This is a genomic window from Paraburkholderia sp. BL27I4N3 (genome assembly GCF_003386115.1).
GTDB lineage: Bacteria > Pseudomonadota > Gammaproteobacteria > Burkholderiales > Burkholderiaceae > Paraburkholderia.
In genome coordinates this window covers 3,387,868-3,445,538 of sequence record NZ_QREJ01000001.1, presented here as the reverse complement: position 1 = coordinate 3,445,538, position 57,671 = coordinate 3,387,868, and the positions used below count along the sequence as shown (strand labels likewise).

At 62.0% G+C, this 57,671-nt stretch carries 48 protein-coding genes, 1 other RNA gene, 3 pseudogenes and 1 riboswitch (1 of these 53 running past the window's edge); of the genes and pseudogenes, 25 read left to right on the top strand and 27 right to left on the bottom strand.

Going from position 1 to position 57,671, the window contains the following annotated elements; all coding sequences use genetic code 11:
- Positions 1–245: 245 nt before the first annotated feature.
- The 4 genes from B0G71_RS15680 to B0G71_RS15665 all read right to left on the bottom strand — a co-directional run bounded on the left by B0G71_RS15680 (position 246) and on the right by B0G71_RS15665 (position 3,301).
- Positions 246–1,577, bottom strand: coding sequence for a DUF3443 domain-containing protein (locus tag B0G71_RS15680; RefSeq protein WP_258875611.1), 1,332 nt, complete (start codon positions 1,575–1,577; stop codon positions 246–248).
- A 30-nt stretch (positions 1,578–1,607) separates the two neighbouring features.
- Entirely contained in the window at positions 1,608–2,069 is a 462-nt protein-coding gene (locus tag B0G71_RS15675) for a DUF2844 domain-containing protein (RefSeq protein ID WP_116142659.1), read from the bottom strand.
- A gap of 196 nt (positions 2,070–2,265) precedes the next feature.
- A complete protein-coding gene (locus B0G71_RS15670; RefSeq protein WP_091796474.1) occupies positions 2,266–2,589 on the bottom strand; it encodes a rhodanese-like domain-containing protein in 324 nt (107 codons plus the stop codon).
- Positions 2,590–2,647: 58 nt separating this feature from the next.
- Positions 2,648–3,301 (bottom strand): protein-L-isoaspartate O-methyltransferase, encoded by a 654-nt coding sequence (locus tag B0G71_RS15665; protein WP_106279814.1) that lies wholly within the window; start codon positions 3,299–3,301, stop codon positions 2,648–2,650.
- Positions 3,302–3,602: 301 nt separating this feature from the next.
- On the opposite strand from B0G71_RS15665, the gene B0G71_RS15660 reads away from it, so the two are divergent.
- The 6 genes from B0G71_RS15660 to B0G71_RS15635 all read left to right on the top strand — a co-directional run bounded on the left by B0G71_RS15660 (position 3,603) and on the right by B0G71_RS15635 (position 10,534).
- Complete coding sequence (locus B0G71_RS15660; protein ID WP_116142658.1) at positions 3,603–4,682, top strand: LacI family DNA-binding transcriptional regulator; 1,080 nt, start codon at positions 3,603–3,605, stop codon at positions 4,680–4,682.
- A 3-nt stretch (positions 4,683–4,685) separates the two neighbouring features.
- The gene (locus B0G71_RS15655) at positions 4,686–6,173 is read left to right on the top strand and encodes a sugar ABC transporter ATP-binding protein (RefSeq protein WP_116142657.1); all 1,488 of its coding nucleotides are present in this window, start codon (positions 4,686–4,688) and stop codon (positions 6,171–6,173) included.
- Complete coding sequence (locus B0G71_RS15650; protein WP_116142656.1) at positions 6,154–7,167, top strand: ABC transporter permease; 1,014 nt, start codon at positions 6,154–6,156, stop codon at positions 7,165–7,167. Before B0G71_RS15655 ends, B0G71_RS15650 begins: the two co-directional genes overlap by 20 nt.
- A gap of 89 nt (positions 7,168–7,256) precedes the next feature.
- Positions 7,257–8,219: a substrate-binding domain-containing protein gene (locus B0G71_RS15645; protein ID WP_116119201.1), complete on the top strand. Its 963-nt coding sequence runs from the start codon at positions 7,257–7,259 to the stop codon at positions 8,217–8,219.
- 82 nt (positions 8,220–8,301) lie between these two features.
- A complete protein-coding gene (locus B0G71_RS15640; protein WP_116142655.1) occupies positions 8,302–9,351 on the top strand; it encodes a sugar phosphate isomerase/epimerase in 1,050 nt (349 codons plus the stop codon).
- Between the two features lie 31 nt (positions 9,352–9,382).
- Positions 9,383–10,534, top strand: a complete 1,152-nt coding sequence (locus B0G71_RS15635; protein ID WP_116142654.1) for a Gfo/Idh/MocA family protein — start codon at positions 9,383–9,385, stop codon at positions 10,532–10,534.
- Positions 10,535–10,572: 38 nt separating this feature from the next.
- Here B0G71_RS15635 and B0G71_RS15630 read toward each other — a convergent pair whose 3' ends face one another.
- Entirely contained in the window at positions 10,573–10,833 is a 261-nt protein-coding gene (locus B0G71_RS15630; RefSeq protein ID WP_106279827.1) for a hypothetical protein, read from the bottom strand.
- A gap of 173 nt (positions 10,834–11,006) precedes the next feature.
- On the opposite strand from B0G71_RS15630, the gene B0G71_RS15625 reads away from it, so the two are divergent.
- Together B0G71_RS15625 and B0G71_RS15620 are read left to right on the top strand one after the other, a co-directional pair.
- Complete coding sequence (locus B0G71_RS15625) at positions 11,007–12,071, top strand: type IV toxin-antitoxin system AbiEi family antitoxin (protein WP_116142653.1); 1,065 nt, start codon at positions 11,007–11,009, stop codon at positions 12,069–12,071.
- Positions 12,046–12,942: a nucleotidyl transferase AbiEii/AbiGii toxin family protein gene (locus B0G71_RS15620; RefSeq protein ID WP_116142652.1), complete on the top strand. Its 897-nt coding sequence runs from the start codon at positions 12,046–12,048 to the stop codon at positions 12,940–12,942. Before B0G71_RS15625 ends, B0G71_RS15620 begins: the two co-directional genes overlap by 26 nt.
- A gap of 28 nt (positions 12,943–12,970) precedes the next feature.
- On the opposite strand, the gene B0G71_RS15615 is transcribed toward B0G71_RS15620, so the two are convergent.
- Together B0G71_RS15615 and B0G71_RS15610 are read right to left on the bottom strand one after the other, a co-directional pair.
- Positions 12,971–14,140 carry an ABC transporter substrate-binding protein gene (locus tag B0G71_RS15615; RefSeq protein ID WP_116142651.1) on the bottom strand — a complete coding sequence of 390 codons (1,170 nt, stop codon included), beginning with the start codon at positions 14,138–14,140 and terminating at the stop codon, positions 12,971–12,973.
- A gap of 34 nt (positions 14,141–14,174) precedes the next feature.
- Entirely contained in the window at positions 14,175–15,116 is a 942-nt protein-coding gene (locus B0G71_RS15610) for a CysB family HTH-type transcriptional regulator (protein ID WP_106305919.1), read from the bottom strand.
- Between the two features lie 220 nt (positions 15,117–15,336).
- Between B0G71_RS15610 and B0G71_RS15605 the strand changes: the two genes are divergently transcribed.
- From B0G71_RS15605 to cobA, 6 genes are all read left to right on the top strand, one after another.
- On the top strand, positions 15,337–17,016 hold the full coding sequence (locus tag B0G71_RS15605) for a nitrite/sulfite reductase (RefSeq protein ID WP_106279836.1): 1,680 nt from the start codon (positions 15,337–15,339) through the stop codon (positions 17,014–17,016).
- A 22-nt stretch (positions 17,017–17,038) separates the two neighbouring features.
- Positions 17,039–17,578 (top strand): DUF934 domain-containing protein, encoded by a 540-nt coding sequence (locus tag B0G71_RS15600; RefSeq protein ID WP_116142650.1) that lies wholly within the window; start codon positions 17,039–17,041, stop codon positions 17,576–17,578.
- Complete coding sequence (locus tag B0G71_RS15595; protein WP_116142649.1) at positions 17,575–18,321, top strand: phosphoadenylyl-sulfate reductase; 747 nt, start codon at positions 17,575–17,577, stop codon at positions 18,319–18,321. The genes B0G71_RS15600 and B0G71_RS15595 overlap by 4 nt, the downstream gene beginning before the upstream one ends.
- Before the next feature lie 109 nt (positions 18,322–18,430).
- The gene (gene cysD, locus B0G71_RS15590) at positions 18,431–19,393 is read left to right on the top strand and encodes a sulfate adenylyltransferase subunit CysD (RefSeq protein ID WP_106279842.1); all 963 of its coding nucleotides are present in this window, start codon (positions 18,431–18,433) and stop codon (positions 19,391–19,393) included.
- A gap of 25 nt (positions 19,394–19,418) precedes the next feature.
- Positions 19,419–20,735 (top strand): sulfate adenylyltransferase subunit 1, encoded by a 1,317-nt coding sequence (locus B0G71_RS15585; protein ID WP_116119209.1) that lies wholly within the window; start codon positions 19,419–19,421, stop codon positions 20,733–20,735.
- A gap of 62 nt (positions 20,736–20,797) precedes the next feature.
- Positions 20,798–21,553 (top strand): uroporphyrinogen-III C-methyltransferase, encoded by a 756-nt coding sequence (cobA, locus tag B0G71_RS15580; protein WP_181916776.1) that lies wholly within the window; start codon positions 20,798–20,800, stop codon positions 21,551–21,553.
- Positions 21,554–21,710: 157 nt separating this feature from the next.
- Here cobA and B0G71_RS15575 read toward each other — a convergent pair whose 3' ends face one another.
- The 11 genes and pseudogenes from B0G71_RS15575 to lptF all read right to left on the bottom strand — a co-directional run bounded on the left by B0G71_RS15575 (position 21,711) and on the right by lptF (position 39,265).
- A complete protein-coding gene (locus B0G71_RS15575; protein WP_116142647.1) occupies positions 21,711–21,971 on the bottom strand; it encodes a PAAR domain-containing protein in 261 nt (86 codons plus the stop codon).
- A 688-nt stretch (positions 21,972–22,659) separates the two neighbouring features.
- Positions 22,660–22,995 (bottom strand): annotated as a pseudogene (locus B0G71_RS42660) (DUF6396 domain-containing protein); the annotation flags it as partial.
- Positions 22,996–24,383: 1,388 nt separating this feature from the next.
- Positions 24,384–24,785, bottom strand: a pseudogene (locus tag B0G71_RS42655) (DUF6396 domain-containing protein); the annotation flags it as partial.
- Positions 24,786–25,438: 653 nt separating this feature from the next.
- The gene (locus tag B0G71_RS15560; RefSeq protein ID WP_116142644.1) at positions 25,439–27,436 is read right to left on the bottom strand and encodes a phospholipase D-like domain-containing protein; all 1,998 of its coding nucleotides are present in this window, start codon (positions 27,434–27,436) and stop codon (positions 25,439–25,441) included.
- 704 nt (positions 27,437–28,140) lie between these two features.
- Positions 28,141–28,548, bottom strand: a pseudogene (locus B0G71_RS42650) (DUF6396 domain-containing protein); the annotation flags it as partial.
- A gap of 662 nt (positions 28,549–29,210) precedes the next feature.
- Positions 29,211–31,136, bottom strand: a complete 1,926-nt coding sequence (locus tag B0G71_RS15550) for a phospholipase D-like domain-containing protein (RefSeq protein ID WP_116142643.1) — start codon at positions 31,134–31,136, stop codon at positions 29,211–29,213.
- Positions 31,137–31,184: 48 nt separating this feature from the next.
- Positions 31,185–33,953: a type VI secretion system Vgr family protein gene (locus B0G71_RS15545; RefSeq protein WP_116142642.1), complete on the bottom strand. Its 2,769-nt coding sequence runs from the start codon at positions 33,951–33,953 to the stop codon at positions 31,185–31,187.
- Between the two features lie 40 nt (positions 33,954–33,993).
- Positions 33,994–35,880, bottom strand: coding sequence for a type VI secretion system baseplate subunit TssF (gene tssF, locus B0G71_RS15540; RefSeq protein WP_116142641.1), 1,887 nt, complete (start codon positions 35,878–35,880; stop codon positions 33,994–33,996).
- Positions 35,881–36,632: 752 nt separating this feature from the next.
- Positions 36,633–37,004 (bottom strand): sirohydrochlorin chelatase, encoded by a 372-nt coding sequence (locus B0G71_RS15530; RefSeq protein WP_116142639.1) that lies wholly within the window; start codon positions 37,002–37,004, stop codon positions 36,633–36,635.
- An 11-nt stretch (positions 37,005–37,015) separates the two neighbouring features.
- Positions 37,016–38,164, bottom strand: a complete 1,149-nt coding sequence (gene lptG, locus B0G71_RS15525; protein WP_116142638.1) for an LPS export ABC transporter permease LptG — start codon at positions 38,162–38,164, stop codon at positions 37,016–37,018.
- Between the two features lie 3 nt (positions 38,165–38,167).
- Complete coding sequence (gene lptF / locus B0G71_RS15520) at positions 38,168–39,265, bottom strand: LPS export ABC transporter permease LptF (RefSeq protein ID WP_116142637.1); 1,098 nt, start codon at positions 39,263–39,265, stop codon at positions 38,168–38,170.
- Positions 39,266–39,402: 137 nt separating this feature from the next.
- On the opposite strand from lptF, the gene B0G71_RS15515 reads away from it, so the two are divergent.
- The 3 genes from B0G71_RS15515 to B0G71_RS15505 all read left to right on the top strand — a co-directional run bounded on the left by B0G71_RS15515 (position 39,403) and on the right by B0G71_RS15505 (position 42,207).
- Positions 39,403–40,929 (top strand): leucyl aminopeptidase, encoded by a 1,527-nt coding sequence (locus B0G71_RS15515; protein WP_116142636.1) that lies wholly within the window; start codon positions 39,403–39,405, stop codon positions 40,927–40,929.
- A 58-nt stretch (positions 40,930–40,987) separates the two neighbouring features.
- Positions 40,988–41,404 (top strand): DNA polymerase III subunit chi, encoded by a 417-nt coding sequence (locus tag B0G71_RS15510; RefSeq protein WP_106279863.1) that lies wholly within the window; start codon positions 40,988–40,990, stop codon positions 41,402–41,404.
- A 92-nt stretch (positions 41,405–41,496) separates the two neighbouring features.
- Positions 41,497–42,207: a DUF2486 family protein gene (locus tag B0G71_RS15505; RefSeq protein ID WP_116142635.1), complete on the top strand. Its 711-nt coding sequence runs from the start codon at positions 41,497–41,499 to the stop codon at positions 42,205–42,207.
- Between the two features lie 65 nt (positions 42,208–42,272).
- Here the strand turns inward: B0G71_RS15505 and B0G71_RS15500 are convergent, their stop codons facing one another.
- Together B0G71_RS15500 and ilvD are read right to left on the bottom strand one after the other, a co-directional pair.
- Positions 42,273–42,611 (bottom strand): c-type cytochrome, encoded by a 339-nt coding sequence (locus B0G71_RS15500; protein WP_116142634.1) that lies wholly within the window; start codon positions 42,609–42,611, stop codon positions 42,273–42,275.
- Between the two features lie 177 nt (positions 42,612–42,788).
- Positions 42,789–44,462, bottom strand: coding sequence for a dihydroxy-acid dehydratase (ilvD, locus tag B0G71_RS15495; protein ID WP_116142633.1), 1,674 nt, complete (start codon positions 44,460–44,462; stop codon positions 42,789–42,791).
- A 178-nt stretch (positions 44,463–44,640) separates the two neighbouring features.
- Between ilvD and B0G71_RS15490 the strand changes: the two genes are divergently transcribed.
- Positions 44,641–45,627 (top strand): LysR family transcriptional regulator, encoded by a 987-nt coding sequence (locus tag B0G71_RS15490; RefSeq protein ID WP_116142632.1) that lies wholly within the window; start codon positions 44,641–44,643, stop codon positions 45,625–45,627.
- 119 nt (positions 45,628–45,746) lie between these two features.
- Positions 45,747–46,652, top strand: coding sequence for a prolipoprotein diacylglyceryl transferase (gene lgt, locus B0G71_RS15485; protein ID WP_116142631.1), 906 nt, complete (start codon positions 45,747–45,749; stop codon positions 46,650–46,652).
- Positions 46,653–46,749: 97 nt separating this feature from the next.
- On the opposite strand, the gene B0G71_RS15480 is transcribed toward lgt, so the two are convergent.
- The 5 genes from B0G71_RS15480 to B0G71_RS15460 all read right to left on the bottom strand — a co-directional run bounded on the left by B0G71_RS15480 (position 46,750) and on the right by B0G71_RS15460 (position 49,204).
- The gene (locus B0G71_RS15480; RefSeq protein ID WP_116142630.1) at positions 46,750–47,481 is read right to left on the bottom strand and encodes an SIMPL domain-containing protein; all 732 of its coding nucleotides are present in this window, start codon (positions 47,479–47,481) and stop codon (positions 46,750–46,752) included.
- Positions 47,482–47,655: 174 nt separating this feature from the next.
- Positions 47,656–48,114 (bottom strand): EVE domain-containing protein, encoded by a 459-nt coding sequence (locus tag B0G71_RS15475; RefSeq protein ID WP_116142629.1) that lies wholly within the window; start codon positions 48,112–48,114, stop codon positions 47,656–47,658.
- Between the two features lie 107 nt (positions 48,115–48,221).
- Positions 48,222–48,403, bottom strand: a non-coding RNA gene (gene ssrS, locus B0G71_RS15470) — 6S RNA.
- A 133-nt stretch (positions 48,404–48,536) separates the two neighbouring features.
- Entirely contained in the window at positions 48,537–48,851 is a 315-nt protein-coding gene (locus tag B0G71_RS15465; protein WP_106279877.1) for a cell division protein ZapA, read from the bottom strand.
- The gene (locus B0G71_RS15460; protein ID WP_106279879.1) at positions 48,848–49,204 is read right to left on the bottom strand and encodes an ATPase; all 357 of its coding nucleotides are present in this window, start codon (positions 49,202–49,204) and stop codon (positions 48,848–48,850) included. The genes B0G71_RS15465 and B0G71_RS15460 overlap by 4 nt, the downstream gene beginning before the upstream one ends.
- A 208-nt stretch (positions 49,205–49,412) precedes the next feature.
- A riboswitch (cobalamin riboswitch) is annotated at positions 49,413–49,684 on the top strand.
- Positions 49,685–49,774: 90 nt separating this feature from the next.
- On the opposite strand from B0G71_RS15460, the gene B0G71_RS15455 reads away from it, so the two are divergent.
- Genes B0G71_RS15455 through cobC form a run of 6 tightly spaced genes read left to right on the top strand, consistent with a single transcriptional unit; the run spans position 49,775 to position 56,103 of the window.
- Positions 49,775–51,676, top strand: a complete 1,902-nt coding sequence (locus B0G71_RS15455; RefSeq protein ID WP_116142628.1) for a TonB-dependent receptor domain-containing protein — start codon at positions 49,775–49,777, stop codon at positions 51,674–51,676.
- A gap of 30 nt (positions 51,677–51,706) precedes the next feature.
- Positions 51,707–52,759 (top strand): iron ABC transporter permease, encoded by a 1,053-nt coding sequence (locus B0G71_RS15450; protein WP_116142627.1) that lies wholly within the window; start codon positions 51,707–51,709, stop codon positions 52,757–52,759.
- Complete coding sequence (locus tag B0G71_RS15445) at positions 52,759–53,601, top strand: ABC transporter ATP-binding protein (RefSeq protein ID WP_116142626.1); 843 nt, start codon at positions 52,759–52,761, stop codon at positions 53,599–53,601. The genes B0G71_RS15450 and B0G71_RS15445 overlap by 1 nt, the downstream gene beginning before the upstream one ends.
- Positions 53,602–53,647: 46 nt before the next feature.
- Complete coding sequence (gene cobT / locus B0G71_RS15440; RefSeq protein ID WP_116142625.1) at positions 53,648–54,709, top strand: nicotinate-nucleotide--dimethylbenzimidazole phosphoribosyltransferase; 1,062 nt, start codon at positions 53,648–53,650, stop codon at positions 54,707–54,709.
- A 42-nt stretch (positions 54,710–54,751) separates the two neighbouring features.
- Positions 54,752–55,528 (top strand): adenosylcobinamide-GDP ribazoletransferase, encoded by a 777-nt coding sequence (locus B0G71_RS15435; protein WP_116142624.1) that lies wholly within the window; start codon positions 54,752–54,754, stop codon positions 55,526–55,528.
- Entirely contained in the window at positions 55,513–56,103 is a 591-nt protein-coding gene (gene cobC / locus B0G71_RS15430; protein ID WP_106279891.1) for an alpha-ribazole phosphatase, read from the top strand. Before B0G71_RS15435 ends, cobC begins: the two co-directional genes overlap by 16 nt.
- A gap of 29 nt (positions 56,104–56,132) precedes the next feature.
- On the opposite strand, the gene B0G71_RS15425 is transcribed toward cobC, so the two are convergent.
- Together B0G71_RS15425 and cobD are read right to left on the bottom strand one after the other, a co-directional pair.
- Entirely contained in the window at positions 56,133–57,035 is a 903-nt protein-coding gene (locus B0G71_RS15425; RefSeq protein ID WP_116142623.1) for a cobalamin-binding protein, read from the bottom strand.
- A gap of 55 nt (positions 57,036–57,090) precedes the next feature.
- Positions 57,091–57,671, bottom strand: partial view of a threonine-phosphate decarboxylase CobD gene (gene cobD / locus B0G71_RS15420; protein ID WP_116142622.1) — the 3' portion only. It continues 484 nt past the right edge of the window; only the last 581 of its 1,065 coding nucleotides appear in the window; the start codon falls outside the window, past its right edge — the gene reads right to left on this strand; it ends in the stop codon at positions 57,091–57,093.

Here is a 57,671-nt window from a genome sequence, read left to right as displayed (position 1 = left end):
CATCGTTCGGGTGCGTGTCGCGCCGCAACGAAGCGCATGTATCCGCCAGGGGGCGTCGGCGGTGCATGGCCGCTGCGCGGTTGTGCATGCAGTGCGGTGCCTATGCTGAGGCGCAGCCCGACAAGCGCGTGGTGAGGAAGTGGAGCGGGCGGGGCTCGGTCGGTCACGGAGCGGCCGGCGTGGTGCGGCGCCGGCCGTTTACTATTTTTAGTCCCGGTTGCGGGACTTGCATCGATTGCCTTCGATCAGAACGCGACGAACGGCCCAGTCTGCTTGCCGACCTTGGCATTGCCGATCACGTTATAGATATCGCGGCCGTAGAAGAACGGCAGCCCCCACAGGAACATGTTGTTCTGGCTATTCGAGAAGGACTGGCCGAGGTTATTGAACGCGGTGTTGCCACTGGCCATCAGGCTAATGACGTTGGCCAGCGGAAATGGCATTTGCAGCGGCGGGCTCGTTCCGTTAGTCGCTTCGATTGTCGCGATCGGATTCAGCGGGCTGGCCGGCGTGTATAAACCTTCGACGGAAGAGGGAATGGTGCGGTCCGGAAACGCGTAAGCCAGGGTGCCGCTATCGATCGCGCTCTGGTTGAACACATGCCCCTGATACTGCGTCGTGAACATGCCGTATTTGTCGAGCGCGACGACGGTGGCGGTGGTCGGCAACGTATTGTTCGACTGCGTGCTGACGCCGAACACCAACTGGCCCGTCACGTTTGCCTGACCCGTAGCCGGCACGGCGGGCAGACGGATGACTGTGCCGTTGTTGTCGGTCGCGAACGCGGGGACGGGATTGGCGACCTCCTTGCTCGCCAGCATGCGCGTGCTGACACAGTTGGTCTGCGAAGCGCAATAGTAGTAGAGACCGGGCACCGCGGTGGTCAGGGCATCGAGCGAGTCGCTCGTGAAATTGTCGATGCCGAGAATGCCGTTCGCTCCCAGGGTGTCGAAGCGCGTGCTCATGTCTCCGCCGTTGTGCGCGATGCAATCGGCCGGAGTGGAGAACTCGCCGTCGGCAATCACCTGGATCGGCAGATTGCTCGCCGTCTTGCTGCCGATCGTGATGTCGGCGCGTTTGACGGAACCCCACGTAAAACCCGAGGCAAACGGCGCGCATTCGGCAATCGGCGCCGAGCCGACCTTGTCGTCTACCGCGCCGGCTTGGGTGAGCAGCAGCGGGGCCAGCGTCGGTATCGCGTTTGCTGCAATGCGCACGCCGGTCGACCCGGTGTCCACCAGCATGTTGTCGACGGTGACGCAGCGGCTCGCGTCCGAGGTTCCCGGCACACAAACCTTGATCGACACCAGCAGCCGGTTGAGCCCATTGGCGTCGCCCGTCGAGGTGCCGACGCGAACCGGCACGGTGTTGTCGCCGGTGGCTGGAGTGGATGAATTGTTCGAGCTACCGGAACCGCCAGAGCTGCCGGAGCCGTTCGGCGCTGGGGTCCAGGCCGGCGTAGCGTTCCAGCCGATGGAGTTGCTCTGGTTGCCGCTCGAACTTCCGCCGCCGCAGGCGCAAAGGGCGATCGCCGCCAGGGCCGCCGCGAGCCCGAGCGTCTTCTTCAATGTGTTCATGTTGTGTTTTTTCATAGCTCGACGCGGGTCCTATTGCAGATCGCCAGGACGCACGCCGGCGGGCATCAGGCGCGGCAACCAGGCCATGCCGCTGAAGCGCCCCAAACGGCCGGCGGATTCGATGCGAAAGTCGTCGTTGCCGTCGATAAGCGGCCCCGTGCCGGCCGCGCGGCTTTGGCCGGCATTCACGAAGTTGGGGAAGTAGCTGCCGAGCAGCGCCGTCATGTCCGGACGGATCGGCCCGTTCCATGTGACTGCGAACACGACGTTCTGCGGCAGCACATATTCATGGATGGTGACGCCGTTGGCGTCGACCGACTGGCGCATGGAGTAGGGCGCTGAGCCCGCCGGTTGAGCCGCCGCGCCGGATTGCGGCGTGGCACGCAGCAGCGCCGTGGACGATGCGCCCGTGGATGGTGCCCCGCCCAGCCTTGCGTACGACGAGAGCGGCAACAAGGTTGCGGCCAGCATCGCGATCTTTAAAAATCTCATCACATGACTCCCCAAAATATCGGGAGCATGTTGCCTGTGCGATGCTCAGGAAACCGTATGAAATTTCGGAAGCGAATGCACGAAGCGGCGCAACGGAAGCTGGCCGCAGTGTCGTGGCGAAGGAGGTGACGTCAACGCGGCGTCAATTGAAGCCAGGCTGCGTCGAGGTTGACGGCGGCCTGATCTGGGCGGCTGATCAGTACGTGGGAACGGACGGATCGACCTGACGCGACCACGCGTCGATCCCGCCTTGCAGATTGAAGACGTTGGTGTGGCCGCGCGATTCGAGGAACATCGCGACCTGGGCGCTGCGCGCGCCGTGATGGCAAACGCAGACGATCTGCGCGTCGTCGTCGAGTTCTTCGCTGCGGGCGGGGATTTCACGCATCGGAATCGATACGGCGCCGGCGATCGACGCCGTTTGAATTTCCCACGGCTCGCGCACGTCGAGCAGCACGGGCGCGGGACGGGATGTATCGGCAAGCCATTCGGCGAGCGCCGGAGCGGTCAGATTTTGCATCAGCGGAACATCCGGTTCAGAGGACGGCGGGCGTGGCCGCCGTCCGGGATCGTGCGAGTTAGAACTTGAAACGCGACGGCTGCACGGCGTTGATGAGCGGCTCGACATAGGTTTCGAACACGTCGGCAATGCGGTATTGCTTCTCGTCGATACGCGTGATGATCTGCGCCTTCATGACCGGCGCGGTGCCGACGAACGCCGCCAGACGGCCGCCGATCTTCAGATGGTCGAGCATTTCCTGCGGCAGCACCGGCAGGCCGCCCGACACGCAGATCACGTCGTACGGCGCAGCGCCGGCCCAGCCGCGCGCGGCGTCGCCGGTGGCGACTTCGGCGTTCAGCACACCGTTGGCGGTCAGATTGCTCTTCGCCAGTTCCGCCAGTTCCGGTTCGATGTCTACCGTCAGCACGTGCTGCCCGCGGTGCGCGAGCAACGCGGCCATGTAGCCCGAGCCCGCGCCGATTTCGAGCACGCTTTCGTGTTTCTTCACCGCCAGTTCCTGCAGCACGCGCGCTTCGATGCGCGGCGCCAGCATGTGCTGGCCGGCCGGCAGCGGCACTTCGAAGTCGACGAAGGCCAGTTCGCGATACACGGCGGGGACGAAGTTTTCACGCTTGACGATCGAAAGCAGATTCAGCACGTCCTGGTCGAGCACTTCCCAGGGGCGGATCTGCTGTTCGATCATGTTGAAACGCGCTTGCTCGATGTTCATGGTGGGTTCGGCTGTATGGTTTGGCGAGTCTTGCGGGGTTTGCTAGGTTTGCTATCAGCCACTGACCGCCGGCCTTGCCCGCGCAACTCGGCACGCAAAGCCTGTCAGGGTAACTGCGGGATTGTACCAAATGACGGTGACGATCCGCGCCTTGGCGGGCAACCGGCGGCGCCATCGCAAGACGAAAGTTCGCGATGCCGGGCAGTGCACGCCCCCGTGTTAATCCCTAGCGATCTTTCCTTGCGCTTCCCGCATTCATCGCCCAAGAATGTAATCGATTACATTTTCAAGGCGACTTCACTTGTCCAGATCGTCATCCAGGACGGCTCCCGCGGCGGTGTCCGCAGCGCGTTCCCAGCCCGGCGTTGCGCCATTGCGCGGCGCGGCCGAAGGCATGTCGATTGCCGGCGTGGCCGAGCAGGCGGGCGTCTCCGTGGCGACGGTGTCGCGCGTGCTGAACGGCCACGAGAACGTGCGGCCCGCCACGCGCGACAAGGTGCTGGCCGCCATCGACGCGAGCGGCTACCGCGTGAACGAACTCGCGCGCAACCTGCGCACTGCCGAGAGCCGGCTGCTGCTGACCATGGTCCCGGACGTGGGCAACCCCTTTTATGCGGAGATCGTGCGCGGCATCGACAGCGTGGCGCGTCAGCACGGCTACTTCATGCTGCTGTGCGACACCGGCGCCGATCCGGGCCGCGAGCGCAGCTACTTCGATCTGCTGCGGCGGCGCCGCGCGGACGGCGCGATCTGTCTCGATCCGGCCACCATCCAGCAGGCGTTGGGCGAGGCCTCCAGCGCGCTGCCGTGGGTCGCGTGCTGCGAGTTCGACCCGGCGATGGGTGTGCCGTACGTCGGCATCGACAACTACCGCGCCGCAGGCGACGCCGTCCGCCATCTGCTCGCGCGCGGCCACCATCGCATCGGCCTCATCAATTCCGATGTCGACTACCTGTACGCACGGCAGCGTCAACAGGGCTATCTGGACGCGTTGACAGCAGCGGGTATCGCGCCGGACGAACGCTGGCGCATGAACCTGAACAGCCTCGACTATGAAGCCGGCGCGTCGGCCGCAGCCACCCTGATGAATCAGCCGCAGGCGCCGAGCGCGATCTTCGCGGTCTCCGATACGCTCGCGATCGGCGTGATCCACGGCTTGCGCAGCGTCGGCAAGCGCGTGCCGGACGACATCGCCGTGGTCGGCTTTGACGATATCTCGCTCGCCGCGCAAATCGATCCGCCGCTCACCACCATCGCGCAACCCATGCGCGAGCTGGGCGAAACCGCCGCGCGCCTGTTGCTGCAACGGCTCGCCAATCCGTTGGCGAACGTGCCGGGCGTGCTGCTGCCGCATCGGCTCGTAATTCGCGGGAGCGCCTGAATCATGAGTCTCGCGATCCGTTTCGACGACATCCGCAAAGACTTCGGGCCCGTGCGCGTGCTGCACGGCGTGAGCTTCGAACTGGCACCGGGGCGCATCTACGGTCTGCTCGGCGAGAACGGCGCCGGCAAATCCACGCTGATGAAAATCCTCGCCGGCTACGAGACCGCGACCTCGGGCACTTTGCTGGTCGATGGGCAAGCGCACCAATTCATCGGATCGCGCGACGCCGAAGCGCAAGGCATCGTGCTGATCCACCAGGAGTTCAATCTTGCCGAGCATCTGACGATCGCGCAGAACATGTATCTCGGTCATGAAAAAAAGCGCGGCTTGTTCGTGGACGATGCCGCGATGAACACCGAAGCCGCGCGCTTTCTCGCGCAGGTCGGGCTGGAAAAAACGCCCGATACGAAAGTGCGCGAATTGATCGTCGCGGAAAAGCAGATGGTGGAGATCGCCAAGGCGCTGTCGCGCCGCGCGCGGCTGCTCATCATGGACGAACCGACCGCGACGCTCACGCCGTCCGAGACCGAGCGCCTCTTTACGCTGATGGCCAAGCTCAAGGCCGACGGCGTGACCATCATCTACATCTCGCACAAGCTGGACGAAGTGGAGCGCATCACCGACGAAGTGATCGTGATGCGCGACGGCCGCTTCGTCGCGCGCGGGGAAACTTCCGGACTCGCGCGCCAGCAGATGGCGAACCTGATGGTTGGCCGCGAGCTATCGGACATGTTTCCCGACAAGATCACCGTATCCGTCGACGCGCCGCTCGCGTTGAAGGTGGAAGGCCTGGCCGTGCCGGATTGGGTGGAAGACCTCAGCTTCGACGTGCGCGCCGGCGAAGTGCTCGGTTTCGCGGGTCTGGTGGGCGCGGGCCGCACCGAAGCGTTCGAAGCGATCATCGGTCTGCGCAAGCGCACAGCGGGCCGCATCGAAGTCGCCGGCCGTCCCGCCGATCTGAACAGCCCGCGCGACGCAATGCGCCACGGCATCACGTATCTCAGCGAGGATCGCAAGGGCAAAGGTCTGCACGTGAACCTGAGCCTGCAGGACAACGTCACGCTGATGACCCTCGAACGCTATGCGCATCCATTGCTCGACATGAAAGCGGGACGCGCCGCATTGACCAAAGCCGTGAGCGAATTCGGCATCCGCACGGGCGACCTGTCGAGCCGCGCGCGCATGCTGTCCGGCGGCAATCAGCAGAAGCTCGCGCTCGCCAAATTCCTGCAGCCCGACCCGAACGTGATCGTGCTCGACGAGCCGACGCGCGGCGTCGATGTAGGCGCGAAACGCGACATCTATTTTCTGATTCACCGTCTCGCCGCGCAGGGCCGCGCGGTAATCGTCATTTCATCCGAACTGATCGAGCTGATCGGGCTGTGCCACCGCGTCGCCGTGATGCGCGCGGGACGCCTGCAAGCCACGCTTACGCTCGAACATCTGACCGAAGAGGAGTTGATCGCCCATGCGACCGGCACCCACTGAAGCCGTGCAATCCGGCCGCGCGTTGCGCTTCGCGCATCGACTGTATGCGCTCGGGCCGCTCGTCGGACTGATCGCGCTGTGCATTGTCGGCACGTTGCTCAACCGCGATTTCGCGACCCTCGACAACATGATGAACGTGCTCACGCGCACGTCGTTCATCGGCATCATCGCGGTCGGCATGACCTTCGTGATCATTTCCGGCGGCATCGATCTGTCGGTCGGCTCGATGGCCGCGTTGATCGCGGGCAGCATGATCTGGCTGATGAACGGACTCGCCGCGGGCGTCGGCGGACACACGTTTCCGCCGCTGATGATTCTCACGCTCGGCATTGTGGGCGCGCTGATGCTCGGCGGCCTGTTCGGCTGCGCGCACGGCTTGCTGATCACCAAGGGGCGCATCGAGCCGTTCATCGTCACGCTCGGCACGTTGGGCATCTTTCGCGCGGTACTGACCTGGCTTGCGGACGGCGGCGCGCTGACTTTGGATAACTCGCTGTCCGACTTGTATGGCCCGGTGTATTACGCGAGCCTGTTCGGCGTGCCGGTGCCGATCTGGGTGTTTCTTGTGGTCGCGGCCGGCGGCGCGCTGATTCTCAACCGCACGGCATTCGGCCATCACGTGCAGGCGATCGGCTCGAACGAACAGGTCGCGCGTTATGCGGCGATTCGGGTCGACACTGTGAAGATCGTCACCTACATGCTGCTAGGCATTTGCGTGGGCGTGGCCACGGTGCTGTACGTGCCGCGGCTCGGCTCGGCCACGCCCACGACCGGTTTGCTATGGGAGCTCGAAGCGATCGCCTCGGTGGTGGTCGGCGGCACCGCGCTCAAGGGCGGCGAAGGGCGTGTGATCGGTACGGTGATCGGCGCGATCCTGCTCTCGGTAATCGCCAACATTCTGAATCTGACCAGCATCATCAGCGTGTACCTGAACGCGGCGGTGCAGGGCGTAGTGATTATCTTCGTCGCGTTCGTACAACGTGGACGGCGGTAGCGATGGCGCTTCATATTGCGCCTTGAATCTGTAATCACGGCGAGTTGAGAATCGGGGCGCACGAACGCCTCACAAACGGAGACACAACCATGAAGCAGGTCATTCGAGCGGTCGGCGCCGGCATGCTGGCGTTGGGAATACTGGGCACGGCGAACGTCGCGCGTGCCGATGAAAAAGTCACGTTGGGCGTCGCGATTCCGACGGCCGATCACGGCTTCACGGGCGGCATCGTCTGGTGGGCGAACAAGGCCAAGACCGATCTGGAGAAGGCGCATCCCGATCTGAAGGTGATCGTCAAGACCGCGGCCGGCGCGCCCGAACAGGCGAACCAGTTGCAGGATCTCGTGACGGTCAACAAGATCAATGCACTCGTGATCTTCCCGTTCGAATCGGCTTCGCTGACGCAACCGGTCGCGCAGGTGAAGAAGAAAGGCGTGTACGTGACGGTGGTGGATCGCGGCCTGACCGACACCAGCGCGCAGGACGCGTATGTGGCGGGTGACAACACGGCGTTCGGCAAGATTCCCGCCGAGTTTCTGGCGAAGGAGCTGGGCGGCAAAGGCGATATCGTCGCGCTGCGAGGCATTCCGACGACGCTCGACAACGAACGCTGGACCGCCTTTACCGGCGTGCTGAAGGCGTATCCGAACATCAAGATTCTCGACGCCAAGTACGCGAACTGGAATCGCGACGACGCCTTCAAGGTCATGCAGGATTACCTGACGCGCTTCAAGCATATCGACGCCGTCTGGGCCGCCGACGACGACATGGCCGTCGGCGTGATCAAGGCGATCGAACAGGCGAAGCGCACCGACATCAAGATCGTGTTCGGCGGCGCGGGCTCGAAGGGCATGGTGAAGAACGTGATGGACGGCGCGCCGATGATCAAGGCCGACGTGTCGTACTCGCCTAAGTTCATCTACGACGCTATCAAGCTCACTGCCGAAGCGCGTCTGAAGGGCGACAAACTGCCGGCCACCACGATCATTCCGTCGGTGCTGATCACGAAGGAGAACGCGCAGCAGTTCTATTTCCCGGACTCGCCGTTCTGACCTGGGCATCCGGGGCGCGCCGCTGGGCTTTTTTGGCGCAGTGGCACGGCGAGCGCGCCCTCCCCGTTCAAGGAGCCGTACGATGAAAACCATCCAAGGGCCGGCGATCTTTCTCGCCCAGTTCATGGGCGACGAGGTGCCGTTCGACAACCTCGCGCATCTTGCCGAGTGGGCCGCGGGTCTCGGCTTCAAGGGGATACAGGTGCCGTGCGACAGCCGCCTGATCGATCTCGAACAGGCAGCGGCGAGCCAGACGTATTGCGACGAGTTGCGCCAGATCGTGGACGACGCGGGCGTGACGATCACTGAACTGTCGACGCATCTGCAAGGGCAGCTCGTTGCCGTGCATCCGGCTTATGACGCATTGTTCGACGGCTTTGCCGCTGCCCACGTGCGCGGCGATCCGGCGGCGCGCACGCAGTGGGCGATCGAGCAGATGAAGCTTGCGGCGAAGGCTTCGCAGCGTTTGGGATTGAACACGCACGTGTCGTTTTCAGGGGCGCTGGCGTGGCCGTATCTGTACCCGTGGCCGCAGCGTCCCGCAGGTTTGGTCGAAGCCGCGTTCGACGAACTCGCGCGCCGCTGGACGCCGATTCTCGATGCGTTCGACGCGGCGGGCGTCGACGTGTGCTACGAATTGCATCCCGGTGAAGACCTGCACGACGGCGTGACCTTCGAGCGTTTTCTCGACGCGGTGAAGCAGCATACGCGCGCGAACATTCTGTACGACCCAAGTCATTTCGTTTTGCAGCAGCTCGATTACCTTGCGTTTGTCGACATCTATCACGAGCGCATCAAAGCGTTCCATGTGAAGGACGCGGAGTTTCGTCCGAACGGCAAGCAGGGCGTGTATGGCGGCTATAGCGGCTGGGTCGAGCGGGCGGGGCGCTTCAGATCGCTCGGCGACGGCCAGATCGATTTCGGCGCGATCTTCTCGAAGATGGCGCAATACGATTTTCCCGGCTGGGCCGTGCTCGAATGGGAGTGCGCGCTGAAGCATCCGCACGACGGCGCGCGCGAAGGTGCGCAGTTTATTCAGCGGCACATCATCCGCGTGGCCGAGCATGCATTCGATGATTTCGCCGGCAGCGGTGTCGACGCCGCGCAGTTAAAGCGCGTGCTCGGCATCTAAAGAGCGCGGCCAAACCGAAGGAGTAACGACGATGCCACAACGAAGGCTCAGACTGGGGATGGTCGGCGGCGGGCAGGGCGCGTTCATCGGCGCCGTGCATCGGATGGCGGCGCGGCTCGACGATCGTTTCGAACTGGTGGCGGGCGCGTTGTCGTCCGATCCGCAGCGCGCGCAGGCGAGCGCCGATGAGGCGGGAATCGCGCGCAGCTATGCGGACTGGCGCGAAATGGCGCGCGCCGAAGCCGCGCGCGACGACGGCATCGACGCGGTAGCGATCGTCACGCCGAATCATCTGCACGCGCCGGTCGCGACGGCGTTTCTCGAAGCGGGTATTCACATCGTGTGCGATAAACCGCTGGCGATTTCGCTGGCGGAAGGCGAGGCGCTGGCGAAACTGGCTCGCGAGAAGAACAAGCTGTTTGCGTTGACGCATACGTACTCCGGCTATCCGCTGGTGCGTCATGCGCGCGAGTTGATCGAAAGCGGTGAGTTGGGCGAGATACGCGTGGTGCAGGTCGAATATGCGCAGGACTGGCTGGCGGAGCCGATCGAAACGAGCGGCACGAACAAGCAGGCGGGTTGGCGCACGGACCCGGCGTTGGCGGGGCCGGCCGGATGTCTCGGCGATATCGGCACGCATGCTTATCATCTTGCTGCGTTCGTCACCGGTATGACGCCGCACGCACTTGCGGCGGAAGTGCATACGTTCGTGCCGGGCCGCCGGATCGACGACCACGTGCAGGCGATGCTGCGTTATCCGAACGGCGCGCGCGGCATGCTATGGGCGAGTCAGGTGGCGAGCGGCGCGGAAAATGCCTTGCGTTTGCGGGTGTATGGAACGAAAGCCGGTCTTGCGTTTGATCAGGAGCATCCGAATGAATTGTGGTTCACGCCATTGGGCGGCGCGGCCGAACGTCTGACACGAGGGCGCGTGAAGAGCACGATTGCGGCCCACGCGACGCGTGTTCCGTCGGGACATCCTGAAGGTTATCTGGAAGCGTTCGCGCAGTTGTACAAAGACGCGGCGTTGCAGATCGAAGCCTTGGACGCAGGCCGCGCTTTGCCCACCGAGAGCCTGTTGCTGACGACGGTGGAAGACGGTGTGGCGGGGCTACGTTTTATTGACGCGATGCTCGCGAGTAGCGCGGCGGATGGGCAGTGGCGGGAGATACAGTCAGCTTGAGCGCGGACACGTGGCGGACGGGCCCGGGCAGGCGCCGACTAGCTGCCTTTGCTCTTCTTGATCTGCTCTTCGAACGCGATATCCAGCTTGCTCGCCTTGCGCGGCTTCGGCGGCCCGAAAGCGTCGACGAATTTGACGAAGTCGTCGAGCGTCAGCGGGTCGGAGACTTTTTTATCCGTGCCGCTCGATTTGTCGACCAGATAAAACAGGCCGCCGGACAGGCTGATCGCGGCGAACTGCGGATTGCCGCTGCGGGTTTTCAACCGCTCGACGGCGTGGATGGCTCGGGTAGTGCGCATGATGGGAAGGCATCTAACTGAAGGTACGCACTTTAACAGTAATCGAGCGCGTGCCTGACTCCAGCAAGGAACGGGCGGACCACGATGACTTCAGTCGCCGCCCGATCTTGTACGATTTTTTCGTTGTGTACGATTTTATGATACATTAACAAAAATCGTACACATGCAAATTTATGCCGCGTGCCACCCATTCCTTTCTTGAAGCCCAGGTTCTCGCCGAAGCATGCGACGCCTTTGAGCGCTCTACCGGCATTTACAGGGCAGCGCCTGCTCGCAAGCATGTTTCGTATAGCGACGCCTCGATCTCTTTCGACCTTGCCGGACGGAAATTCGAAATGCCTACGCTCGTCACGACCCGGCTGGGCCTGGCGGAGATGGCAAACACTCTTCTCGCGGAAAGCCGGTCTTCTGCGATGGAGCCTCATCCGCTCTACCGCCGGCTCATGCTGGTCGCTCCTTACATCGAACCGCAACTCGCCGACCGCCTGATCAAGCAAAACGTGCCATTTCTGGACGCAGCGGGCAACGTCTTTCTGAGCGAGCCCGAAGGTATGGTCATGATCAGTGGCCGGCCCAAACCCCAGCAATTGCAAAAACCGCAGACAGGCCGCGCCACGACGCGAAAAGGTTTGCAAGTGATGTTCGCTATTGCGACACAACCGGGCCTCGTGTCGGAACCGTACAGAACTATCGCGCAGGCCGCTGGCGTCGCGTTGAGTACAGTCAACCAGGTGATCGACGATCTGCAGTTCCGTGGGCTGCTCGCCCAGAAGACCAGTGGCGAGCGCATCTTTCCGGACTGGCAGAAATTCGTTTTCGAGTGGAGCAGCCTCTATCAGACGCGCCTGCGACTGAAACTAGGGGCACGGCGCTTCGCCAGCACGGCGCCCGACTGGTGGCGCGAGTTCGACCTCGCAAGTGTCGACGCTCGCCTGGGTGGCGAGTCGGCGGCCGACATCCTGACGAATGAACTGAAGGCCGCGAACGTCACCCTCTACAGCCGCGCACCGCTGGGCAATCAGTTCATGCTGAACGCCAGGCTGCGCCCTGATCCACGCGGGGATGTCGAGATTCTTGAATCGTTCTGGCCGCAGTCGCTGGAGCTTAACTGGGTGGAATCGGGCCGCCAGCCGCTAGTCCACCCGTTCCTCATTTACGCGGACCTCGTTGCCTCGGGCGACAGCCGTAATCTTTCCGTCGCCGGGCAAATCTATGAGCAGTACCTTCCCCAACCTTAAGGTAGCCGACGAGCGGCCCGTCCACCCCGTTACCGCTGCGCTGCTTGCCCGCGTCCAGGAGACAGCGGATCAGCTAGGCACGAAGTTCGTTGTCGCCGGAGCAACCGCGCGGGATCTGGTGCTATGGCATGTGCACGGCGTGCGTGCTGAGCGCGCCACGCGTGACGTCGACGTTGCCGTTTGCGCGATCAGTTGGGAAGCGTACGGCGCCCTGATTACCGGGCTCGAACGGACAGGCCTTTTCAGGGCGAGTACCCGGGCACAGCACACTCTGGTGTTCGACGATCCGAGCGTCGGTTATTCGATACCGTTGGACCTGGTTCCGTTCGGCGAAATTGAAACTCCCGAGGGCGCGGTCGCGTGGCCGCCCAAGGGCGAAGTCGTAATGAATGTGCTGGGGTTTCGGGAGGCCGTCGACGAATCCGTCGAAATCGATCTGGGCGACGGTCTCATGGTTCCGGTTGTAACTCTGCCGGCGCTTGCGCTTCTAAAAATTCTCGCGTGGCAAGACCGGCGAGTGTCGAAGAATACTGACGCATCTGACCTGCTTCTGATCCTTCGCAACTACGGCGACGCGGGCAACGCGGCCCGCGTCTGGGACGACGGCGCAGACCTTCTCGAGCAACACGGCTTCGATGTCGATCTTGGCGCGTCCGCACTACTTGGCCGCGAATCGCGGCAGATCGCGTCTCACGCAACAGTTAATGCAGTTTCGGCAATCCTCTCGGACGAAGCCGTGTACAACACGCTGAGACGCGACATGCAGGCGCGTGCCGTCGCGCAGATGCTGGACGACTTCGCCGATGGATCCGACCGGACGTTGTCAGCCTTCCGGAACGCATTTCTGGGCATACCGGCCGCCGGCGCTTGATTGGGTCAAGAGCCGGCCATGAGTTGCCTCACTGACTCAAATAGACAAACTTGCCGTTCTTGATCGTCCCCATCACGCTAGCGCGCTGGTCCAGGCCCACGTGATCCTTCGGGCTCGTGTTGACCACGCCGTTCGGCACGACCAGCTCATGCGCATGCTCCAGCTCGTCACGCAGCGCCGTGCGGAACGCCGGCGTGCCCGGTTGCGCCGTCTTCAGCGCGCGGGCCACCGCGTCCTGCAAACGAGGATACACGCCGGCCGCGTCGCCCGCGAACTGCGTCACGCTGCCCGGGCCGTACTTCGCTTCATATTCGTTCGTGAAAGCGAGCGCCGCCTTTTTCGCCGGATGATCGGCCGGCAGCGTGCGCGCCACCACGACCGGCTGGGTCGGGAACAGCGTGCCTTCCACGTCCTTGCCGCCCAGCTTGATGAACTCCGGCGTGGCGATGCCGTGCGTCTGGTAGATCGGCCCTTTGAAGCCGCGCTCGATCAGCGTGCGTTGCGGCAGCACGGTCGGCGTGCCGGCGCCGGCGATCAGGATCGCGTCCGGCTTGGCGGCCATCAGCTTCAGAATCTGGCCGGTGACGCTCGCGTCGGTGCGGTTATAGCGCTCGGTGGCCACCAGCTGGATATGGCGCAGCGCCGCGAACTTGCTGAACTCGTTGAGCCAGCTTTCGCCGTAGCCATCCGCGAAACCGATGAAACCCACCGTCTTCACGTTGTGGTTCGACATGTAGCGCGTCATCACGTCGGCCATCGCGCTGTCGGTTTGCGCCATCTTGTAGGCCCACACCTTCTTGCCTTCCTGCGGCTCGACCACGCTTGCTGAGCCGATCAGCGTAATCATCGGCGTCTGGCTCTCGGCGACCGGATCGAGCGCGGCCATCGCGGCCGGCGTAATGTTCGGCCCGACGATCACGTCCACGTGGTCTTCGTTGATCAGTTTGCGGATGTTGCGCACGGCGGCGCCGGGGTCGGAAGCGTCGTCGAGGAAGATGTAGTCGGCTTTCTGGCCGGCGATCGTGGCCGGCCACATCAGCATCGCGTTCTTGCTGGTGATGCCGATCACGGCCGCCGGCCCGGTGCTGGACAGATCGATGCCGACCTTGATGTCGGCGTGTGCAGCGGTGGCGAGCAGGAGCGCGCCAAAACCGAAAGCGGCAGCGAGGCCGCTGATTTTTTTCTTATACGACGTCATCGAAAGGTCTCCGTAGCAGGATGCGAGGGTGTTATCAAAGTTCGTAGCTTTCGTGTTCGCCCTTGAGCGCCTGCTCGATCAGCTTGCGGTTCATGCTCGGCGACAGTAGTTCGACGAGCGTGTACACATAGCTGCGCAGATAGGCGCCCTGTTTCAGCGCGACCCGCGTCACATTGCTGCCGAACAGGTGGCCGACCGGCATGGCGCGCAAATGGCGGTCGCGCTCGGCGTTGAACGCGATATCCGCCATGATGCCGACGCCGAGGCCCAGTTCCACATAGGTCTTGATCACGTCGGCGTCGATCGCCTCCAGGACGATGTCCGGATGCAGCCCGCGCAGGCGGAACGCCTCGTTGATCTTGGTGCGGCCGGCGAACGCGTTGTCGTAGGTGATCAGCGGATACTGGGTCAGATCATCCAGCGACAAAAGTTTGCGGTCGAGCAGCGGATGATCCGGTTGCATCACCGCGACGTGGTGCCACTGGAAGCACGGCAGCGACACCAGTTCCTTATAGTTGGCGATCGCTTCGGTGGCGATGCAGAGGTCGGCCTGGTCGTGGAGCACCATTTCGGCGACCTGCGTCGGGCTGCCTTGCAGAATCGAAAGGTGGACCTTGGGAAAGCGTTTCTTGAATTCGGCGATGGCGGCCGGCAGCGAGTAGCGCGCCTGCGTGTGGGTGGCGGCGATCACCAGATTGCCCTGATCCTGCGCCGCGTAATCTTTACCGACCCGTTTGAGGCTCTCCACCTCCTGCAGAATCTTCTCGACCGACTGCAAAATGATGCGCCCCGGCTCGGTCAGCGAGCGCACGCGCTTGCCGTGGCGCGTGAAGATTTCCACGCCCAGCTCGTCTTCCAGCTCGATGATTGCCTTGGAAACGCCCGGCTGGCTTGTGAACAGCGCCTTGGCCGCTTCCGTCAGGTTGAAGTTCTGCCGCACAGCCTCGCGGACGAAGCGGAATTGGTGCAGGTTCATATATAACCTCTCCGCATATCAAAAGAATTTTTTAGTCGTTTGAAATATAAGGGCAGTTTATTACGATCTGTCCATCTTTTTCAATATGGATATCTGTATTTGTCATAAGCAAATGAGCGATGGGTCTAAACGTTCATGAGCCGAGGGTGACAAAGGGATGTATCCAGGGCGCGGCGAAACCGGATCGCCGTGCATCACTGCAAAAAATTGGGGTCCCCGAATGTACCAATACGATCAGTACGACCAGACCATCGTCGATGAACGGGTCGCGCAGTACGCCGATCAGGTTCGCCGCCGCTTGTCGGGCGAATTGAGCGAAGAGGAGTTTCGTCCGCTGCGCCTGCAGAACGGCCTGTACATGCAGCGTCACGCGTACATGCACCGCATCGCGATTCCGTACGGCAACCTGCGCAGCGACCAGATGCGCGTGCTCGCGCAGATCGCGCGCGAACACGACCGCGGTTACGGCCATTTCTCGACGCGCTCGAACATCCAGTACAACTGGATCAAGCTCGAAGAAACGCCGGAAATCCTGCGCAAGCTGGCGGCGGTGCAAATGCACGGCATTCAGACCTCGGGCAACTGTATCCGCAACATCACCGCCGACCAGTTCGCCGGCGTGGCGCCGGATGAAGTGGTCGATCCGCGTCCGTGGGCCGAAATTTTGCGTCAATGGTCCACGTTCCACCCGGAATTCGCGTGGCTGCCACGCAAGTTCAAGATCGCCGTGTCGGGTTCCAGGGAAGACCGCGCTGCCGTGCAGATTCACGACATGGGCGTGTATCTGCGCAAGAACGAGCAGGGCGAACTGGTGGCAGATATCCTGGCCGGCGGCGGCATGGGCCGTACGCCGATCATCGGCGCGATCATCCGCAAAGATCTGCCCTGGCAACATCTGTTGACGTACTGCGAAGCGGTGCTGCGCGTATACAACCGCTACGGCCGGCGCGACAACATGTACAAGGCGCGCATCAAGATTCTCGTGAAGGCGTTGAGCCCGGAGAAATTCTCGGCGCAAGTCGAAGAAGAATGGCAGCACCTGAAGGACGGTCCTTCGACGCTCACGCAAGCGGAAGTGGATCGCGTGTCGCAGTACTTCCAGCCGCCGGTGTACGAGAAGCTTGCTGATACAGACGCTTCGTTCGAAAAGCATCTGCTGGAAAATCGTGCGTTTGCCCGTTGGGTCGAGCGTAATGTGCGTCCGCATAAGGTGTCGGGCTATTCGTCGGTCACCTTGTCTTTGAAGCCGACCACGATCGCCCCCGGCGACGCCACGGACGCACAGATGGAAGCCGTCGCCGATTGGGCCGACGAGTACTCGCTCGGCGAAATCCGCGTGTCGCACGAACAGAACCTGATTCTCGCGAACGTGAAGAAGCGCGACCTGTTCGCGCTGTGGGAAAAGGCCAAGGCACAAGGTTTCGCGACGCCGAATATCGGCTTGCTGACCGACATCATCGCTTGCCCGGGCGGCGACTTCTGCTCGCTCGCGAATGCGAAGTCGATTCCGATCGCGCTGGCCATTCAGGAACGCTTCAACGATCTGGACTATGTGTACGACCTCGGCGATGTGTCGCTGAACATCTCGGGCTGCATTAACGCTTGCGGTCATCACCACGTCGGCAACATCGGCATCCTGGGCGTCGATAAGGACGGCTCGGAGTGGTATCAGGTGACGCTCGGCGGCGAGCAGGGCACGGGCGCTACCGGCGCACACCTTGGCCGTGTGATCGGCCCGTCGTTCTCGGCGGAAGAAATGCCGGACGTGATGAGCAAAGTGATCGATACGTTCGTGGAAAACCGCCACGAAGGCGAGCGCTTCATCGAAACGTACAACCGCATCGGCATCACCCCGTTCAAGGAACGTGTGTACGCCTCGCGTCAACCGGCTCACGCGTAACCGCGAAAAGGATACAGAACAGATGGCTTCTATCATCAAGAATCGCGCGATCGTCAACGATGACTGGACGGTCGTGCGCCCGGCAGAAGATGGCTCGCTGCCCGCGGTGAACGAATTGCCGGCAGGCAAGGTGCTGGTGCAGCTCGCGTTGTGGCAGGCTGAACGTGATGCGTTGACCGCCTCGCGTAGCGCCGCTGAGATCGGCGTGTGGCTCGCGCCGGACAGCGAGCCGGCGGATATCGTCGCCGACTTCGACAAGGTCGCGCTGATCGGCGTGGACTTCCCGGTGTTCCGCGACGGCCGCGGCTATAGCATCGGCCGCCTGCTGCGCGAGCGCTATGGTTACAAGGGCGAACTGCGCGCAATTGGCGACGTGCTGCGCGATCAACTGGCGTTCATGTTCCGTTGCGGCTTCGACGCGTACGCGTTGCGCGCGGACAAAGACTTCGACGACGCACTGAAAGCGTTCGACGAATTCAGCTTCAACTATCAGGGCGCGGTGAACTCGTCGCCGCTGTTCCGCCGCCGTGAAGCGGGCGAACTGGCAAAGGCATCGGCATGAGCGAAGTTCAAACCCTCACGCCGGAACTCGCCGCAAAGGTCGAGCGCCTCGATGCGCTGCTCGACTCGATCGCCGCGCGTCACGAGAACGTGAAGCTCGCCAGCAGCCTCGCAGCGGAAGACATGCTGCTCACGCATGCGATTCTGTCGCGCGGCGTGAAGATCGGCATCTTCTCGCTGAACACCGGCCGCTTGCATGCGGAAACGCTCGGCATGCTCGATCGTGTGAAAGAGCGCTATGGCTACGACATCGAACAGTTTCATCCGCAAGCCGCGGCGGTCGAGGAATACATCGGCTCGCACGGCCTGAACGCGTTCTATGAAAGCGTCGATCTGCGCAAGCGCTGCTGCGAAATCCGCAAGGTCGAACCGTTGAACCGCGCGCTGTCGAACGTTAGCGCATGGGTCACGGGCCAACGTCGCGAGCAGTCGGTAACGCGTGCCGAACTGCATGCGGAAGAGCATGACGCCGCAAGCAATATCGCCAAGTTCAATCCGCTGACCGATTGGACCGAAGCCGAAGTGTGGGACTACCTGAAAGCGTTCGACGTGCCGGTCAATCCGTTGCATGCGCGTGGTTATCCGAGCATCGGCTGCGAGCCGTGCACGCGCGCCGTGCGCCCCGGTGAAGATAGCCGCGCAGGGCGCTGGTGGTGGGAGTCGCGCGATACGAAGGAATGCGGACTGCACATCACGACGATTACGCCGATTGCAGTAGAGCGCGGCGCAGACGTCCAGGCCTGAAGTTGAGCGAGCGGGCCTTGGTTTTCGGCCCGAACACCGCACATACCGATTTGAATACCTGCGCGACGCGAGCAACCGCTTGCGACGCGAACCAACGAAGGACCCAGATATGAGCACCACGCTCGATTCCACTGTGAACGCACCGCTCGCCAACACGGCAAACCGTATGGATCACCTCGACTGGCTCGAAGCCGAGTCGATTCACATCCTGCGCGAACTGGTCGCCGAATGCAGTAAGCCCGCGTTGCTGTTTTCGGGCGGCAAGGACTCGGTCGTGGTGCTGCACCTCGCGCTGAAGGCTTTCGGCATTGGCGCGAATCGCAAGACCGTGCTGCCGTTCCCGCTCGTGCATATCGACACCGGCCACAACTACGAGGAAGTGATCGATTTCCGCGATCGTCGGGCGAAAGAGATTGGCGCTGAACTCGTGGTGGGTCATGTCGAAGATTCGATCAAGCGCGGCACGGTTCGTCTGCGTCGTGAACTGGATTCGCGCAACGCCGCGCAAGCTGTGACGCTGCTCGAAACCATCGAACAGTACGGCTACACCGCGCTGATCGGCGGCGCGCGCCGCGACGAAGAAAAGGCCCGTGCAAAAGAACGGATTTTCTCGTTCCGCGACGAATTCGGCCAATGGGATCCGAAGGCACAGCGCCCGGAACTGTGGAGCCTGTATAACGCGCGTCTGCATAACGGAGAACATCTGCGCGTGTTCCCGATTTCGAACTGGACCGAACTCGACGTGTGGCAGTACATCGCTCGCGAACAGCTCGAACTGCCGTCGATCTACTACGCGCATCAACGCGAGATCGTGCGCCGCAATGGCCTGCTGGTGCCGGTTACGCCGCTCACGCCGATGCGTGAAGGCGAAGTCAGTGAAACCGCGCTGGTGCGCTTCCGTACCGTCGGCGACATTAGCTGCACCTGCCCGGTGGAAAGCGACGCGGACGATCTCGAGAAGATCATCGCCGAAACGGCCGTGACCGAAATCACGGAACGCGGCGCGACGCGGATGGACGATCAGGTCTCCGAAGCCGCGATGGAACAGCGTAAGAAGCAAGGTTATTTCTAAGCACACGAACGAGGGTAAAGCAATCATGAGCGGTATTCACCAACCAGAAGACCTCGGCGTGCTGCGTTTCATTACCGCGGGTAGCGTCGACGATGGCAAGAGCACGTTGATCGGCCGCCTGCTGTACGACAGCAAGGCTGTGCTTTCAGACCAGCTTTCGGCACTGTCGCGCGCGAAGAATAAGCGTACCGTCGGCGACGAAATCGATCTGTCGCTGCTGACGGACGGCCTCGAAGCCGAACGCGAGCAAGGCATCACGATCGACGTCGCGTACCGTTACTTCGCGACTGCGAAGCGCAAGTTCATCATCGCCGATACGCCGGGCCACGAGCAGTACACGCGCAACATGGTGACGGGCGCGTCGACGGCACATGCGGCGATTATTCTCGTCGACGCAACGCGCGTGACGTTTGTGGATGGCGTGGCGCAACTGCTGCCGCAAACCAAGCGTCACAGCGCGATCGTCAAGTTGCTGGGGTTGCAGCACGCGATCGTCGCGATCAACAAGATGGACCTGGTCGATTACAGCGAGCAGCGCTTCAACGAGATCCGCGACGCGTATGTCGAACTCGCGCGTCAACTGGGTTTGAGCGACGTGCGTTTCGTGCCGGTGTCGGCGCTCAAGGGCGACAACATCGTGACGGCGAGCGAAAGCATGCCTTGGTACGCGGGCGAGCCGTTGCTGGACCTGCTCGAAGCGTTGCCGGTCGAAGTGCCGACGGGCCAGGCGCTGCGTTTCCCGGTGCAATGGGTGGCGCGTCAGGACGGCAGCCAGGCCGACGATTTCCGCGGCTACATGGGCCGTGTCGAAGCCGGCGAAGTGAAGCTCGGCGATACGATCGTCGTGCTGCCGGCCAATCGTGAAGCAACGGTTGCCGAGATCATTGCGCCGGTGCCGGGCGGCACAGCGGCGGTGGACCGCGCGTTCGCCGGGCAAACGGTGACGATTCGTCTCGCGGAAGACGTCGACGTATCGCGCGGCGACACCTTCGTGTTGCGTGAAGCGGCGCCGGAGCCGGCGAAGAAGCTGGAAGCCGATCTGTGCTGGTTCGATGACACGCCGCTGTCGACGCAACGCAAGTATCTGTTGAAGCAGACCACCAATACGGTGTTCGCGCGGATCGGTGCGATCAAGGAAGTGCTGGACGTGCATACGCTGTCGCAGGCGACCGATCGCAAGGATCTGACGATGAACGACATCGGCCGGGTGGCGCTGACGTTGCAGAAGCCGCTGGTGTGCGATGTGTATGACTCGCATCAGGGCACGGGTGCGTTCGTGCTGATCGACGAAGCGACGCATCATACTGTTGCGGCCGGGATGATCCGGGCGTTTTCGGCGTAAGCGGGCGAGGGCGCATGGCGACGCGACGCATCGCTCGCGCCCCAACCAACAGGTTGATTCAAATGGGTAAGGTTTATCTGATCGGCGCAGGGCCCGGCGCTGCGGACCTGATTACGGTACGCGGCGCGCGGCTGCTCGGTACCGCCGACGTGGTATTGCACGACGCGCTGGTCGAACCGGCCATGCTCGATTACGCGCCTGCGCATGCGCGGCGGATTGCGGTGGGCAAGCGCTGCGGGCAATTGTCGACAGCCCAGCAATTCATCAACAAGCAGATCGTCGACGCCGCTTTGGAGCACGACGTGGTGGTACGCCTGAAAGGCGGCGACCCGATGCTGTTCGGCCGCGCCGATGAGGAGATGCGGGCGCTGGAAGCGGCCGGTATCGACTATGAAGTGGTGCCTGGAATCACCGCTGCGCTGGCGAGCGCGGCGTCGTTGAAGCGCTCGTTGACACTGCGGGGTGTATCGCGCAGTGTCGCGCTGGCCACGTTCAGCCGTGCGCCGGGTTCCGATGAGATTCGTGAACAGGTGAACGCGGACTCGCTCGTGTTTTACATGGGCCGCGATAGCGGCGTCGAGATCGCGCAGCAGTTGATCGATGCCGGCAAGCCTGTTGCCACGCCGGTGGCGATTGTCGAAGCTTGCAGCACCGAGCGCGAGCGCATGCTGACGCTCACACTCGAAGAACTCGCAGCCGGCGACGCGCAGCGCTGGGTCGATGCATCGCAGCCGAGCCTGCTGATGATTGGGGACGCGTTTGCCGAGCGGCAGGTCGAGGTTGTTCGCTCCGCGGATGGGTTGTTGGTCGCGGCTTGAGGTTTTTGGTTGTTGCTGTGTATGTTGTTTGTTGTGCGCTTTGGGATGTTCGCATTTCTTTTGGGCACGTGAGAGCGCACGCGACCATGTCCCGCCGCGCGCCCGCGCGATTGCCTGTGTCTTCGACATCGTCAGCATGCGCCACTTCCGCCCACACTCAGGGCACCGACAACGTATGACATGCACTGATGAGAGCACATCCGCATGCTGCGTGATGTCCCTCGAGCGCAACGGGCTTGTCGTCGACCATCAATGATTCGTCACCTTCGACGATCGGATTGACGCCATGCTCCGGGCACGCCACCAGGTCACCCTTGCGCGCGATCGCCTTGCCGTCAACGACGTCCACCTGTGATCCTGTGATCACCCTTCCACCGTGGGTCGTGGTGTCGCCCACTACGATTACCTGTCTTGCCATTGCGTTTTCCTCTTCTCTAGCGGTTCGATCACAGTGCGATATTCGTCACGCCGGGCACCGCGCCGTCAACGTTCGGACTACCGAGGTAGGTCCACGTGACATCACGGCGATCAATTGCCAGAGCCCGCTCGCGCGGATCAGGGAAAGGCTGTCCTTGATCAACAAACGCCTGCTGGGTCCACGTGTTATAGAGAAACGCCTGGGGATGCGCACCGGCAACGCGGCCTTCCCAGATGCCCTGCTGCGGGCATCGCTGGTGTCCGGCGCATTGACGTATGGCGGTACTGGCGGATATTTCCCGCAGCCAGCCAGCACTGACCATGTGCGCGAGGATCATTTCGCGTGATGGTGGAAGCTGACGGGCTTCGCCCAGGTAATGCCATTGCATCGTCTCGTGCGACAGGCTGGTCATCGTCGCGGGTTCGAACCGCTCGCCGGCCTGGTAGTGTTCCGGCCGTCCGCTACGGGCCGATGTGAGCTGCGCCCTGGGCGTTCCTGGGGCATCGAACAGCGCCAGCCAGTAGCCGGTTTCGGGGACGCCCCGGCCTTCCCTGACTGCATAAGGACTCTCGGCGAGCGACGGGACATCGTAGCCATCCGGGATATGTTCGCGTCCCTGCAACATTGCGTTTGACGTTGTTCTGAGCTTTGCAGACGGAATGACAGCCTTGGCCGCATCGATCAGCGTCTGCTTGTTACCGTCCCACTTAGGCAGTGGTGCGGGAGGGAGCGGCAGCACCTTGTCCAAATTCGGCAGTCTGAGGCGGGTTCCATAATGCTCAAGTGCATCTCCGAGTACACGATATCGTTGCGAACGAGCCTGATCAACGTGTCCAACGAGGCTCTTTTCGTTCGACAAATTAAACCCGTCGAATTCGACGGACAAATTTTTGGCGCTTTTGGCGCTCCCCAATTTCACTCCTTCGTGAAATGTCTTCAACGCCAGCGCTTTTGCTTCCGGCGTGTAGCCACTTAGCTGCAAGTACCCAAGTTCATAGGCTGCATCCCCGTAACCCTGCGCCATCGCACACTTCAGCATCTCAATTGCAATTGACCTGTTTCCCCAGAAGTCCCCGTCGGGGTCATCATAGGTTCCCCCCAGTTTGTCCCCCAGAAACGTCATTGCAGACGGGCTGCCCATGTCCGCCGCGCGCTGGAAAAACGCATAGGCGCTGGTTGCATCACCGCCCCTGATCATACCGTTCTGATGGTATGTACCCATCATGTCGTAGGCATCCGGCACGCCGAGTTGCATCGCCTTCTCAACCCAGCGGATCGCAACCTCCGGATTGTGTTCCGGTACCGCGTAATCCGACAGGATCAGCGAGGCGAGATTGAGCATGGACTTCCAGTGATTGCGCTGCGCGGCTTGCTGGTAGAGCTGGTAAATCTTCGGATAGTCGCGATCCTTATAGTAGATGTCCGGGTTGTCCAGCACGAGTGCCTGCTGAAACCACAGTTCGGCCTGCGGATCAACAGGCGGCACGTGCTGGTCCTGATAAAGGCAGGTGAACAGCTTGCGATGCGGATTAAACAGTGGCAGCTTTTCGTAACGTGGCAGATCGGACATGGCGGTAGTCAGCTTGCTGGTCAAGGAAGTCAGTCTCCCGGCCTGCACAGAAGAGGTGGTCAGGAACAGGACGACGAAGACAATGCGGCAAAGGATGGTTGTGCACTTCATAGATGTCTCGTTCAAGCTAGCTCAGGAACCCTCGGTTTGACGCCATACTCCGGGCACGCCGCCAGGTCACCCTTGCGCGCGATTGCCTTGCCATTGCTTTCTTCTCTTCTCCAGCTGTTCGATCACAGAGCGATATTCGTCACGCCCGGCACCGCGCCGTCAACGTTCGGACTACCGAGGTAGGTCCACGTGACATCATGGCGATCGACGTCGAGAGACCTGTCGCGCGGATCGGGGAAAATTTGGCCGGGCTGGACAAACGCCTGCTGGGTCCACGTGTTATAGAGAAACGCCAGGGGATGCGCACCGGCAACGCGGCCTTCCCAGATGCCCTGCTGCGGGCATCGCTGGTGTCCGGCGCATTGACGTATTGCCGTACTGGCGGATATTTCCCGCAGCCAGCCAGCACTGACCATATGCGCGAGGATCATTTCGCGCGACGGTGGAAGCTGGCGGGCTTCGCCCAGGTAATGCCATCGCATCGTCTCGTGCGACAGGCTGGTCATCGTCGCGGGTTCGAACCGCTCGCCGGCCTGGTAGTGTTCTGGCCGTCCGCTACGGGCCGGTGTGAACTGCGCCCTGGGCGTTCTCGGGGTACCGAACAGCGCCAGCCAGTAGCCGGTTTCGGTTACCCGCTGGTCGCCGTGAACGGTGTAGGGGCTTTCGGCAAGCGGCATTACGCTATGCCCCTCCGGCACCTGTTCGCGGCCCTGCAGCGCTGCATGTGATGCGGATTTGGGCTTTGCGGGCGGAATGACGGTCTTGGCGGCATCGATCAGCGTCTGCTTGTTGCCGTCCCACTTCGGCAGCGGTGCGGGCGGCAGTGGCAATACCTTGTCAAGGTTAGGTAGCTTGAGGCGGCCTTGGTAATGTTCCAGCGCATTGCCGATCTGGCTATAGCGCTCGGCGCGGGCTTTGTCGATATGGCCGGGCAAGTTACGCCCGTTGGTCAAGTTGAACCCGTCAAACTCGATAAACAGCTTATTCGCGCATTCAGCGCTACCTAGTTTTACTCCTTCATGGAGAACTTTGAGAGCCCGTAACTTGTCTTCGCTTGTTCCTGGACGAGCATAGATGAAGCCCAGCTTTTCCGCAGCATCACCGGAGCCTTGAGAAAGGGCACACTCCAGCATTCGAGTGCCGATAGGCAGGTTGCCCCAGAATTCGCCCTCCGGATCGTCGTAAGTACCAGCTATTTTGTAGCCGAGGAAGGTCATTGCAGACGGACTGCCCATGTCCGCCGCGCGCTGGAAAAACGCATAGGCGCTGGTTGCATCACCGCCCCTGATCATACCGTTCTGATGGTATGTACCCATCATGTCGTAGGCATCCGGCACGCCGAGCTGCATCGCCTTCTCGACCCAGCGGATCGCAACCTCCGGATCGTGTTCCGGTACCGCGTAGTCCGACAGGATCAGCGAGGCGAGATTGAGCATGGACTTCCAGTGATTGCGCTGCGCGGCCTGCTGGTAGAGCTGGTAAATCTTCGGATAGTCGCGATCCTTATAGTAGATGTCCGGGTTGTCCAGCACGAGTGCCTGCTGAAACCACAGTTCGGCCTGCGGATCAACAGGCGGCACGTGCTGGTCCTGATAAAGGCAGGTGAACAGCTTGCGATGCGGATTAAACAGTGGCAGCTTTTCGTAACGTGGCAGATCGGACATGGCGGTAGTCAGTTTGCTGGTCGAGGAAGTCAGTCTCCCGGCCTGCACAGAAGAGGTGGTCAGGAACAGGACGACGAAGACAATGCGGCAAAGGATGGTCATGCACTTCATAGATATCTCGGTCATGCGAGGGCCGTGCTGTCAGATGAGGGTATCGTCACCGACGCATGCATGGTAGAAGTTGCGCGATGATCCTCAAATGGCAGCAGGAAGCCGAGCAAACTCGCCTTCCCCGCCAATTTGATGTCGTGGTTATCATCCATACGGCCTTTCCATTTTTCGAATTCAATTGGTACTTTTGATCTGTCTCCGCTACCGTGAATGTCGCCACCTGAATGCAGTTCAAAAACCCGCTCGCGCAGATCCGCAGCCCAGACCTGCCCGGTCGCCGCTATGTTGATCTCACTGTCCACCGACATGCTGCGCTGGTTCAGATTCGCGCTGCCGAGCGTCACGAACACATCGTCGATCAGCATCAGCTTTGAGTGGATATAGATCTCGCGATAAGCCATCTGGTTACCGATCACCCCACTAGTGCGCAGCCGGGCGACGCTCACTTTCAGACCCAGCGTGTCCTGCAACTGCTTAAGGCTCGGACGGTCCAGCACCTTGTTGCCTTTCTTGCCCTTGTGCGCATCCTTGTAATCCTGGTCGAGCTTGCCCTTGTCGACGTGTGTTGCCTGTTCGGGCATTGACGTGCTTGCACCCAGTTCGGTCAGCATGTCGAATGTACGCGGCACCATACCGTCGTCTTCGGGGTGGGGAATCACGATAAACAGATGCAGCACCGGCACATCCGTCATGGGTTTGTCCGGCAGTCTCGCCCAGGCATCGCAGAACTTTCCGCGTTCCCTTTTCAGGTGACGGGCAAACTCCGGATAGAAAAAATACTGGTTCTCGATGTAGATATAGTTGCGGGCAAAGCTGGTTGCCTGGAAGTAGAGTTCCTTGATGCTCTTGTCCAGTTCGTGCGGCTGAGTGCGTACGATCTGCACCCCATGTGCGGGATTCTTTGGCAAGACAGGAACCTTGGGCGGCAATTCCGTCAGTTCTCTCGTTTGCAGCGCGGCGGGAGCGAACAGGTTCCAGCCCCGCTCGAAATTCTCGTGCAGTCGTTTCAGCGCTGGTCCGACGACGCGACAGGCGTAATCCTGATATGGCTTGGTGTGCCCGTAGGCTGTCTTTCTGAGTGGTCCTTTCGGATCCTGCGTAGTCCGCTCATGGGTGAGTTCTACATCGACGTTACCGGCTGACCACGTTTCTCGCAACGGATCGTCGATCTCGTGTGCTGTCCGGTCCCAGAAATCCGTCACGGAATTTAGTCCCATGACGTAACCTACCGCCTTGCTGCCACCGTCATGTGCATAGTCGATCAGGACCGGTTTCTGGTGGTGGGTAGGATAATTTTCGAGCAGGCCGGTTTCATCGATCGGGTTGCCCGATTCGTAGGCAGGCTGATCCTCCTCTTTCGGCGCCGCTGCCAGCATCGCCTTGACATCGCCGGCAGCGATGCCGCGCAGAACAACCTGAAGGCGCGGATTCGAGCCTGCACCGCTTCGGCCACCAGGCAGGTGGCGCGCCCACCAATCAGCGCAGTACTTGTGGCGTTCGGGGTTGGCATACGGCGGCGATTGCCGGACGTGATTCGCAACGGCACTCCAACTTTGGTCCACGTCGCTGTAACCAGGCATGTTGTTCTGCCTGGCTGAGCCTCGCGCGTCGTACCAGATCAGTAGTCGCACCGTTACCGGATTGTCCTTTCGTGTCGTGACGGCCTCCAGCAGGCGGCCGTACCTCACGCCCCGTGGCCAGGCATTACCTTTTTTTATTTCATTGCCGAGGTCTGGGTCGAATCTTCGGCACATTGGACCACGCGTCAACTCCATGCCCGGATCGAAACCCCAGCAGACAATATCGACGGTGGATCTTGCATCCCAGATGTCCTTCGCAATCTCCGCAAAACCTTCCTCGCCGCAGACCATGAAATGCAGCCTGTTTCCGTAAGTGATGGGCATCTCCTTGCGGTTCTCGAGAAGCCATTGCACCGATCCGTTTGCCTTGCGACCCGCTTCATCGATCGCCACATCGATGGGGTTCTGCGTCTTGAGGTGGTTAGTCATGCGGTTATCCTTATCGATCAGTCGTACCGTAGCCTGAGCGGATCATCAGGCCACGCGTTCGCACCGGTTCGAATGCGTGGCCCTCTTGTCCAGCCATTCGATCACAGTGCGATATTCGTCACGCCGGGGACCGCGCCGTCAACGTTCGGACTACCGAGGTAGGTCCACGTGACATCATGACGATCAATTTCCAGAGTCCGCTCGCGTGGATCAGGGAAAGGCTGTCCTTGATCAACAAACGCCTGCTGGGTCCACGTGTTATAGAGAAACGCCTGCGGATGCGCACCGGCAATGCGGCCTTCCCAGATGCCCTGCTGCGGGCATCGCTGGTGTCCGGCGCATTGACTTATTGGCGTACTGGCGGATATTTCCCGCAGCCAGCCAGCACTGACCATATGCGCGAGGATCATTTCGCGCGATGGTGGAAGCTGACGGGCTTTGCCCAGGTAGTGCCATTGCATCGTCTCGTGCGACAGGCTGGTCATCGTCGCGGGTTCGAACCGCTCGCCGGCCTGGTAGTGTTCCGGCCGTCCGCTACGGGCAGGTGTGAGCTGCGCCCTGGGCGTTCCTGGGGCATCGAACAGCGCCAGCCAGTAGCCGGTTTCGGGTACCCGCTGGTCGCCGTGAACCGTGTAGAGGCTTTCGGCAAGCGGCATTACGCTATGACCGTCCGGCATCTGCTCGCGGCCCTGCAGCGCTGTATGTGATGCGGATGTGGGCTTTGCAGGCGGTGCGACGGCCTTGGCGGCATCAATCAGCGTCTGCTTGTTGCCGTCCCACTTCGGCAGCGGTGCGGGCGGCAGTGGCAATACCTTGTCCAAATTGGGCAGCTTGAGGCGGCCGTCATAGTGTTCAAGCGCATTCCCAAAAACTGCATAACGCTCCGCGCGCTGTATATCCACCTTTCCGGAGAGATTTCGCCCTGTCGATAGATTGAATCCTCGGAACTCTGAATCAAGCGCCTTTGCGCAGTTCGCACTACCTAGCTTGACTCCTTCGTGGAGAACTTTGAGTGCACGAAGCTTCGCTTCGTAGGTTTCCGGCCGCGAATAGATAAAGCCAAGCTTTTCGGCTGCATTCCCGTATCCTTGTGTCAAGGCGCACTCAAGCATGCGTGTTCCGACGTCCGAATTACCCCAGAATTCGCCATCTGGATCATCATATGTACCCGCCATTTTGTATCCGAGATAAGTCAGCGCCGACGGATTGCCCATGTCCGCGGCGCGCTGGAAGAAAGCGTAAGCAGTGGTGGCATCTCCACCCCGAATCAGCCCATTCTGATGATAGGTTCCCATGCGGTCCCATGCATCCGGCACGCCGAGTTGCATCGCTTTCTCCACCCAGCGTATGGCTAGTTCCGGATCGTGAACCGGCACCGCGTAGTCACTCAGAATCAACGAGGCGAGATTAAGCATGGCCTTCCAGTTGTTTCGCTCTGCAGCATTTGTGTAAAGCTGATAGACCCTCGTCCAGTCGATATCCTCGAACCAGATGTCCGGGTTATCGAGCGCCAGTGCCTGCTGGAACCACAATTCGGCCTGGGGGTCGACGGAAGGCAGGTGCTGGTCCTGATAGACGCATGCGAAGGTCTTTCTGTGCGGGTTAAACAGCGGCAGTTTGGTGTAGCGCGGCAGATCGGACATATTCGCAACGAATCGGTTGGTTACTGGCGTCATAAGGCCGCCCCATGCGGAAGCGGCAAACAGACAAGGGGCGACGAGAGCAATCAGGAATAGCTTCAGGCGTCTGGCAATACGCTTCATATGCGCGCCGCTCAGACCGTGACGTCGGCAGGAACAGTAGTGGAGGCAACCATGGTGGCGGTTGAGCGGTGGTCTTCGAATTTCAGCAGAAAGCCCTGCATGGCTTGATGCCTCATTCTCAGATCGCCGTTATCCTGCATTCGTCTATTCCAGTCCTGGAAAACAGCGGGAACCCTTTCCGGATCACCTGTGCCGTGAATACTCTTGTCGGAGTGCAGTTCAAAAATCTTCTGCCGCAGTTTGCCTACCATCTCCTGGCCAGACGCGGCAATGTTGATCTCGCTGTCTACGGCCATACTGCGCTGGTTGATGTTTGCACTACCGACAGTCACAAACACGTCGTCAATCAGCATCAGCTTCGAGTGGATGTAAATTTCGCGGTATGCCATCCTGCGCGCGGCGTCGAGACCGCTTGTGCGTAACCGCGCAATGCTCACCTCCAGTCCGTATGTACGTTCCAGTTGCTGAACACTGATCCGGTCCAGAACCTTATGCTGCTGGGGCACCGTCACGGCTCCGCCCATTCCGTCGTCTAACGTGACATCGTAGGACGCAGTCTTCGCGTCTGGATAGTTCTGGCTGAGCGAGCCATTCTTGACAAGACCGCCCTGCGCCTCCATCGCGTCACTGTGTCCGAGTTCGCTCAACATGTCGTGAGTACGTGGCACCATGCCGTCCTGCTCCGGGTGCGGGATGACGATGAACAGATGCAGCTTTGGGATGTCCGCGAGAGGCTTGCCGTACTTGCTGCACCACCATCGACAGTATTGGAGGCGTGCGTCCTTCAGGTTGCGTGCCAGTTCTGGATAGAAGAAGTACTGGTTCTCGATATAAATATAGTTACGCGCCCAGGTCGTTGCCTGCATATAGAGCGCCTTGATTGTCTTTTCTCTTTCATGCGCCTGTGTGCGTACTATCTGGACGATCTGGTTGGGGTCTGTTGGGAGAGTGAAGATTTTCGGCGGCAACGGCTGCTCTGCGATTTTCCATGCGGATGGCGCGTCCTCGTTCCACGCCGCCACAAAATTCTGGTGCAGCCGCTCCAGCGCGGGACCAACCAGACGACAGGCATAGTCCTGGTACGGTTTGGCGTGTTTGTACGACGCGGCGCTGGCCTTGTTCTCAGTCGCTGCTTCGTGCCCGATCTCTTTCTGGACGCTGCCGCTTGACCAGGATTCTCGGAACGGATCGTCGACTTCGTGAGCAGTGCGGTCCCAGAAATCGGTTACGGAATTCAGTCCCATGACGTAGCCGACTGCCTTACTCCCACCGTCGTAAGCGTAGTCAATCAGGATGGGCTTTTGATGGTGCGTGCCGAATCCATCCAGCAGTGCCAGCTCGCTCGCCGACGGCTGATCCTTTTCGTCCTGCAACCCGTGATTGGCATCGAGGAGACTGACATCACGCAAGACGATCTGCAGGTTCGTCGTTTTGCTGGGGTGTCCGTTGGCCATATAGCCGAGATTTCGGAACCACCATCCTCGACAGTAGTCTTGACGCGACTGTTCCGGATAGGGCGAAGTGAACGGGCCTATCTGAGCGGTGTCGGTGTAGCCAGGCATGTTGTTCTGCACCGCCGATGCGACTGAATTGAACCAGATCAACAGCCGCACCTTGACGCCTTGGTCCGCAAGCTGTTCGAGCAAAGAGCCATATGTATGGCCGCGTGGCCACTTGTCGTTTCTCGTGCGCTCCAGTTCCATGCCAGGATCGAAACCCCAACAGATGATGTCCGCCGATTCTTTCGCATCGTTAAGATCTTTCGCGATGGACCTGAAGCCTTCCTCGCCACAAATCTTGAAGTCCAACTGGTTGCCGTAGTACTTCTTTACCCTTGGGTCCGTCTCCAGGAAGAACTGTGCCGAACTCTGGGCCTTTCGTCCCTGCTCATCGATGGCCACCGTTGCCGCATTCTGCGTATCGAGGTGATCTGCCATGTCGTTATTCCTTGTTCAGATAGTCAGATTGGCTGGACTGGGACGGACCTACGCGAGGCGCTCGCCGCGGTTCGAACGCTGATCGGCATGCGCGGGATCGGCATGAAGCGCATCCTTGACCTTCAGCTCGAACTGCCCACCATTGCTCAGTTTCACGCGATAAGCCGATGTACCAGGCTGGTGATTCTTCACGACCACCCGGCCGGACTCGTCGGTCGCGCCTTCCGCAATCTTTGCGTCGCCCTTGTACAGCTCGTATGGCTCGTATGCGTAGTGGTGCGCTTCATCCGGCAATGCGCGCAGCGCAAAGTGCAGGTCCTGCTGCATATCCTGCGATTCAGGCAGCTTCGGTTTGCCGACGTTGTCCGGTCCGGTAAAGACCCGGCCCGCCGAATGGACTTCAAACTGACCGGATGTACCGCTGCGGATCTGGCCCGCTGTCCAGCGCGTATAGCTTCCGCCACCGCCAATTTCCACTTCCTGATCGGCGCTGATGCGAATCGTGGTAGCCGACACTGTCACGTTGAGTTTCGCGAGCAGGTTGATACTGTCCTTCAGCGCCTTGAGATCGATGTCGCCCGACATCGCCACCAGCCGCCAGCCGCATGCCTGCACCACGGTGCGGATGCCGTTCGCCACGCTGACCAGCAGTCTCCGGCCCACGGACAGTGCCGTATGGCCGCCCGAAGTCATCGCCACATGTTCGCCGGCGGCCAGATGCATCGAGCACGGCGTATTGCCGGCCAGCCCGGCTTCGCCGTTGAGCACGAGGTGCGCCTTGGACAGTTCGGGGAAATGACTCTTCTGCTGATTGGCCTTGCCGCTGCCGCGAATGTCGTCGTGCTGTGTCCGCAGGGCGCTGGCCACAGCGTCCTGATCACCGCGCTCCTGCGCCTGCTGCGCGCGCGCGAGCGTGGCGAAGGCATCATGCTGGTCACGCGCGGTTGCCAGTTGACCAGCCGTCTCGGTCATATCCTTCATGGGCGCAGACGCACCACTGCGAGGCGCCGTCGTGATCAGCATGCCCTGATTGGCGCGCAGCACGCCATGTGCGTCAGTGCCCAACTCGAACCCTTCACCGCGTTCCCTGTCCCGTCCCGCGTGTCCGTCGATGCGCGTGTTGTACCCCAGCACCAGCCGCGACTGCGCGTGGTCGCTCGCCACCTGAACCTGAAGTTTCCCGGGTGTATCGTCGGTGACCACGCTATTAGCCGACTGGCCTTTGAGATCCTGGCTCCGCCAGCCCGACAGCGCATCGTTCTTCGGCAGTTGCCACGGCGCCTGGTGGAACTCCGTCGTATGTCCGGAGATGATGTATGGCCGGTCAGGATCACTGTCGTAATAGCCCACCAGCACATGATGGCCGACGCGCGGCAGCCACATCGCGCCGTGCTCGACTCCGTGCCACGGCGATGCCACGCGCAGCCAGCAGCTCGCGTTTTCATCTTTCTCGCCGATACGGTCCCAGATGAAGTGCGCCTTCACGCGTCCGTATTCGTCGCAATAGACGGGCTCATCACCGTATCCGGTGATGAGCGCCGTTTCCGCATAGGCACGCGGCCTCTTCGCCCTCTGCGGCGTGCGATAAAACGTGTTGGCGGGCACTGCGGAAAACTTGGTCGTGCAACTGTATTGCAGCTCGATCCCGCCGCTCTGCGTAACCGTGTCATTGTTGACGAGATCGATATCAGTGGATACGACGAGGTATTCGCCATCGCCCGGTTTAAGCGGATAGCCTTCGAGCGTGAACGTATGCCCCGTCATCAGCCCACGCAGATTGCCTTTGCCGTTCGCTCGCAGGCTCTTGGCGCGATGCGCTTCGACCTTCACGCGCGCCAGATGCTCGCCTTCGAACTGCGGGTCGCCGCGCAGGCCGGCCGTGCCCATCGGCCCTTCGAACGGCTGCGAATAGTCACCCCACGCGTACTCCTCGGCGTTGTCGAAGGCGCGTTTGCTGTAGTCCTCCTGGCTGACGGCCAGATTGCCCAGCGACTGCGTATAGTCGTAGTCGGTCAGCGCAACCTTGCCCGTCGTGATCTGCCGTGCGACGTGGAATTCGTGAACATGTTCTTCATCGATGCGCTGCCCGTTGCGGTCCACATAGCGCAGCGTCTGATACGCCGGGCCATGCTTCTTGTACGCACCGGGCGAGTCGCACAGCACCAGCGTGCTGCCGGTGAAGAAGAATGTAATACCCCATTCTTGCCACAGACGATTCAGAAATGCGAAGTCGGACTCCCACCACTGCCGCTGGTACTCGCGCTTAGGATAGGGACGGCGCTGCACGCCCGGACCGGCCAGCCGCAGTTCGTACGGAAATGGATAGCGCTGAAGGGTGTCTTCCGTGATCTGAATGACTGAGCGCTCCTGCCAGAGCCTGCTGTCGCGGTTCAATGTGGCGAGCCAGAGCCAGGGACGAATCCTGAGGCGGTAATGCGCGCGCTGGTCATCTGCGCCAATGCACTTTGCCGCCACGATCAGGCCCGTGAGCTTGCGGATATCCGCGCCGATATTGGCCGTGCCAGTCGCACCTGTCGCTCTCGCCATCCAGGTGCCGTTTCCTTCAATGGCAATATGAACCGTCACTTCCTTGCCGATCAGTGCGTCCACATCCACCAGCGCTTGCGCCTCGCTGGCCGTCAGCGTTGCGTCGTCGACCGTACTAAGTTCGACCTCATAGTCATACAGATGTCCGAGTTTTTCTTTGCCGCGCAGGCGCGAAACGGCAAACAGCGGTTCGCCGCTCCATTGCGGCAACGCCTTGCCGGTAATCTCCAGCGTGCGCGGCTGTTTGAGCCACGAGTTGATCCATGACATTCGCCTGCTCTCCCTGACTGCGTTGAATACCTGACCCGGTTCAGGCCGTGCCGCGCGTACCCATGCGCGGTGGCCAGTGTGCGATCGGTCCGCGCTGCGTGGAGCGCAGCACGGTCGTTGTAAACGAGTGCGTCGATACGTGCCGCGCGACGTAACGTTCAAGCACAAGGCCCAGCGTGTAGGGACTCACGCCGCCGAATCCGCTTTCGTCAAAGGTGAATTCGCACTCGATGCCGCGTCCGAACCCAATCGGGCTGTTACCGGGCAACCTTCTGTTGACGGGCGTAGCCTGCGCACGCACGAGGCTCTCGATCTGCCGCCCCAGCATCCCCGCATCCGGCATCACGAACAGACGCAGACGACGACGCACACCTTCGCCCGGATGGGCTTCGTCGTAGTGGTCGTCAAACATCCGGTAGTCGAGCTTCAACTGGGCCATCAGCTGCCAGGCCCGATCGCCGAAAGCCAGTGGCGGCTGCGGCGCGGTGGGCGCACGCACCAGGCCGATGCGATCAGCCGGAATCGACCTGTCCAGGAACAGGTCATTGCTGCCGTCGCACGTCAGCACGCAGGGCAGGTCGCGGTTGGTCAGCCACGCCTGCAACGAGAGGTAGCGGATGCCTTCCGTATTCGGCTGCTCGTCGTGGTCGACCAGCGAAATAAATGTGCGTGTCTCGGTAAAGGAGCGGCGCGTACCGTAGTGACGGTCGTCTATCTCAGTCCGGTTCAGTTCGCGGCGGATCGTGAAGTAACGCGAATTGCGACCAGCGTACCGGTCTACTGGCATATGCAGCGGATCGAAACGGAATGTCTCCGATTCTTCGGAAACCTGTCCCCATGCCGTCTCCACCGAGTGCACATCGTAGTCATGCGGTGCGGACGGCACGGGCACGAGCCGATGCGATTGCGCCGCGGGAGCCAGGTCGAGCCGTCCGGTCCGTCGGGGAAACAGGTTGATGACAGGTGTACAGAACAGCGCGAAATGCGCGGCGTCGACGGTTTCCGCAAGCTTGTCCACGGGCCGCTCCAGCAGGATCACGACCTCGGCCTCGCTGCGGTCGATGCTGGCGAGCCCCGTCCTGAGGCCGGTCAGCGTGAAGAACCAGAAGCGCGCCGGACAGGCGAAATACTCCTGCAGCAGGTTGTGACCGTGAAACCTGTCAGGCACAGCAGGCAGCAGGCTCTGTTGTGGTTCGAGCGCGTCATGGACGACTGCCTTGCGCGTGACGGCATGCAGCGATCCGGTTGCGAACTGACCGGGAACGCCGGTGACGCTCGCCACGACGGCGGCGTGAACCAGCTCGAACAGGTGCGAAGCGTTCGCTTCGTCGCCACAGAGATACACGGGCAACCGGTCCAGCCCGTCGAGACTCGCGATGGGCGCGCCGTTCGTGGTACGCAGCCGCAGGCGCAAAGCCCCTTGCACGGCTCGACCGGCTGGAACAAAACGGTCCAGTGCGGGGATGTCGGGCGGAATCCCGGTCAGGCGCGCCTGCACGATTTCCAGCGGGTACAGCGCGACATCCTGGCTGCTGCGGAACTCACAGGCTGTGCGCTCGCCATCGGGAACGCGCGAGATGAAGATCGTGCCGCGCGGCACGACTGTTCCGTTTGCAGCGTGCTTGCCTCGCGCGCGCGGGAAGAGGCGGGCGACGGCCATCGAGGGCGTCGGACAGGTGTAGTTCGCGTAGACGGTTTGCAGCAGCGGCAGGATGAACCCGGGAAAGGCATCGTCCAGACGCATCTGCATATGCGCGGTGACGAAGGCCGAGGACTGAAGCAGGCGTTCGACGTAGGGGTCGCCGATTTCGCCTGCGTGCAGGTTCATGCGCCGTGCAATCTTTGGATGCTGTTCAGCAAACTCCAGCGCGAGTTCGTGCATGTAGAGCAACTCATGGCTGTAATAGTCCAGCAGGCGTGGGTCCATCCGGTCAGCTTTCGAAAGGTCGATCGAACATGATATTTAGCGGACGATTTGCCCGATTCATGAGAAAAACATGACAGCTTTCATCTCTTCGATTCATATGGAATCCTGAAAAAACATCATGAAAGTGTTGCCGCAGAAGAATGAGTAAACCGTATTTCGTTGTGACGCGCTATCAGATGCCGCGGAAAGCTCTGTGAGATTTTTCTGGTAACGTTAAATTTCGACTTCAAATAAAAAAGCCCGCTCGCGGCGGGCTGAAAGCGGTCTTATCCCAGAGGATGACTCTAGGCAGGGCGGAAAATGTTGGGGCGCTCTATCATCAGCGTTGGCGAGTCGGCGTGTCCAGATAAGGACACGCGACCGGGACGGCGAAAGTCCGATCGAGGCAAAAGATTCAAGCTTGGTCGCTTGGGGGACCGCACGTCGGCGAGCAGGCCAGCCGTCCTGACCGGGTGTACGCGATGGGCGCACTCAAGCCCGTCCTCGGTGGGTGCCTTCCGCGTGTCCGGCGCTGCCTGGACAATCTCACCACGGTTCTTGCGGTGATCGCCAGACTCGCTGCCGCACGCAGCGGTCACGCTTCTTTCCTCGACCACCCAGAAAAAGCCAAGCCCCATGTCCATCTCGCGTACAGGTTCGCTTGATGGAATGGGGCTTAAGTTGAGAGCGTTGCCCCGCACAGGGACAACGCTAATAGACCACTAACAAAGCAAGGAAAGGCCAAAGGCCCACGCGCTAAGCCAAAACCGCAATCAAACTTGCCGCAGACAATATTCCGCGACGGCATCGAGAACCGCTTCATCCTCGCCCACAGCAACAGCGCATTTAATGAGAACAGAAGGATGCAACGCCTGGCACTGTTCGATCACCAGAGGCAGATCTTTCCTGACATGCCCCCCTTGCCCAAAAAACACCGGCACGACGGTGACCACTTCACAGCCTTGAGCAACAAGCTCCCCCACGGCTGTAGGCAAATCCGGCTCCATCAACTCAAGAAACGCCAGCGCCACAGGTCCGGAGTCCGGAGAAGCGTCCCGCAACTTAACAGCCAAGCGCTCAAAAGGCTGGCGCCACCGCACATCCCTGGCGCCATGGCCAAACAGAACGATACCGTGCATCGCCATGAAAACCGCTCCTAATGCCGATCAACCCACTTCAACCCAACCAACCCAAGCACCAGATAAACCAACCCAGGCGTAGCCGCGGTCAAAGGAGCAGGCCAGGTATTCAACGTGCCGATATGCGAGAACAAAGTATTGAACAACTGAAAACTCATCCCCAGCATGATCCCGCCAAAAACCTTCATCCCGACGACACCAGCCCGCGTATGCAAATACGCAAACGGTAACGACAAGACCAGCATCACGAACACAGCAAACGGATACAGCAACTTGCGCCACAACGCAATTTCATACCGCTGTGTATCCTGATGATTCTCAGTCAAATGCTGGATATACCGGAACAGATTGAACATCGACATCCGATCCGGCGACACCAGCAGCACCGACAGAATCTGCGGCGTCAATTCCGAGCGCAGCGAATATTCCGGCACGGTCACTTCCTTCGCCCGATACACCGGATTCAGCGCATCGGCGGGCGTACCCGGAGGAGGCGGCACATCGATCAATTGCGTATCGGTCACGCCAGTCAACTGCCAATGACCCGGCGGCTGATACTTGCCACTCTTCGCGGTCCGCACGTTGGAGAGCCGGAACTTCGAATCGAATTCATAAATGCGCACATTGCTGATCGTCGCATCCGGCTTCAATTCGCCGACGTTCACGAAGCGCGTCACCTGCTCGCCGTCCGCGCGCGCCGTGAGCGTATCTTTCACCCACACACCGGACTCGAAGTTACTCGACACGGAAGACCCCAGCGCCTCGAGCCGCACACGCTCCGACAACTGATCCGTATAAGGCCCGACCACCTCGCCGATCAGATAAGTCAGCAAAACCAGCGGAATGCCGATCTTCAACAGCGAACGCAAAGCCTGATTCGTAGCAAGCCCGGACACGCGGAAAATCGTGTACTCGGAGTTCGCCGCCATCTGCGCGAACACATAAATCGCGCTGATCAACGCCGCGACCGGAATAATTTCGTAGAAGCGCGACGGTGTTTGCAACGCAACCCGCAACACCGCGTACTGGAATTTGTAGTTGCCGTGCCCGACCGAATTCAATTCGTTGATCAGGTCAAAGAAGAAAAACAGACCTGAAAAAGCAAACAGAATAAAGATGAACGTGAGATAGATCTGACGCGCGAAGTACCTTTCATAGATGCGCATCGGTCAGACCCCCTCCGAACGGCTGAACATCGCTCGCGTGAAGAGCGGCCGGTTGCGCACGCGCAGCCAGAAAATAAACGTGACGATCGCCGCGACGATCACGTGCAGACCCACCAGTCCGACCGGGAACGACATCTTGCCCTGCTCGATCCACGACTGCACCACGTTCAACAGATTCGAATACGTCAGATAGATCAGCACGGCCATCACGAGATTGATGGTGCGGCTGCGCCGCGGATTCTGGTGCGCGAGCGGAATGGCCAGCAGCATCAGATTGATCGCAATGAGCGGCAGCCCCGCACGCCACGCGAATTCGGCGAGATTGTCGTTGGTGGGGTTGCGCAGCAGCGTGAGCGTGGGCGTGCCGGTCGTACTGGGCGTATTGACGACCGGCTGGCTCTGGATCTTCACGCCATAGCGTTCGAACTCCATGATGCGGAAATCGGGCTGCCCCGGCTGGCCGTCGTAACGTCGGCCGTTTTCCAGCACCACGAAGCGATCGCCGTTCTTACGCGTTTCCGTATGGCCGGTCTTCGACACGACCACGTTGACCTTGCCGTTCTCCGTGCTGGTCACGAACACGTTTTCCACGCGCGCCTGGTCGGGCGACATCTTCTCGATGAAGAACACGCGGTGGCTGGTGGCCGATTCGCGGAATTGACCCGGCGCGAGCAGCGAGACCTCGTCGCGTTGCTGGAAGCGCGCGCGGATCAGCTTGCTCTGCTGGTTCGACCACGGCCAGCCGACGAACACGAAGAACATGATGAGGATGATGATCGGCGTGGCAAAAATGCCGATCGGCTTGATGAAGCGCGTCAGACTGACACCAGAAGAGAGCCACACGACCATCTCGGAGTCTTTGTACCAACGGGTCAGGACGAACAGGATCGACACGAACAGGGTCGCGACGAGCATGATCGCCAGGTAGCCGATCACGGTCAGGCCGATCAGGACCAGCACGTCGCGCGGGTCGATCTCGCCCGAGGCTGCGAAGCCGACGATGCGGATCATCATCGTCGTCAGCACGAGCGTGAGGAGAACCATGAACACGGCACCAGCCGTATACGCGAGTTCGCGCTGGAGGGAGCGTTCGAAGATCATTATTGATGATGAGAGGGGGCGCTCTCAGTGGCGCACGGGTTGCTTCCCGTCACACCTCCGGTGCAGCCGCCGCAGGAAAAATAGCGGATAATTGCGGCTTTCATCCTAAGCCCAGATTTTATCCGAGGACAAGCGCGATGGACTTTAGCATAAAAGCCTGTGATTGGACCAAAGGCTCGTCAAACGGTTTCCTGACTGGGAAATCGGATTGCATCGTAATCGGCGTGTTCGAGTCGCAGACCCTGTCGGGCGCGGCTCTCGAGATCGACGAGGCCACCCGCGGCCTGCTGACCCGCATCATCAAGGCCGGCGACATGGACGGCAAGGCCGGCACCACGCTGTTCCTGCATGAAGTGTCGGGCATCGGCGCGTCCCGCGTGCTGCTGGTCGGCCTCGGCAAGCAGGACGCTTTCAACCAGAAAGCCTACGGCGACGCCGTGCGGGCCGCCTGGCGCGCGCTGCTCGGCACCAAGATCGTCCAGGTCACCTTCACGCTGGCGCAACTGCCGATCCTCGAACGCACGGCCGATTGGGGCGTGCGCGCCGCGATCCTCGCGCTGCGCGAACTGACCTACAAGTTCACGCAGATGAAGAGCAAGCCGGAGAATTCGGTGCGCGCCTTGAAGCGCATCGTCTTCAGCGTCAATACCGGCGACGAGAAGGCCGCCAAGCTGGCCGCGAAGCAGGGCGCCGCGCTCGCCAACGGCATGGACCTGACACGCGACCTCGGCAATTTGCCGAGCAATGTCTGCACGCCGACCTACCTCGCCAACACCGCAAAGAAGCTCGCCAAAGACTGGAAGCTGAAGGTCGAAGTGCTGGGCGAAAAACAGTGCGAAGCGCTCAAGATGGGCTCGTTCCTGTCGGTCACGGCCGGCTCGGTCGAACCGGCGCAGTTCATCGTGCTGCAGTATCAGGGCGGCGCCGCGAAAGCCGCGCCGGTGGTGCTGGTCGGCAAGGGCGTGACGTTCGACACGGGCGGCATCTCGCTGAAGCCGGGCGAAGGCATGGACGAGATGAAGTACGACATGTGCGGCGCCGGTTCGGTGCTGGGCACATTGCGCGCCGTCGCCGAAATGGGCCTGAAAATCAATGTGGTCGGCATCATTCCGGCGGTTGAGAACATGCCGTCGGCCACGGCCACCAAGCCGGGCGACATCGTCACCAGCATGAAGGGCTTGACGATCGAAGTGCTCAACACGGACGCTGAAGGCCGCCTGATCCTGTGCGACGCGCTCACCTACGCTGAGCGCTTCAAGCCGGCCGCGGTGGTCGACATCGCCACGCTCACGGGCGCGTGCATCATCGCGCTGGGCCACCACAACAGCGGCCTGTTCTCGAAAGACGACGCGCTGGCGGGCGAGCTGCTCGACGCATCGCGTGAAGCGTCCGACCCGGCCTGGCGCCTGCCGCTCGACGACGAGTATCAGGATCAGCTCAAGTCGAACTTCGCGGATCTGGCCAACATCGGCGGCCGTCCGGCGGGCAGCGTGACGGCGGCGTGCTTCCTGTCGCGCTTCACCGAAGCCTATCCGTGGGCGCATCTGGATATCGCGGGCACGGCGTGGAAGAGCGGTGCGGCGAAGGGTGCGACCGGCCGTCCGGTGCCGTTGCTCGCGCAGTTCCTGATCGATAGGGCCGCTGACGGTCGCGCCTCACAATGACGCAATGCAGTAAAGGTGCGGGCGCGGCTGCGAATGCAGCCGCCAGGCGGAGCCGCCGATGACGAGAATCGACTTTCACTCGAACGTCGGCGATTCGCTGCTGTATGCATGCCGCCTGATCCGCAAGGCGTATCAGGCGGGCCAGCCGACCATCGTGCTGGCCGAGCCCGCGCGCCTGAAGGCCTTCGACGAACAGTTGTGGACCTTCGCGCCGCTCGACTTCGTGCCGCACTGCATGGCGGGCACGCCGCTCGCCGCGCAGACGCCGATCGTGCTCACTTCCAGCCTCGACGATGTGCCGCATCATCAGGTGCTGCTCAATCTGGGCGCCACGGTGCCGGCGCAGTTCGCGCGCTTCGAAAGATTGCTGGAAGTGGTCGGTAACGCACACGAGGAACTCGCGGCGGGCCGCGAACGCTATCGCTTCTATCGCGATCGCGGCTATGCTCTGAACAACTACAAGCAAGGCAGCTAGGTCCCATTCGGTCCGCGTCGCGTGTGTCGGGGTTCAGTCATTCGGCATACGCGCGGGCTGCTTCAGCTTCGACTCAAACACGGAGAGTGCACGTGTCCGATCCCAACGACGATTCGATCCCGGTTCTGCACGAGGTTCTCGTGCAGGGTCATCCTGTGCAACCGCAGCAAACGTCGACCGATGCGGCCAAACTGGACGGCCCGCGCGAACCCAGTTTCAAGGCGGAGCCCGTGCTCGCGCCGCAGCCGGTGCTGACGCCGGAGCAGGTGAGGTCGGCGGAACCGGTGCTCGCGGCGCAGCCGTTGCACGCACAGGAACCGACCTTCGCAGCGCAGCCGGCGGTGGCGCCGCAACCGGCCGAGCCGCGGCAAGCGGCCGATCATCACCATCCAAAGAAGCGTTCGCGCTCGCATCAGGCCGCCGAAACGCGGCATGCGCATGACGACGCATTCGCGACGTCGGCGGGCGTGTTCGATCGGGCCGAGCCGATTACGCCGCTCGAGGCGGGCTCGACTGTACCGCCGGATATCGCGCGCGAAGGCGCGGCCGAGCCGCCCGTGGATCTCGATCTGGATGCCGACGTCATCGCCGAACGTCTGCGCCGACGCATCGCGGGTTTCCTGGCGGGCGACGGGCGCAGCGTGATCGAGGAACGTTGCCGCGAAACCTTGCACGCGCACACGGGGTGGCTCATCGACCAGATCACGCGCGAAGTGGCGCTCACGCTGGAGAATGAGATGACAAGCTGGGTGCGGGAAGCGGTGGTGGAAGAGATCGCGCGGCGCGCCTCAGGCAGCGCGTGATCTGTGAGGTGAAGCGCGGGCGCGCCAAGCGGCGCTCGCGCGCAGTGCTCCTCGCCTGAACAGGCTTATTTGAGCGTGAGCACCCAGCTTGCGAGCGTAGCTGCCTGATCGGGCGTGAGTTGCGTATTCGCGGGCATCGGCACCTCACCCCACACGCCCGTGCTGCCATCCAGAATCTTGTGCTTCAGATAAGTGGCGGCGTCTTCGCGGCCGGCATATTTCGCCGCGACATCATGCAGCGCCGGTCCCATGAAGGAACGCGTGACCGAGTGGCAACTCATGCAGTTCTGCTGCTGGGCCAGCGCGAGGCCAGCGGCCTCGGCGTGCGCCGCCGGACTGCCGGCATTCAACGCGGCGCCCAGCACGACGGCCGCTGCAAGCGCTGTGTGCGACTTTGATTTCATTCTGGTCTCCGTCGGTGCAAGCGCCCGACTTGTGGTGCCAGCATTATAAAAGGAAAGGGGCGCACGGTTTCCCATGCGCCCCTTTCGCTTTTACGTAGCTTTAGGCCTTCTCACGGGCCAGTCGCCACGATCCCGGACGACGTGCGTTCCCCACGCCAACCGTAGCCCAGCCGTCGCTCAGCCCGTTATCGCCCCCTTGTTGGCCGGCTGTGCCAACGCGAAGTACTTCGCCATCACGCCACGCGTGTAACGCGGCTTCGGCTGCTGCCATGCGGCGCGGCGCCGCTCCAGTTCGGCGTCGTCGATGTTCAGTTGCAGCAGCAGCTTGTGCGCGTCGATCGTGATCGAGTCGCCTTCCTGCACGAACGCGATCGTGCCGCCCACGAAGGCCTCCGGCGCAACGTGCCCGACCACCATGCCCCACGTGCCGCCCGAGAAGCGGCCGTCGGTGATCAGCCCGACGCTTTCGCCAAGACCCTTGCCGATGATCGCCGAGGTCGGCGCAAGCATCTCCGGCATGCCGGGGCCGCCCTTGGGGCCGAGGTAGCGCAGCACCACGACGTCACCGGCCACGATCTTGTCGGCCAGAATCGCTTCGAGCGCGCTTTGCTCGTCGTCGAACACGCGCGCCGGGCCGGTGATAACCGGGTTCTTCAGGCCGGTGATCTTGGCGACCGCGCCGTCGATGGCCAGGTTGCCCTTCAGGATCGCGAGGTGGCCTTCCTTGTAGAGCGCCTTGTCGATCGGGAAAATCACCTGCTGATCGGCGCGCGGCTTGCCCGGCACATCCTTCAACTCTTCGGCGATGGTCCGCCCGGTGATCGTGATGCAATCGCCGTGCAGCATGCCCGCGTCGAGCAGGATCTTCATGACTTGCGGAATGCCGCCCGCCTTATGCAGGTCGGTGGCCACGAACTGGCCTGAAGGCTTCAGATTGCAGATCACCGGCACCTTCTTGCGCATGCGCTCGAAGTCGTCGATGCTCCACTCCACTTCGGCCGCGTGCGCGATCGCCAGGAAGTGCAGCACGGCGTTGGTCGAGCCGCCGGTGGCCATGATCACGGCCACGGCGTTTTCGATCGACTTCTTCGTGACGATGTCGCGCGGCTTCAGATCCTTCTTGACCGCTTCTACCAGCACGCGGGCCGATTCGGCCGCCGAGTCGACCTTTTCCTGATCCGGATTGGCCATCGTCGACGAATACAGCAGCGACATGCCGAGCGCCTCAAACGACGAGCTCATGGTGTTGGCGGTGTACATGCCGCCGCACGAGCCTGTGGACGGGCACGCGTTCTGTTCGATCCCGTCGAAATCTTCCTGTGACATCCGGCCGGCGGTGAACTCGCCCACGGCTTCGAACGACGACACGATGGTCAGGTCGGTGCCCTTCCAGTTGCCCGGACGGATCGTGCCGCCGTACACGTAGATGCTCGGCACATTGGTGCGCAGCATGCCGATCATGCCACCCGGCATGTTCTTGTCGCAGCCGCCGATCACGACCACGCCGTCCATCCACTGACCTTGCACGCAGGTCTCGATGCAGTCGGAGATGACTTCGCGCGACACGAGCGAGTACTTCATGCCTTCGGTACCCATCGACATGCCGTCCGAGATGGTCGGCGTGCCGAAGATCTGCGGATTGGCGTCGGCGCCCTTGATCGCGGCGACGGCGGCATCGGCGAGACGCTGCAGGCCGGCGTTGCACGGCGTGATGGTCGAATGGCCGTTGGCGATGCCGATCATCGGCTTGTCGAAGTCGGCCTTCTCGTAGCCGAGCGCGTAGTACATGGAGCGATTCGGCGAGCGCGCCACGCCCTGCGTGATGTTCTTCGAACGACGGTTGTATGCCATGGGAAGCTCCTGTCCTTTTGTTTTGATCCGCACCGCGCTGCGGGTTTCAGTCGCGCCGGCGTGGGCTGCCGGCGGCATCCGTCCAGTGTAGACCGGCGTGCCACGCAACGACGCAGTTTTGCGATGCGCGCGTCCAATGTATTATTCGTGGCTCACTAGGTCGTAAAACGTATCACTCATGCTGCCAGCCATTCCTGATCTGCGCCAGTTGCGCTATTTCGTGACCGTCGCCGAAGAGAAGCACTTCGGGCGCGCGGCCGTGCGCCTCTCGATGACACAGCCGCCCTTGTCGCAAGCGATTCGCGCGCTCGAAGAGACGCTTGGCGTCGAACTGTTCGCGCGCACCAAGCGTTCCGTCGAACTGACGTCAGTGGGCGCAGATTTGCTGCCCGAGGTGCAGCGCCTGCTGGCGAGTGCCGAAGGGCTGCGGCCGCTCGCGCAGAGCCTCGCGCGCGGCGAGGCGGGCGTGTTGTCGCTGGCTTTCGTGTCCACGGCGGACTACGGGCTTCTGCCGCTGTTGCTGCGCGATTTCGGCGCGCGTCATCCGCGCGTGCGGCTGGAATTGACCGAAGCCACCAGCGACATACAAGTCGACGAACTGGTGGCCGGGCGCATCGACGCGGGTCTTGTGATCGCGCCGCTGCCGTCGCGCCACGCCACCCAGCTCTCGTGGCTGCCGATCGCGCGCGAGCCGCTAGTGATCGCCATGTCGACGGAGATGGCGGCGCGCGTGGCCAGCGTCAGCGGCGACCGTGCCGACCCTCGCGCCGAATGGCTGGATACGCCGATCAGCCTGCGCGATGTCGCCGACGCGCCGCTCGTGGTCTTCCCAAGACGTCTGGCGCCGGGCTTTTATGACATCATTATGGATTGCTACGGCGTGGCGGGCCTTGCGCCCCGGGTCGGCCAGGAAGCGATCCAGATGCAAACGATCGTGAGCCTTGTGTCGGCCGGCATGGGTGTCGCACTGGTGCCGCAATCGTTACGTAATCTGCGCCGCACCGGCGTGGTGTACCGGCCGCTTTCCGAGTCGGTGCCCGCGATCGAGACGGGCCTCGTCTGGCGGACCGCGGAGGTGAGCCCGGTGCTGGCGGGTTTCATCGATATCGTGCGGGCGCATGCGGCGACCGTCGAGGCGCAACAATCCGCCGCTCCGCGCATATAGACGCGTCCGCGCGAACGCATTGCCGGCCGGACCGTCCAATGCATGCACCGCAAGCTGCGGGCAGCGCCGCCCGTTACTAGACATTTCGCTTCTGAACCTGAACTGCCCATAACAACACGATGCTTATTCACCCCAATTTCGACCCCATTGCCATTCATCTGGGGCCGCTCGCCGTGCGCTGGTATGGACTGATGTACCTCGTCGCGTTCATCGCGGCGATCGTGGTCGGCCGGTTGCGGCTGCGTTTGCCGTATGTCGCCGCGCAAGGCTGGACCGTCAAGGATATCGACGACATGCTGTTTTACGGCGTGTTGGGCACGATTCTCGGCGGCCGGCTCGGCTACGTGCTGTTCTATAAGGCGAGCTTTTATTTCGCGCATCCGCTAGACATCTTCAAGGTCTGGGAAGGCGGCATGTCGTTTCACGGCGGCTTTCTCGGCGTGACGCTGGCCATGGTGCTGTTCGCGTATCAGCGCAAACGCTCGTGGCTGCAGGTCACCGACTTCGTCGCGCCGATGGTGCCGACCGGCCTCGCGGCAGGGCGTCTCGGCAATTTCATCAACGGCGAGTTGTGGGGCCGCGTGACCGATCCGTCGGCGCCGTGGGCCATGCTGTTTCCGGGCGCCGCGCCCGACGACGCCGCGTGGCTCAGCGCGCATCCGCAACTGGCCGCGCAATGGCATCTGAACGAAGTGTTCGCGCAATATCACATGCTGCCGCGCCATCCGTCGGAGCTGTATGAAATCGCCCTGGAAGGCGTCGCGCTGTTCTTCGTGCTGTTCTTCTTCTCGCGCAAGCCAAAGCCAATGGGCGCGATTTCCGCCGTGTTTCTGATCGGCTACGGCCTCGCGCGCTTCACGGTCGAATTCGCGCGCGAGCCGGACGACTTCCTCGGCTTGCTGGCTATGGGCTTGTCCATGGGCCAATGGCTGTCGCTGCCGATGATCGTCGTCGGTATCGGCATGCTGGTGTGGTCTTATCGCCGCGCGCGCCACGAACCGGCGCAGGCGGTCAGCGCGAACTGACCGCTACGGTTTATCGTGGCGAGTGGTCAATGAGAAAAGCCGCGCGAGCGGCTTTTCTTTTACTGCGTCGAAGCAGTGCTTCTACCACCAGGAAGCGTTATTTCATCTGCACCGAGCCGGACACATTGACGGTTACCGTCGACGTTCCGCCTTCGATCGGCACCGGTGCCGCGGCCTTTGCGTCGGCGCCCATGGCGCGCGCGCTCATCATCATCACCGGACGCGGCATCACGCCGTTGTGGCCGACGTTGACCTCGCGAATCGAATAACCGCTGTAGCCGAACGCCTGCGCGGACGAAGCGGCCTGCTCGCGGAACGACTTGATCGCTTCGCCGGTGAGCTTCTGCTCCGCCGCGCGCTGCGCTTCAGGCGAGAGCGAGAACTGCACATTGCCGACCTGCATGATCGATGCCATCTGACCCGCGAGCTTGGACACCGCGGCGAAGTCGTGCGATTCGAGTACGATCTCCGTGCGGCCGCGCCATGCGGAAATGCGCCCGTCACGGTCGGTGGACGGATAGATCGAGAACGAGCCCGTGCGCGCCGTCACGCCGCTCACACCCTTGGCTCTTTGCAGCGCCGAATCGGCGCGCTGGTTCAGCGTTGACGTGAGCGCCGACGGATCGCTCGCTTCCTGCTCGTAGAACAGCGTGATATCGACGACGTCTTGCGGCACTTCAGCGCTGGCCTGCGCGTTCAACGACAGCACGCCGGCCGGCTGATATTGGCCGGTGCTTTGCGCGCGTGCCATGGCCGGCGTCAGTGCGAGCGCGGCGGGCGCGGCGCAGACGAGGGCGAAAGCGAGTGCACGTGCGGTGTTTTTCGTCATTGTTGGACTCCTTGCTTGAACAGGTTGTGCACGATTGGTGCAACCGCCGCGCCGTGGCATGGCGTTTGCGAGATCGTTAGGCGCTTGTAACCTGAGCTTGGTTCCCGGGTTTGACGTTGCTTTAACGTTTGCGTGCGCACAAATACACGCCACGCATTCATCAGGCATGCACGATCAGGCGAGCCGCTTGGTGATGAATCGCCATTCGGCCTCGGTCACCGGTGTAATCGACAGGCGGTTGCCTTTGGCGAGCACGCGCATGTCCGCGAGTTCGTCGTGCTCGCGTAACGCGGCGAGCGGGATAAGCGGAATCTTCTTCTTGAACACCACATCGACGAGCACCCAGCGGGGCGTTTCCTGCGACGACTTCGCGTCGTAGTAGGGACTCTTCTTGTCGAACTGCGTCGGGTCGGGATACGCAGTGGACGATACCTCCGCAATGCCCGCGATGCCAGGCTCCGGACAGCTCGAGTGATAGAACAGCACACCGTCGCCGACCTGCATCATGTCGCGCATGAAATTGCGCGCCTGATAGTTGCGCACGCCGGTCCACGGCAATGTGCGATGCGGTGCCTTGGCGAGATGGTCGATGCTTGCTTCGTCCGGTTCGGACTTCATTAGCCAGTAGCGCATGAATCGAATTGAACGTTAAGGGGTTGAAGATGCGGAAGAAATCGGCCAACAAAAAACAGCGCCCAAAGAAAAACGGCACCGAACCGAAGTCCGATGCCGTTCTAAATAAGGTCCCCGCCTTAGCCGCTAGGCCGGCATCCTGAACCGGGGGTTCAGAATTGGTCGCAGTTAGCAACACTTCGGGTACATCAGACAGAGTGACGCGCACACCCGTGCTACAAATTTCCGCAACCGTGCACATGGCATTGGTTCAAGGAATATATGACCTTGGCGAACCAGGCAGGGAAGCTAAACCGATGAAGCTGAAAAACGAACTACCGATTGAACTCAAACGTTTGCTGAATCTTGCACACCTTGTGCTCACACATTCCGTTTGAATCCGCCGCCGATCTCAGGACCGGCAGCACGATAACACATGTACCTTATTGCACGCTGTACTGCTCAATCACAGTACCTAGTTGTTCGTTCATTTGATGCATTGTACGCCGGATTTCTTCAGCGGGAAATGCTTCTCCGTGTCTCACGCTCGATTGCAGTCTAAGCAGTTCCGATGCCAGCGACAGCGCAGCCATGACGGCAATGCGATCCGTGCCGCGCACGTTGCTGTTATTGCGGATCTTCGACATTTCGGCGTCGACGCGTGCAACCGCTTCGAGCAGCGCCGCTTCCGTTTCCGGCGAGCAGGCGAGGCGATAGGGCACGCCGAGAATCGATACTTCGATCTGCTTGGTGGTCATGCATTTTCTCCGTGGCGGGTCACGTCGCTCCCGGCTTCGGCAACTTGCTGAGCCGGCTCGAGCAGATCGAGCTGGTTGTCCGGCTCACTGTGCGCGCGCGCACGCGGCAGCTTCTCGAGGATCGCGTTCAGGCGCACTTGTGCGTCGTCGATCTTCGCCGAAAGCGCGTCGCGTTCCGCCTGCAGCGCGTTACGTTCCTCGCGCAGCATTGCAAGTTCCGTGCGCGTGGCTTCGGCGTCGGCGCGCGATTGCGCGAGTTGCTCTTCGAGCGCGAGTCGCGCCTCATTGTGGCGCTGGCTGATCGCGATCAGCTTGCCGATATTTTGTGAAAGTGTTTCGAGTTCGGTGAGCATCTGCTGCGTCCTCTAAAGACATCGCATTTTAGCGCGGAATGTCGCAGGTTCCGACAATTGTCTCGTTTCGAGACGTAACAACATCGCTTTGTGCAGGCTTTTTATCGACCATATGATGAAAAAGTACTCACGCGTCGGACAAGAGCCTGCACTTAACAGAACACATGGCCTGCGATCTCACCATTCTTGACGGACTCCGAGGCCGCTCCTAAACTGCCCGCACTCTGGTGCCCGCGTGCGGCTTTTTTTCAACGGCCCACGCAGTTAAACGGGAAGCAGGGCGCGCGGTTCATCTGGATTCATCTAAACGCGCCAACCTGCGCTGCCCCCGCAACGGTAAGCGACCGCATTCGTCATGCAAGTCGATCCCGCTCGCGAGCTGGAAGTTCAACTCGCGAGTGTGCCACTGCGCGTCTCGCGTGGGAAGGCGGGATCGATGCGTCGCCAGCCCGGATACCGGCCAGAGGGAGAGGCACGTCCCGCGCGAAAATGTTAAATACGCGGGCGCCTCGTTACGCATCGGCCTGCGGGGAAGCGGGCCGCGCACGCTATCCACAGGACGTTCACCCCATGCTGTCCCCCTTCGCCCGCGCGGTGCTGCTCGCCTTTGCGAGCCTGCCGATCGTCGTGCACGCGCAAGACGCGTCTTCATCTTCTGCTTCATCTGCTTCGTCTCCGTCGGCGGATTCTTCGAGTTCGGTGTCCTCTTCGGCGGTGCTGTCGCCCGTGGTGGTGACCGCGGATCGCACGCCGCAAGCGCTCGCCGACACGATCCCGCAGACCTCGCTGTTCGATCAGCAGGATATCGCCGACACCACCGCGACCGATTTGCCGGGCCTCCTGCAACTCGCGCCCGGCGCGCAAATCTCGCGCACAGGTGGCCCCGGTTCGACGACGAGCCTCTTTTTGCGCGGCGCGTCGTCGACGCAATCGCTGCTGCTGATCGACGGCGTGCGCGTCGATTCGGTGAGTCTGGGTGCGTCGCAACTCGCGCAGATCCCACTCGACCAGATCGATCACGTGGAGGTGGTGAACGGCAACGTGTCGGCGTTATACGGCTCGGGCGCGATCGGCGGTGTGGTGCAGGTGTTCACGAAAAGCGGCGGCGATCACCCGCCGCGTTTCAATTTTTCGCTCAGCTACGGCAGCTATCACACGCAGACGCAGCAGGCGGGCGTGAACGGCGCATTGGACAAGGACGGCAACACGACCTTCAGCATTTCGCTCGCGCGTTCGAAGGACGACGGCTTCTCGTCGCTGAATACGAAGGAGGCGCCCAGCGCCAATCCGAACGCGAACGGCTATCTGAACGAGAGTATCTCGGCTTCGCTGCGCCACAAGTTCAACGACAAATGGGACGCCGGCGCCAGCTACTTGCAGTCGAATGGCAACAACAGCTACGACAACGCGTACGGCGTGCCGACCGATCTGAACAACCTGTATAGCAAGGTGCGCCAGGTCTCGGTGTTCGCGAACGGCAAGCTGACCGACTGGTGGACCACGCACTTCATCGTCGCAGAAGGCGACGACCGCAGCGTGTCGAACACCAACGGGGTGTACAACGGCCGCTTCGATACAGACAATCGCCAGTACACATGGCAGAACGATTTCGCGCTGGCCGCGCAGCAGAAACTGCAGGTCGGCTATGAGCATCTCGATCAAAGCCTCGATTCGGACACGTTCGCGGCGCCGGACCGTCATGTGGATTCGGGCTTCGTCGGCTATACGGGACGCTTCGGGCGCAACCAGTTTCAGGCCAACGTGCGGCGCGACCAGTATTCCGATTTCGGCGGAGCGAACAGTTACTATCTCGGCTACGGTTTCGACATCACCGGCCATTGGAAGGTGACCGCAAGCTATTCGGATTCGTTTCGCGCGCCGAGCTTCGACGATCTGTACTATCCGATCAGCGGCAATCCGGCGATCCAGCCGGAGCGCAGCCATTCGATCGAAGCCGCGCTGCAGTACGCATCGAATGCGCTCGGCGTGATGCGCCTTTCCGCATTCCAGACGCGCTATTCGAATCTGATTAACTACGAGCAGGTGACGCCCGGCATCTATCTGGCCGAGAACGTCGGGCATGCGAAGGTGCAGGGCATCGAAGGATCGTGGAGCGGCCATGTCGGCAAGACGGACGTGCGCGCGTCGCTGACGCTGCAAAATCCCGTCGACCTCGACAACGATGCCGACCTCGTGCGGCGCGCCCGGCGCTTCGGGGCGCTGACGGTGAACCGCAGCATCGCCGGGTGGCGGGTGGGCGGCGAGTGGATCGTGAGCGGCCCGAGCAACGACAGCAGCGGCAAGCTGGGCGGCTATGGCGTGGTGAATCTGTCGGCGCGCTACAACATCACGAAAGCATGGTACGTGGCCGCGCAAATCCAGAATCTGTTGGACAAGGACTATGAAACGGCCTACTCGTATAACTCGCCACGGCGTGGTGCGTATCTCACGGTTGGTTGGCAGCAGCAGTAACGCTTGCGCCTCCTCGTTGAGTTCGCGCCGATGAATCGCCACGCGAGTTCGATGCCCGCCACGTTGCGCGTGATGAGCGCGAAGCGCGCGGCCGCGATCTGGCTGGCGCTCGCCCTGATTGCGGCGGCGGTGCTGATGGCGTCGCTCGCGCTCGGCAGCGTATCGCTCGCGCCAATGCGCGTGCTGGCGGCGCTGATGCCGTCGCATGCGCCGTCTGTCGGCGCCGCCGACCTGACTGCGGAAATCGTCCGCACGTTGCGATTGCCGCGCGCGGTAGCCGGCTTTGCCTGCGGCGCGTTGCTCGCGTTGGCCGGCGCCTTGCTGCAGGTGCTGTTGCGTAATCCGCTGGCCGAGCCTTACGTATTGGGCGTATCGGGCGGTGCGGCGAGCTTCGCGCTGGTCGCGATGATCGCCGGTTGCGCATGGTGGATCGTCGACGCAAGCGCATTCGCCGGCGCGTTCGTGTCGATCCTGCTGGTGCTCGGCCTCGCGCGCCGCGAGTTGTGGCGCGGCGAACCGCAGGACACGTCGCCGCGTTTGCTGCTGACCGGCGCGGTGATCGCAGCGGGCTGGGGCGCGCTGATTACTTTGCTGCTCAACCTCGCGCCCGATAACCGCTTGCGCGGCATGCTGTTCTGGCTGACCGGTGACCTCAACGGCGGCGCGATGCCGTGGACGGCGCTCGTCGCGCTCGTCATCGTGCTGGTTGCGATCGTGCCCGCCGCGCCGCGTCTGAATGTGCTGCTGCGTGGCGACGCCGCCGCGCAGGCGTTAGGCGTCGCGGTGATGCCGCTGCGTCTGCGGGTGTATCTGGTGGCCTCGCTCGCGGCGGCCGCGGCGGTGACGACGGCGGGCACCATCGGCTTTGTCGGACTGGTCGTGCCGCACATGCTGCGGCTCGCGTTCGGCAACGATCAGCGCATGCTGCTGCCGGCCGCGGCACTCGGCGGCGGCGTCGCGGTGATGGGCGCGGACCTGATCGCGCGCACCGTGATCGCGCCGGCGCAGTTGCCGGTCGGCGTGATCACGTCGATCATCGGTGTGCCGGTGTTTCTGTGGATGCTGCTGCGCAGGCGCCGATGATGCAAACCCGTCACGCTCCTTCTCATGCGGCTACCCTCAGCGCGCAACGTCTGACCTTGCGTGTCGGCGCCCGCACTTTGCTCGACGCCTTCACGCATACCTTCTACGCCGGCGAGATCTGGTGCATCGCCGGCCCGAACGGCGCGGGCAAGACGACTTTGCTCTCCACGCTCGCCGGTTTGCTGCAACCGTCGGCGGGACATGTCGAACTCGATGGCGTGCGCCTCGCCGACTGGCCGCCAATGCCGCTCGCGCAACGCCGCGCGCTGATGCCGCAAAGCGCGCTCGATGCATTCAGCGCGAGCGTGCTCGATATCGTGATGCTGAACCGCTTCCCGCATCTCAGCGGTTGGGGCTGGGAGCGCGAAGCGGATCGCGAAGCCGCGCACGCGGCGCTGGATCTGTTGGGACTCACCGCATTCGCCGCGCGCGATGTGCTGTCGCTCTCGGGCGGCGAGCGGCAACGCGTGGCGCTGGCGGCGGTGCTGTGCCAGGACGCGCCGTTGCTGTTGCTCGACGAACCGCTGTCGCATCTCGATCTGCATCATCAGATCGACTGCCTCGAAGCGCTGGCCACGTGGACGCGCGAGCCTCGGCGTACAGTGATGTTTTCATGCCACGACCTGAACCTCGCGCGCCGCTTTGCCACGCATGCGCTGCTGCTCGACGGCGCGGGCGGCGTGTACGCCGGACCGGTGCACGACGTCCTGACGCCCACGCTGGCGAGCCGTGCATTCGGCTACCCGTTGATTCTGATTCGCGACGGCGAACACGAGGCGCTGATTCCCGCACCGCGCGCGCGTCACGAATCGCCTGCCGGTCATGACACGCCGGCAAGCTGATTGCTTTATTCCCGCTTGATTCCAACATCCTCTTTCAGACACGCTCATGACTTCATTGCCACGCTTGCCCGGATTGCCCGAAGTCGAACCGCTCGATCAAACGCTGCGTGACGAGTTGCAGCACATCATCGATACCAAGACGAAGCCGCCCGGCAGTCTCGGCCGGCTCGAAACGCTCGCGCGTCAGATGGGCCTGATCCAGCGCACCACGCATCCCACCGTGACGCGCCCGGCGATGATCGTGTTCGCCGGCGACCACGGCGTTGCCGAGGAGGGCGTGAGCCCTTATCCGCAAGCGGTGACCGCGCAGATGGTCGCCAACTTTCTCGCGGGCGGCGCGGCGATCAATGCGTTGAGCCGCCTCTCGGGCATCGAACTCGAAGTCGTCAACGCGGGCATTGCGACGCCGTTGCCATCCACCGCGGGTCTTATCGACATTCCGATTATGGCCGGCACCCGCAACTTCGCGCGCGAACCGGCCATGAGCCGCGACCAGGCAATCGCCGCGATGCAGGCGGGCGCGGCGCGCGTGCGGCATCACGCGGCGCTCGGCACCAATGTGATCGGCTTCGGCGAGATGGGGATCGCGAACACCTCGGCGGCCGCGTGTCTGATGAGCCGCTTGTGCGGCGTGCCGATCGACGAATGCGTCGGCCGCGGCACGGGGCTCGACAACGCGGGGCTCGCCAGGAAGCGCAACGTGCTGGCGTCGGCGCTCGCGCGTCACCCTGTGTCCAGCGATCCGCTCGACGTGCTCGCCACTTTCGGCGGCTTCGAGATCGCGATGATGGCAGGCGCGTACCTCGCGGCCGCCGAGGCGCGCATGACGATTCTGGTCGACGGCTTCATCGGCACCTCGGCCTTGCTGATCGCCGACGCCTTCGCGCCGAGCGTGCGCGAGTACTGTGTGTTCGCGCATGCGTCGAACGAAGCGGGGCATCGGCGCATGCTCGATCATTTCGGCGCGCTGCCGTTGCTGTCGCTCGACATGCGGCTCGGCGAAGGCACCGGCGCGGCGCTCGCGGTGCCGTTATTGCGCGCGGCAACGGCGTTCGTCAACGAAATGGCGAGCTTCGAATCGGCCGGCGTCGCGAATCGCGATGCGTGAGCCGTTCGATCTTTCAGACAGAAACGCACGCCTCGCACGATCATGAATCCGCTCGCTGAACTGCGGTACTTCTTCACAGCGCTCGGCTACTTCACGCGCGTGCCCGTGCCGCGCTGGGTCGGCTATAAGCCGCACTATCTGAACGCGGCGGCGCGTTATTTTCCTCTCGTCGGCGTATTGATCGGCGTATTGAGCGCGCTGGTCTATCTCGCCGCGCTGCGTGTATTTCCCGCGGGCGTGGCGGTGCTGTTGTCGATGGCCGCGTCACTGCTCGTGACCGGCGCGTTTCACGAAGACGGCCTCGCGGATTGCGTCGATGCGTTCGGTGGCGCCTATACGCGCGAAGACGTATTGCGAATCATGCATGATTCACGCATCGGTGCTTTCGGTGCTATCGCACTCGTCGTCGCACTTTCGTTGAAGTGGCAAACGCTCGCCGCATTGCCGCCGGTGCGCGCCGCAAGTCTGATGATTGCCGCGCACGCGGCGAGCCGCACCTGTGCGATCAGCTACCTGGCCACGCTCGATTACGTGCGTGCCGAGGGCAAGGCCAAGCCGGTTGCGCAGCGACTGAGCGTGGGGGCGTTCATGTGCGCCGCGATGTTCGGTTTGCCGTGGTTGCTGTGGCCGAATGGGCTCGCCGCGCCGGACTGGCGCTTCGCGGGTTCAGTGGTTGTGGTTCTGGTCGTACTTCGTATCGCGATGGGCCGTTATTTCGTCAGACGCATTGGCGGGTATACCGGCGACTGCCTCGGCTTCGCGCAGCAAGTTTTTGAATTGAGCATCTACCTGGTGGGGCTCGCATGGATATCGTCCTGATTCGTCATCCCGCGGTCGCGCTCGACGCGGGCGTGTGTTACGGCCACAGCGACGTGGCGCTCGCCGAAGATGCCGAGGTGTCGTCGACGACACTTGCCCTGAAGCTCGCGACCTTGCAGGTGCCCGCGCCGCGCGTGCTGATGTCGAGTCCGCTGAAGCGCTGCTCGGCCCTCGCCGCCGAGTTGGCGAACGACTTCGGCAGCGTGGTCAGTCACGACGACCGGCTGATGGAAATGGATTTCGGCAACTGGGAAGCGCAGCGCTGGGATGCCATCGATCGCGAATTGCTCGACGACTGGGCGGTCAACTTCGAACACGCGCGGGCGCATGGCGGCGAAAGCGTCGCGCAGTTCGTCGCGCGGGTGCGGGCATGGCTCGACGCGTTTGCGCTCACGCGAGAGTTGTCGCCGGCTTATGTGGTCACGCATGCGGGCGTGATGCGGGCGATTGCGTCGATCGTGCTGGACGTGCCGCTGGAGCGGTGTTTGCGATGGTCGCTCGATACGACCGGGATCGTCTGGTTGCGCAGAAACGATGAAACGCAGCAGTGGGTGTTGGTGCGGTGGAACGCGTGAGGCTTGGCTTGTAGTTCATCTTGCGTGACTTACTGCGCGCCGGGCTTCCTGCGTGAACGCGCCACTTCAAGGTCCTCGCACATTTGCTTCGCGCCTTGCGCAATGCGAGGCGCGGGGCGGTTGATCAGATCGCCGTCGATCGCGAAGAGGTTGTTGTTTGCCACGGCGGTCAGGCTCGGCCATGCGCGCCATGTGCCAAGTTGGGGCAAGGTGGTGTCCGGCCTGGTCGCGCCCGGTGCTGCGGTGACGATTGCTTCCGGATTCGCGGCGAGCACCGCTTCGGTCGACACCGTCGGCACCAGCGGCTCGAGTCCGGCGAACACGTTGCGGCCGCCGCACAGCGCGATGACGTTGCTGACCATATGCTTGCCGTTGAGCGTCATCAACGGTTGATCCCACACCTGATAGAACACGCTGACGGGCGGCCGGCTCGCGTACTCGTTGCGCAGCTTCGCGATGTCCTGACGGTATGCGGCCGCCGCCGCATCCGCGGTCGATGACGTGCCCAACAATTGTCCGAGTTTCGTCAGCGACACGGCGACGTCGTCGAGATGATGCGGCTCGCTGAAGAATAACGGAATGTGCATCTCGCGCAGGCGATCGAGCTGACGCTGCGCATTGCCATGCCGCCACACCACGATCAGATCGGGTTTGAGCGCGACGATGCGTTCGAGATCGAGTGCTTTGTTATCGCCGACGCGCGGCAACTGTTTCGCCTCGGGCGGATAGTCGCTGTACGAGACGGCGCCGACCACTTTCGCGCCAGCGCCCGCGGCGTACAGCAATTCGGTGACGTGCGGCGCGAGGCTGACGACGCGTTGCGCGGGCGCGGGCAGCGTGACGGTTGCGCCGGTGTCGTCGGTCACGGAGATGGCGGCGTGAGCGTGATGTGCGGTGATGAAGAGTGCGAAGGCGAGGGCGAGTCGGTTCATCGGGCGAGGCTGCGGGGGCGCGGAATGATGGTGGGAGCGAGTTCGACTTTCTGAATCAACGCGCTCGTTTGGGATCGATTTCTCGTACGGCTTCGCGCATGCTTTCTTCGAAGCGTGCCCATTCAGCTTCGTTCGCCGGCAAGCCGAATCGAACGCTGCCCGACGATGTGAATAGACGCGTCCACACGCCACGTCTTGCGAGGGCTTCGTGGAGAGCGGCGGCGCGCGGGTCGTCAGTCCACGCGAAGAGTGGCGTGCTGCGTGTGCTGAAGCCTTGCGCATGCAGCAGACCGAGCAGTCGCGCGCTTTCGGTATTGAGCCGGGCGCGCATATCGCGTTGCCAGGCTTCATCGGCGAATGCGGCTTTGACGGCGTGACGGGCTGGACCGCTGACCGTCCACGCGCCGAGCGCGCCGCGCAACCTTTGGAGCAAAGCAGGCACGCCGAGTACAAATCCCGCGCGCACGCCGGCGAGGCCGAAGAATTTTCCCGGCGACCGCAACACGATCAAGCCGTCGCGATGCGAGCTCGCCGCGAGCGAGGCAGCCGGCATCGTATCGGCGAAGGCTTCGTCGACCAGCAGCGTGCCGCCGCGCGCGCTCAGCTGTGCATGCCAGTGCAGCAGCCTGGCGGCGC

Coding starts and splice junctions, on each gene's coding strand:
- B0G71_RS15680 (WP_258875611.1), bottom strand. CDS start 1,577: ATGAACACATTGAAGAAGACGCTCGGGCTCGCGGCGGCCCTGGCGGCG.
- B0G71_RS15675 (WP_116142659.1), bottom strand. CDS start 2,069: ATGAGATTTTTAAAGATCGCGATGCTGGCCGCAACCTTGTTGCCGCTC.
- B0G71_RS15670 (WP_091796474.1), bottom strand. CDS start 2,589: ATGCAAAATCTGACCGCTCCGGCGCTCGCCGAATGGCTTGCCGATACA.
- B0G71_RS15665 (WP_106279814.1), bottom strand. CDS start 3,301: ATGAACATCGAGCAAGCGCGTTTCAACATGATCGAACAGCAGATCCGC.
- B0G71_RS15655 (WP_116142657.1), top strand. CDS start 4,686: ATGAGTCTCGCGATCCGTTTCGACGACATCCGCAAAGACTTCGGGCCC.
- B0G71_RS15650 (WP_116142656.1), top strand. CDS start 6,154: ATGCGACCGGCACCCACTGAAGCCGTGCAATCCGGCCGCGCGTTGCGC.
- B0G71_RS15645 (WP_116119201.1), top strand. CDS start 7,257: ATGAAGCAGGTCATTCGAGCGGTCGGCGCCGGCATGCTGGCGTTGGGA.
- B0G71_RS15640 (WP_116142655.1), top strand. CDS start 8,302: ATGAAAACCATCCAAGGGCCGGCGATCTTTCTCGCCCAGTTCATGGGC.
- B0G71_RS15635 (WP_116142654.1), top strand. CDS start 9,383: ATGCCACAACGAAGGCTCAGACTGGGGATGGTCGGCGGCGGGCAGGGC.
- B0G71_RS15630 (WP_106279827.1), bottom strand. CDS start 10,833: ATGCGCACTACCCGAGCCATCCACGCCGTCGAGCGGTTGAAAACCCGC.
- B0G71_RS15625 (WP_116142653.1), top strand. CDS start 11,007: ATGCCGCGTGCCACCCATTCCTTTCTTGAAGCCCAGGTTCTCGCCGAA.
- B0G71_RS15620 (WP_116142652.1), top strand. CDS start 12,046: ATGAGCAGTACCTTCCCCAACCTTAAGGTAGCCGACGAGCGGCCCGTC.
- B0G71_RS15615 (WP_116142651.1), bottom strand. CDS start 14,140: ATGACGTCGTATAAGAAAAAAATCAGCGGCCTCGCTGCCGCTTTCGGT.
- B0G71_RS15610 (WP_106305919.1), bottom strand. CDS start 15,116: ATGAACCTGCACCAATTCCGCTTCGTCCGCGAGGCTGTGCGGCAGAAC.
- B0G71_RS15605 (WP_106279836.1), top strand. CDS start 15,337: ATGTACCAATACGATCAGTACGACCAGACCATCGTCGATGAACGGGTC.
- B0G71_RS15600 (WP_116142650.1), top strand. CDS start 17,039: ATGGCTTCTATCATCAAGAATCGCGCGATCGTCAACGATGACTGGACG.
- B0G71_RS15595 (WP_116142649.1), top strand. CDS start 17,575: ATGAGCGAAGTTCAAACCCTCACGCCGGAACTCGCCGCAAAGGTCGAG.
- cysD (WP_106279842.1), top strand. CDS start 18,431: ATGAGCACCACGCTCGATTCCACTGTGAACGCACCGCTCGCCAACACG.
- B0G71_RS15585 (WP_116119209.1), top strand. CDS start 19,419: ATGAGCGGTATTCACCAACCAGAAGACCTCGGCGTGCTGCGTTTCATT.
- cobA (WP_181916776.1), top strand. CDS start 20,798: ATGGGTAAGGTTTATCTGATCGGCGCAGGGCCCGGCGCTGCGGACCTG.
- B0G71_RS15575 (WP_116142647.1), bottom strand. CDS start 21,971: ATGGCAAGACAGGTAATCGTAGTGGGCGACACCACGACCCACGGTGGA.
- B0G71_RS15560 (WP_116142644.1), bottom strand. CDS start 27,436: ATGACTAACCACCTCAAGACGCAGAACCCCATCGATGTGGCGATCGAT.
- B0G71_RS15550 (WP_116142643.1), bottom strand. CDS start 31,136: ATGGCAGATCACCTCGATACGCAGAATGCGGCAACGGTGGCCATCGAT.
- B0G71_RS15545 (WP_116142642.1), bottom strand. CDS start 33,953: ATGTCATGGATCAACTCGTGGCTCAAACAGCCGCGCACGCTGGAGATT.
- tssF (WP_116142641.1), bottom strand. CDS start 35,880: ATGGACCCACGCCTGCTGGACTATTACAGCCATGAGTTGCTCTACATG.
- B0G71_RS15530 (WP_116142639.1), bottom strand. CDS start 37,004: ATGGCGATGCACGGTATCGTTCTGTTTGGCCATGGCGCCAGGGATGTG.
- lptG (WP_116142638.1), bottom strand. CDS start 38,164: ATGCGCATCTATGAAAGGTACTTCGCGCGTCAGATCTATCTCACGTTC.
- lptF (WP_116142637.1), bottom strand. CDS start 39,265: ATGATCTTCGAACGCTCCCTCCAGCGCGAACTCGCGTATACGGCTGGT.
- B0G71_RS15515 (WP_116142636.1), top strand. CDS start 39,403: ATGGACTTTAGCATAAAAGCCTGTGATTGGACCAAAGGCTCGTCAAAC.
- B0G71_RS15510 (WP_106279863.1), top strand. CDS start 40,988: ATGACGAGAATCGACTTTCACTCGAACGTCGGCGATTCGCTGCTGTAT.
- B0G71_RS15500 (WP_116142634.1), bottom strand. CDS start 42,611: ATGAAATCAAAGTCGCACACAGCGCTTGCAGCGGCCGTCGTGCTGGGC.
- ilvD (WP_116142633.1), bottom strand. CDS start 44,462: ATGGCATACAACCGTCGTTCGAAGAACATCACGCAGGGCGTGGCGCGC.
- B0G71_RS15490 (WP_116142632.1), top strand. CDS start 44,641: ATGCTGCCAGCCATTCCTGATCTGCGCCAGTTGCGCTATTTCGTGACC.
- lgt (WP_116142631.1), top strand. CDS start 45,747: ATGCTTATTCACCCCAATTTCGACCCCATTGCCATTCATCTGGGGCCG.
- B0G71_RS15480 (WP_116142630.1), bottom strand. CDS start 47,481: ATGACGAAAAACACCGCACGTGCACTCGCTTTCGCCCTCGTCTGCGCC.
- B0G71_RS15475 (WP_116142629.1), bottom strand. CDS start 48,114: ATGCGCTACTGGCTAATGAAGTCCGAACCGGACGAAGCAAGCATCGAC.
- B0G71_RS15465 (WP_106279877.1), bottom strand. CDS start 48,851: ATGACCACCAAGCAGATCGAAGTATCGATTCTCGGCGTGCCCTATCGC.
- B0G71_RS15460 (WP_106279879.1), bottom strand. CDS start 49,204: ATGCTCACCGAACTCGAAACACTTTCACAAAATATCGGCAAGCTGATC.
- B0G71_RS15455 (WP_116142628.1), top strand. CDS start 49,775: ATGCTGTCCCCCTTCGCCCGCGCGGTGCTGCTCGCCTTTGCGAGCCTG.
- B0G71_RS15450 (WP_116142627.1), top strand. CDS start 51,707: ATGAATCGCCACGCGAGTTCGATGCCCGCCACGTTGCGCGTGATGAGC.
- B0G71_RS15445 (WP_116142626.1), top strand. CDS start 52,759: ATGCAAACCCGTCACGCTCCTTCTCATGCGGCTACCCTCAGCGCGCAA.
- cobT (WP_116142625.1), top strand. CDS start 53,648: ATGACTTCATTGCCACGCTTGCCCGGATTGCCCGAAGTCGAACCGCTC.
- B0G71_RS15435 (WP_116142624.1), top strand. CDS start 54,752: ATGAATCCGCTCGCTGAACTGCGGTACTTCTTCACAGCGCTCGGCTAC.
- cobC (WP_106279891.1), top strand. CDS start 55,513: ATGGATATCGTCCTGATTCGTCATCCCGCGGTCGCGCTCGACGCGGGC.
- B0G71_RS15425 (WP_116142623.1), bottom strand. CDS start 57,035: ATGAACCGACTCGCCCTCGCCTTCGCACTCTTCATCACCGCACATCAC.